At 59.5% G+C, this 57,671-nt stretch carries 49 protein-coding genes (2 of these 49 cut by a window edge); 18 read left to right on the top strand and 31 right to left on the bottom strand.

Going from position 1 to position 57,671, the window contains the following annotated elements; genetic code table 11:
• From JF535_RS16480 to JF535_RS16445, 8 genes are all read right to left on the bottom strand, one after another.
• Nucleotides 1-498, bottom strand: the 5' portion of a protein-coding gene (locus JF535_RS16480; protein ID WP_207004228.1) for a vWA domain-containing protein. The gene continues 585 nt to the left of window position 1, outside the view; the window shows 498 of its 1,083 coding nt (coding positions 1-498); its start codon is at nucleotides 496-498; the stop codon falls past the left edge of the window.
• A complete protein-coding gene (locus tag JF535_RS16475; RefSeq protein ID WP_207004227.1) occupies nucleotides 488-1,792 on the bottom strand; it encodes a hypothetical protein in 1,305 nt (434 codons plus the stop codon). The genes JF535_RS16480 and JF535_RS16475 overlap by 11 nt, the downstream gene beginning before the upstream one ends.
• 108 nt (nucleotides 1,793-1,900) lie before the next feature.
• Nucleotides 1,901-2,695 carry a MotA/TolQ/ExbB proton channel family protein gene (locus JF535_RS16470; protein ID WP_066967552.1) on the bottom strand — a complete coding sequence of 265 codons (795 nt, stop codon included), beginning with the start codon at nucleotides 2,693-2,695 and terminating at the stop codon, nucleotides 1,901-1,903.
• An 89-nt stretch (nucleotides 2,696-2,784) separates the two neighbouring features.
• Nucleotides 2,785-3,093 (bottom strand): hypothetical protein, encoded by a 309-nt coding sequence (locus JF535_RS16465; RefSeq protein ID WP_207004226.1) that lies wholly within the window; start codon nucleotides 3,091-3,093, stop codon nucleotides 2,785-2,787.
• 46 nt (nucleotides 3,094-3,139) lie between these two features.
• Entirely contained in the window at nucleotides 3,140-5,230 is a 2,091-nt protein-coding gene (locus tag JF535_RS16460; protein WP_207004225.1) for a PEGA domain-containing protein, read from the bottom strand.
• Between the two features lie 448 nt (nucleotides 5,231-5,678).
• Nucleotides 5,679-7,247 carry a tetratricopeptide repeat protein gene (locus tag JF535_RS16455; protein ID WP_207004219.1) on the bottom strand — a complete coding sequence of 523 codons (1,569 nt, stop codon included), beginning with the start codon at nucleotides 7,245-7,247 and terminating at the stop codon, nucleotides 5,679-5,681.
• A gap of 104 nt (nucleotides 7,248-7,351) precedes the next feature.
• The gene (locus JF535_RS16450) at nucleotides 7,352-8,548 is read right to left on the bottom strand and encodes a hypothetical protein (protein WP_207004218.1); all 1,197 of its coding nucleotides are present in this window, start codon (nucleotides 8,546-8,548) and stop codon (nucleotides 7,352-7,354) included.
• 30 nt (nucleotides 8,549-8,578) lie between these two features.
• Complete coding sequence (locus JF535_RS16445; protein ID WP_207004217.1) at nucleotides 8,579-9,004, bottom strand: hypothetical protein; 426 nt, start codon at nucleotides 9,002-9,004, stop codon at nucleotides 8,579-8,581.
• Between the two features lies 1 nt (nucleotide 9,005).
• On the opposite strand from JF535_RS16445, the gene JF535_RS16440 reads away from it, so the two are divergent.
• On the top strand, nucleotides 9,006-9,767 hold the full coding sequence (locus JF535_RS16440; RefSeq protein ID WP_207004216.1) for a hypothetical protein: 762 nt from the start codon (nucleotides 9,006-9,008) through the stop codon (nucleotides 9,765-9,767).
• Between the two features lie 354 nt (nucleotides 9,768-10,121).
• On the opposite strand, the gene JF535_RS16435 is transcribed toward JF535_RS16440, so the two are convergent.
• Entirely contained in the window at nucleotides 10,122-11,432 is a 1,311-nt protein-coding gene (locus JF535_RS16435) for a hypothetical protein (RefSeq protein WP_207004215.1), read from the bottom strand.
• A gap of 797 nt (nucleotides 11,433-12,229) precedes the next feature.
• Between JF535_RS16435 and JF535_RS16430 the strand changes: the two genes are divergently transcribed.
• The 4 genes from JF535_RS16430 (at nucleotide 12,230) to JF535_RS16415 (ending at nucleotide 17,267) form a co-directional block, all read left to right on the top strand.
• A complete protein-coding gene (locus JF535_RS16430) occupies nucleotides 12,230-13,294 on the top strand; it encodes a branched-chain amino acid aminotransferase (protein WP_207004214.1) in 1,065 nt (354 codons plus the stop codon).
• A 485-nt stretch (nucleotides 13,295-13,779) separates the two neighbouring features.
• Nucleotides 13,780-14,382 carry a Yip1 family protein gene (locus JF535_RS16425; RefSeq protein WP_207004213.1) on the top strand — a complete coding sequence of 201 codons (603 nt, stop codon included), beginning with the start codon at nucleotides 13,780-13,782 and terminating at the stop codon, nucleotides 14,380-14,382.
• Between the two features lie 448 nt (nucleotides 14,383-14,830).
• Nucleotides 14,831-16,141, top strand: a complete 1,311-nt coding sequence (locus JF535_RS16420) for a parallel beta-helix domain-containing protein (RefSeq protein WP_207004212.1) — start codon at nucleotides 14,831-14,833, stop codon at nucleotides 16,139-16,141.
• The gene (locus JF535_RS16415) at nucleotides 16,134-17,267 is read left to right on the top strand and encodes an SO2930 family diheme c-type cytochrome (RefSeq protein ID WP_207004211.1); all 1,134 of its coding nucleotides are present in this window, start codon (nucleotides 16,134-16,136) and stop codon (nucleotides 17,265-17,267) included. Before JF535_RS16420 ends, JF535_RS16415 begins: the two co-directional genes overlap by 8 nt.
• Here the strand turns inward: JF535_RS16415 and JF535_RS16410 are convergent.
• The 8 genes from JF535_RS16410 to rsxA all read right to left on the bottom strand — a co-directional run bounded on the left by JF535_RS16410 (nucleotide 17,244) and on the right by rsxA (nucleotide 26,995).
• Entirely contained in the window at nucleotides 17,244-19,655 is a 2,412-nt protein-coding gene (locus JF535_RS16410) for an MltF family protein (protein WP_207004210.1), read from the bottom strand. The two genes, JF535_RS16415 and JF535_RS16410, sit on opposite strands and share 24 nt — an antisense overlap.
• Nucleotides 19,656-19,822: 167 nt before the next feature.
• Nucleotides 19,823-20,569, bottom strand: coding sequence for a TetR/AcrR family transcriptional regulator (locus JF535_RS16405; RefSeq protein WP_207004208.1), 747 nt, complete (start codon nucleotides 20,567-20,569; stop codon nucleotides 19,823-19,825).
• A 589-nt stretch (nucleotides 20,570-21,158) separates the two neighbouring features.
• The gene (locus JF535_RS16400) at nucleotides 21,159-21,872 is read right to left on the bottom strand and encodes an electron transport complex subunit E (RefSeq protein WP_207004207.1); all 714 of its coding nucleotides are present in this window, start codon (nucleotides 21,870-21,872) and stop codon (nucleotides 21,159-21,161) included.
• Nucleotides 21,872-22,567, bottom strand: a complete 696-nt coding sequence (gene rsxG / locus JF535_RS16395; protein WP_207004206.1) for an electron transport complex subunit RsxG — start codon at nucleotides 22,565-22,567, stop codon at nucleotides 21,872-21,874. Before rsxG ends, JF535_RS16400 begins: the two co-directional genes overlap by 1 nt.
• Nucleotides 22,567-23,619, bottom strand: a complete 1,053-nt coding sequence (rsxD, locus tag JF535_RS16390; RefSeq protein WP_207004205.1) for an electron transport complex subunit RsxD — start codon at nucleotides 23,617-23,619, stop codon at nucleotides 22,567-22,569. Before rsxD ends, rsxG begins: the two co-directional genes overlap by 1 nt.
• A 10-nt stretch (nucleotides 23,620-23,629) precedes the next feature.
• Entirely contained in the window at nucleotides 23,630-25,804 is a 2,175-nt protein-coding gene (rsxC, locus tag JF535_RS16385; RefSeq protein WP_207004204.1) for an electron transport complex subunit RsxC, read from the bottom strand.
• Nucleotides 25,801-26,412: an electron transport complex subunit RsxB gene (gene rsxB, locus JF535_RS16380; protein WP_207004203.1), complete on the bottom strand. Its 612-nt coding sequence runs from the start codon at nucleotides 26,410-26,412 to the stop codon at nucleotides 25,801-25,803. The genes rsxC and rsxB overlap by 4 nt, the downstream gene beginning before the upstream one ends.
• A 7-nt stretch (nucleotides 26,413-26,419) precedes the next feature.
• Entirely contained in the window at nucleotides 26,420-26,995 is a 576-nt protein-coding gene (gene rsxA / locus JF535_RS16375) for an electron transport complex subunit RsxA (RefSeq protein WP_010132630.1), read from the bottom strand.
• Nucleotides 26,996-27,655: 660 nt separating this feature from the next.
• Between rsxA and JF535_RS16370 the strand changes: the two genes are divergently transcribed.
• Both JF535_RS16370 and yghU read left to right on the top strand, forming a co-directional pair.
• Nucleotides 27,656-28,249 carry a transglutaminase-like domain-containing protein gene (locus tag JF535_RS16370; RefSeq protein ID WP_242524064.1) on the top strand — a complete coding sequence of 198 codons (594 nt, stop codon included), beginning with the start codon at nucleotides 27,656-27,658 and terminating at the stop codon, nucleotides 28,247-28,249.
• Nucleotides 28,250-28,309: 60 nt separating this feature from the next.
• Nucleotides 28,310-29,188: a glutathione-dependent disulfide-bond oxidoreductase gene (gene yghU / locus JF535_RS16365; protein ID WP_207004202.1), complete on the top strand. Its 879-nt coding sequence runs from the start codon at nucleotides 28,310-28,312 to the stop codon at nucleotides 29,186-29,188.
• Between the two features lie 56 nt (nucleotides 29,189-29,244).
• On the opposite strand, the gene cynS is transcribed toward yghU, so the two are convergent.
• The 3 genes from cynS to JF535_RS16350 form a co-directional block, all read right to left on the bottom strand.
• Nucleotides 29,245-29,694 (bottom strand): cyanase, encoded by a 450-nt coding sequence (gene cynS, locus JF535_RS16360; protein WP_207004201.1) that lies wholly within the window; start codon nucleotides 29,692-29,694, stop codon nucleotides 29,245-29,247.
• Between the two features lie 43 nt (nucleotides 29,695-29,737).
• On the bottom strand, nucleotides 29,738-31,504 hold the full coding sequence (locus JF535_RS16355; RefSeq protein ID WP_207004200.1) for a bifunctional protein-serine/threonine kinase/phosphatase: 1,767 nt from the start codon (nucleotides 31,502-31,504) through the stop codon (nucleotides 29,738-29,740).
• A gap of 140 nt (nucleotides 31,505-31,644) precedes the next feature.
• The gene (locus JF535_RS16350; protein WP_207004198.1) at nucleotides 31,645-32,484 is read right to left on the bottom strand and encodes a formate/nitrite transporter family protein; all 840 of its coding nucleotides are present in this window, start codon (nucleotides 32,482-32,484) and stop codon (nucleotides 31,645-31,647) included.
• 521 nt (nucleotides 32,485-33,005) lie between these two features.
• Between JF535_RS16350 and JF535_RS16345 the strand changes: the two genes are divergently transcribed.
• The gene (locus JF535_RS16345; RefSeq protein WP_207004197.1) at nucleotides 33,006-34,364 is read left to right on the top strand and encodes a nitrate regulatory protein; all 1,359 of its coding nucleotides are present in this window, start codon (nucleotides 33,006-33,008) and stop codon (nucleotides 34,362-34,364) included.
• Nucleotides 34,365-34,396: 32 nt separating this feature from the next.
• On the opposite strand, the gene JF535_RS16340 is transcribed toward JF535_RS16345, so the two are convergent.
• From JF535_RS16340 to metG, 5 genes are all read right to left on the bottom strand, one after another.
• Nucleotides 34,397-34,585 carry a hypothetical protein gene (locus tag JF535_RS16340; protein ID WP_207004195.1) on the bottom strand — a complete coding sequence of 63 codons (189 nt, stop codon included), beginning with the start codon at nucleotides 34,583-34,585 and terminating at the stop codon, nucleotides 34,397-34,399.
• Nucleotides 34,586-34,607: 22 nt separating this feature from the next.
• Nucleotides 34,608-35,168: a hypothetical protein gene (locus JF535_RS16335; RefSeq protein WP_207004193.1), complete on the bottom strand. Its 561-nt coding sequence runs from the start codon at nucleotides 35,166-35,168 to the stop codon at nucleotides 34,608-34,610.
• A 120-nt stretch (nucleotides 35,169-35,288) separates the two neighbouring features.
• On the bottom strand, nucleotides 35,289-35,612 hold the full coding sequence (locus tag JF535_RS16330; protein WP_207004191.1) for an ElaB/YgaM/YqjD family protein: 324 nt from the start codon (nucleotides 35,610-35,612) through the stop codon (nucleotides 35,289-35,291).
• Nucleotides 35,613-35,880: 268 nt separating this feature from the next.
• Nucleotides 35,881-36,813 (bottom strand): D-2-hydroxyacid dehydrogenase, encoded by a 933-nt coding sequence (locus JF535_RS16325; protein WP_207004189.1) that lies wholly within the window; start codon nucleotides 36,811-36,813, stop codon nucleotides 35,881-35,883.
• 149 nt (nucleotides 36,814-36,962) lie between these two features.
• Nucleotides 36,963-39,002, bottom strand: a complete 2,040-nt coding sequence (metG, locus tag JF535_RS16320) for a methionine--tRNA ligase (RefSeq protein ID WP_207004187.1) — start codon at nucleotides 39,000-39,002, stop codon at nucleotides 36,963-36,965.
• 224 nt (nucleotides 39,003-39,226) lie between these two features.
• Here metG and apbC point away from each other — a divergent pair, with 224 nt between their 5' ends.
• Together apbC and JF535_RS16310 are read left to right on the top strand one after the other, a co-directional pair.
• The gene (gene apbC, locus JF535_RS16315) at nucleotides 39,227-40,387 is read left to right on the top strand and encodes an iron-sulfur cluster carrier protein ApbC (protein WP_340674208.1); all 1,161 of its coding nucleotides are present in this window, start codon (nucleotides 39,227-39,229) and stop codon (nucleotides 40,385-40,387) included.
• A 122-nt stretch (nucleotides 40,388-40,509) separates the two neighbouring features.
• Entirely contained in the window at nucleotides 40,510-40,881 is a 372-nt protein-coding gene (locus tag JF535_RS16310) for a hypothetical protein (RefSeq protein WP_207004185.1), read from the top strand.
• A 47-nt stretch (nucleotides 40,882-40,928) separates the two neighbouring features.
• Here JF535_RS16310 and trhO read toward each other — a convergent pair whose 3' ends face one another.
• Nucleotides 40,929-41,942 (bottom strand): oxygen-dependent tRNA uridine(34) hydroxylase TrhO, encoded by a 1,014-nt coding sequence (gene trhO / locus JF535_RS16305; protein WP_207004184.1) that lies wholly within the window; start codon nucleotides 41,940-41,942, stop codon nucleotides 40,929-40,931.
• Between the two features lie 191 nt (nucleotides 41,943-42,133).
• Between trhO and JF535_RS16300 the strand changes: the two genes are divergently transcribed.
• Together JF535_RS16300 and JF535_RS16295 are read left to right on the top strand one after the other, a co-directional pair.
• A complete protein-coding gene (locus JF535_RS16300) occupies nucleotides 42,134-42,400 on the top strand; it encodes a hypothetical protein (protein ID WP_207004183.1) in 267 nt (88 codons plus the stop codon).
• 228 nt (nucleotides 42,401-42,628) lie between these two features.
• The gene (locus JF535_RS16295; RefSeq protein ID WP_207004182.1) at nucleotides 42,629-43,309 is read left to right on the top strand and encodes a hypothetical protein; all 681 of its coding nucleotides are present in this window, start codon (nucleotides 42,629-42,631) and stop codon (nucleotides 43,307-43,309) included.
• Nucleotides 43,310-43,418: 109 nt separating this feature from the next.
• On the opposite strand, the gene JF535_RS16290 is transcribed toward JF535_RS16295, so the two are convergent.
• The 3 genes from JF535_RS16290 to ydiJ all read right to left on the bottom strand — a co-directional run bounded on the left by JF535_RS16290 (nucleotide 43,419) and on the right by ydiJ (nucleotide 48,316).
• On the bottom strand, nucleotides 43,419-43,844 hold the full coding sequence (locus tag JF535_RS16290; protein WP_207004180.1) for an RlpA-like double-psi beta-barrel domain-containing protein: 426 nt from the start codon (nucleotides 43,842-43,844) through the stop codon (nucleotides 43,419-43,421).
• Nucleotides 43,845-44,469: 625 nt separating this feature from the next.
• Nucleotides 44,470-45,189: a tetratricopeptide repeat protein gene (locus JF535_RS16285; protein ID WP_207004179.1), complete on the bottom strand. Its 720-nt coding sequence runs from the start codon at nucleotides 45,187-45,189 to the stop codon at nucleotides 44,470-44,472.
• A gap of 49 nt (nucleotides 45,190-45,238) precedes the next feature.
• Complete coding sequence (gene ydiJ / locus JF535_RS16280) at nucleotides 45,239-48,316, bottom strand: D-2-hydroxyglutarate dehydrogenase YdiJ (protein WP_207004178.1); 3,078 nt, start codon at nucleotides 48,314-48,316, stop codon at nucleotides 45,239-45,241.
• A 255-nt stretch (nucleotides 48,317-48,571) separates the two neighbouring features.
• Here ydiJ and JF535_RS16275 point away from each other — a divergent pair, with 255 nt between their 5' ends.
• The 6 genes from JF535_RS16275 (at nucleotide 48,572) to JF535_RS16250 (ending at nucleotide 55,954) form a co-directional block, all read left to right on the top strand.
• Entirely contained in the window at nucleotides 48,572-49,615 is a 1,044-nt protein-coding gene (locus JF535_RS16275) for a YbgA family protein (RefSeq protein ID WP_207004177.1), read from the top strand.
• Between the two features lie 8 nt (nucleotides 49,616-49,623).
• A complete protein-coding gene (locus tag JF535_RS16270; RefSeq protein WP_242524063.1) occupies nucleotides 49,624-51,111 on the top strand; it encodes a cryptochrome/photolyase family protein in 1,488 nt (495 codons plus the stop codon).
• An 84-nt stretch (nucleotides 51,112-51,195) separates the two neighbouring features.
• Nucleotides 51,196-51,711 carry a DUF2878 domain-containing protein gene (locus JF535_RS16265; RefSeq protein ID WP_207004176.1) on the top strand — a complete coding sequence of 172 codons (516 nt, stop codon included), beginning with the start codon at nucleotides 51,196-51,198 and terminating at the stop codon, nucleotides 51,709-51,711.
• Nucleotides 51,712-51,882: 171 nt separating this feature from the next.
• Entirely contained in the window at nucleotides 51,883-54,003 is a 2,121-nt protein-coding gene (locus JF535_RS16260) for an autotransporter domain-containing protein (protein ID WP_207004175.1), read from the top strand.
• A 132-nt stretch (nucleotides 54,004-54,135) separates the two neighbouring features.
• A complete protein-coding gene (locus JF535_RS16255; protein WP_242524061.1) occupies nucleotides 54,136-55,332 on the top strand; it encodes a pyridoxal phosphate-dependent aminotransferase in 1,197 nt (398 codons plus the stop codon).
• Between the two features lie 145 nt (nucleotides 55,333-55,477).
• Entirely contained in the window at nucleotides 55,478-55,954 is a 477-nt protein-coding gene (locus JF535_RS16250; protein WP_066962458.1) for an Lrp/AsnC family transcriptional regulator, read from the top strand.
• Between the two features lie 84 nt (nucleotides 55,955-56,038).
• Here JF535_RS16250 and JF535_RS16245 read toward each other — a convergent pair whose 3' ends face one another.
• Together JF535_RS16245 and JF535_RS16240 are read right to left on the bottom strand one after the other, a co-directional pair.
• Nucleotides 56,039-57,076, bottom strand: coding sequence for a HupE/UreJ family protein (locus JF535_RS16245; protein ID WP_207004173.1), 1,038 nt, complete (start codon nucleotides 57,074-57,076; stop codon nucleotides 56,039-56,041).
• Nucleotides 57,073-57,671 carry the 3' portion of a peptidyl-prolyl cis-trans isomerase gene (locus JF535_RS16240; protein ID WP_207004172.1) on the bottom strand. Its footprint extends 253 nt past the window's final position, so the window shows 599 of its 852 coding nt (coding positions 254-852); the start codon falls outside the window, past its right edge; the stop codon is at nucleotides 57,073-57,075. The genes JF535_RS16245 and JF535_RS16240 overlap by 4 nt, the downstream gene beginning before the upstream one ends.

The raw sequence follows: 57,671 nt of genomic DNA, 5'->3' as shown, positions 1-57,671 counted from the left end.
CAGAATGAGGATACGATCACCGCCCAGGCGCAGGCCGGTTAGGTACTGCCGGTCGCCATCGCCGACAAATTTCCGCACGTTGTTACCCAGCTTCTTGTTTTCCGCTTCCAGCTGCTTCTTGGCCTGCTCCAGTTTCTTGAGCTTCTGTTGCAGGCGCGCAATGTCCATTTCGTCGGTAGTGCTGTCGACCTCGGCAATGTTGCCCTTGACCTCCTCGATCTGCTCCATGATGCGTCGCGCCAGACCTTGCGCCGTGGCCAACTCATCGCTGGTGGTGTCCAGGGTGTTGCGGGCCAGGACCAGGTGTTCCTGACCGAACTGAACTTCCTCCTGCAGCAGGTTGACCTCCGCAGCCAGATCCTGATTTTCCGCTTCGATGTCGTGATCGGAGCCGTGCTTGATGATCAGGAAGATCAGTGCGACGGCACCAAATCCGCAGGACATGATGTCCAGAAACGACAGGCTGAAGGCTGAGAACCGCCGGTTTTTACGCGCCATAATGTTCCACGCTGATCGCAGTAATTACGTCTTCAAGATTGGCCGCGCCGATGCGATCGCCCGCGGTGAGATTCACCGGTGCAGAAATTTCTTGCCCGTTCAGCATCAGCTGTGCACCGGCATCCACGCGCAGTGCCAGGCGACCGGCGTGATTGGTGATGGTGGCGGCCGGGTGAGTGGGTGGCGTGGGGGTGATGTTGAGTTTGCCCTCCTGCCAGCTGACAAACAGCGGTTGCTGCGCGGCCAACGCCCGATGGCCGAAGAGCAGATGTGTTGCGCCAGCTTCCGCCGCAGCATTGACCTGTACGGCCACCTCGGTGGCTGGAGCTGCACTCAGTGCATTGACGAGCCGCAGCTGTTCACTTTCGCTGTGAATTTCCTGCCAGTGCTTTTCCGCCGCCTGTGCCACCGCGTTATGCGGCAGCAGATGTATACGCTCGGCCAGTTGCGCCCCTCCGGGGATCTCGGCCCAGCGGTGCGACACAAACACAACGCTGTTGGCTTCGCCGAGGTTCTCGATCATGGCGCGCACCCGGGAGAGAATTGGCGTGCTCGCGTCCTGCAGTTGCCGCAGGCTGACTTTGGCGGTGCGATCATCGAGTTCTGCCATGACTTCGCCCTGGCGCATCGCGCGGGCGATCCACTGAGGCAGCATGTCGTACAGCTGTTGCTCGGATTCTGCCGAGTGCAGCGGGTCAAACCGGCACTGCATGATGAACGCATCGGTAAACATGCGGGCCCAGGCTTCCTGGAAATGTTGCAGCCCTGCATCGGTTACGGTTTCCGCGATATCCAGCTCTGCCTGTTCGTGCACCACCACACGGCTCACCAGAGTCTGGTGGCGGTGCAGTTCGATATGCAGGTGTACCCCCCGCGGAGCGCAGCTGCTGATGCATGCGGCTGCGGCATCCACCAGAGAGATGGCGTTGAACGGGCTCTCTTTGATGACACCCAGCAGCAGGGCCAGCTGTTCGCGGGTGAAGTTGCCGGGCACTGCGAGGGCGACCTCGTCGGGCAGATCACATAGTTCGGCGATATGCTGGAGGTGGCAGAACGCCAGGTCCGCGTGATGGCGGCAGCCCGGGTTATCGGATTTGACCGATTCCAGGCTGAGACGACGCCAGAACTGGTGGTTGACCTGCGTGGGGTGGCTGCGCGCACGCATCAAGGCGGCGGTGCCTGTGACAATTTCCCGGTCATTGACGATGGCAACCCCCGGACTCTCCAGCACTTCATTGTTGCCGACAAAAACCCGCAGACCGCAGTCGTTGATATCCAGTACACCTTTGCTCATGGAAGCTCCTGTTTTCCCTGTAGCGGCTGGCCATGTCCCTGGTCAGCCGGCGTTATGCAGTGAATCGTGATCCGGGCGCTTGAACGCCTGAACCAAGGCCGTTCTGTGTCAGCCCACCTTCAAGAAACGCAGCAGTTTGTTGTCACAATAATTCTGGGTATCCAGTACCAGGCGCTCCTGCATAAGCTGCAGCTGGTGGGTGAAGAACATGATGACGATACTGATGACAAGCGCGATAAACGTGGAGTTGAAAGCCACACCCAGGCTTACGGTTACCCCGGCGATGTCGCCTTCCACCGCGCGGTGGGCCTGGGCTAGTGCTTCACCAATACCGCGCACGGTGCCGATAAACCCGATGGAGGGGATCGCCCAGGTGATGTAGCGCACCATCGCCAGTTCCGAGTCCAGCCGGTCGCCTTCGGTATCACAGACCTCTTTGACCGAATTGGATACAGCGGCCACATTGCGTGTGGAACCGAAGCGCTGCAATGCCGTGAGCAGCGCGCGGGGTAACAGGAAATTACGCTCTTCCTCCGGTAACGCCTGTATCGGTCGCGACAGGTCGCGGGCGTCTTCCGGCAGAATGGGTGTTCCCTCGCTTACATTTAATAGCGCCTGGTCCAGCAGCTTGCGCTCGCGAAAGCCGCGCCGCGCTTTCAGTCCCATGATGGCCATCGCCCACAGCATGAGTACGAAGCAGGCTTCCTGTTCGTAGTCGCGCATTACGATGTAGATCGATCGCTGCTGTATGTAGGTTTCGCCGGCTTCCTCTCGTGCCATTTGTTCGGCGATCAAGGCATCGGCGTTGGGACGGATAATGGCCACGTAGATGGCATGTACCAGAATGATCGCCCCGAGTAGGGCAAACAGCTGGAAGACGAAATCTGAAGACTTGAATTTCATGGGTTTTCCCGCTTTTTTGTAGGGCCATTCCATTGGCGATGGGCCCGGGTATTGCTCTGACTGTGCCTGTTGAATACGCGATCTTGGGTTTAGATATCCACTGGGTAGGAGACCGAGAGGTCCTCCGAAATTTCTTCCGAGGCTTCATAGCCATCGGCACTCTCTGCGCTCTGTGCCTTGATCGTTGGTGTTTTTTTAACGACGGGTTTGGGCGCTGGTTCTGTCGTCTTGACGCTGACCGGTTGCGCGCTCGCTTCCGCCTGATTGGTGCCGCTATCACTGGCTTCGCTAGCCGAGTCACCGGCGACCTGAGCGGCTACCGAACCGGCAAGTGCGGTCAGTAGCGCGAAAGCCAATGCCTGATAGCGGGAGCGGGTAAAACACTGTGTCGGTTGCATCGCCGTGCCTCGTTGGTAATTGCGTGATTCCACGCAGGCTGTGACTTCAGTTCACCCATCGGGCTACGCGGAACCCGATATCGTTGCGTGCCTCGGCACCATAGTCCCGGTACGACAAGCGCAATTCTGTCAGTCCGGCGTGCTTCCAGCTGGAGCCCCGTACCACGTGATAGTCACCTTCCTGTGGGCCCACCGGGTTTTCTTCCCGCTTGAGGGACAGGCCGGTGCCAATGGTGTAAAGGTCGTGAATCCACTCAGAGACATTGCCGCCCATATCGAACAGGCCGGTGTGGTTGGGGGTGAAGCTGCCCACCGGGGCGGTAGCCGGGTAGCGGTCGTTGTAGGTGCGAAGCACGGCTGGGACTATCTGCCCGGCACTGCTGTCGGCGTAATTTCCCGAATTTTTGCCCACTGGCAACGCATTGCCCCAGGGGAACTTGCGCATGGCACCGCGCTCGAAGCGCGCAGCCCAGGCCCACTCCGCTTCGGTCGGCATACGGTAGCCATTGGCGCTCGCGTCAAAGCCCACCACGCGTCCGCGTTCGCTGCGGTACACCTCTTTGAGCCCGTCCCGTGCACTCAGCCAGTTACAAAACAGGGCGGCATCATTCCAGCTGATATTCACCACCGGCAGGTTATCGTTATCCAGGCTCACCCCATTGGCATGGCTGGAATTGTGCATCCGTTGGAAGCGGCGGTACTCGCGGTTGGTGACTTCGGTTGCGCCGATATAGAACGGCCGGGTGAGCGCAATCTTGCGCATGACTTCATTGGCGCGGCGGCCCTGCTCGCGGCGGGAGGAGCCCATGGTGAACTGTGCATTGGGTCGCATCAGCAACATTTTGCCGCCGGCACCGTGGGTGATTTCAGCGGGTATGCCACTCCAGCGTGCCTGCTCTCCGGTGAGCAGCACGGCCCTTACCGACTGCTTCAGTTTGCTGGAAGGTACGATGGTGGTGGAGTAGTCCTCATACCCGGGTTTACGCACGGTAATGTTGTGGCTGCGGGTGGGCAGGGTGAAGGTCTGGCCGGCCACACCCGCCAGTTTGCCGTCGATAAACACCTGCGCGTCTGCCGGGTTACTGGTGATGGAAACTTTGCCGAATACAGCAGTGAGCTCCACGTTCATATCCCGCAGATCTCCGGCGCGGACATCGACGGTGCGTTCGACAGTGCTGTATCCATCGAGGAAAAAGCGCAACTCGTGTCGGCTGTTGGAGGCCAGTGCCAGGTCGATGGGGGCCTGTCCGCGGTACTCGCCGTTGACGGTGATGCTCGCACCGGGGGGATTGGTTACCACGCGGAGAGTGCCGTCGGCAGCGTTGAGGTCCACCGTGGCAAGGGTCTGGTCGACGCCGGCGGTGACGGGCACCTGGATTTGCGCGGTCTTGTGATCCGGCAGGGAGATATCCACCAGTCGATCTCCCTGTACCAGCTCGGCGGTCAGCGGAGTGGTGCCGAGAACCCGGCCTTCCACACTGACGGTTGCGCCCGCCGGGTTGCTGGTAATGTAAACGTTGGCCCACGCCGGGCGCAGTGTTGCGGTGAGCGTTTGCGTGTTGTCCAGTCCTTCGATCTCAACTTCTTTGCTGAAGGGCAGGTAACGCTCCGTGAGAATGGTGATGCGCTTGCGGCCGGCGGGAATGGACGAGGCCAGGCCTTCCGTGCTGCTCACTTCCGCACCGTTCACCAAAACGCGCACGGGCACCGGAGGGTCGGTTACCACCTGCAGGTGGCCGGGCAAGCGTTCCAGCTTCACCGCGTGGCGACTGTTACTGTCGCTGCTCACTTCGACCTCGCCAGTGCGCGGGAGGTAGCCGGTGGCGCTGATGGTGTAGTTGTAGTGACCGGGTAAAACCAGATGGCCATCGCCCAGGGGGAGGGCGAGACCACTGACCGATACGTCGGCATCGGCCGGCTGTGTTTCAAAAATGAGTGAGCGGGCGACCAGCAGGTAGGCCAGCATCAGGGCGCCCAGTAGCAGGCAGCTGGCGACCACAATCGCCTTCGGGGTAAGTAGCAGTTTTCTGCCACCGGTGGCAACCGGGGCGGGGGTGAATCCGATGGGTTGAATGACGGATGCATCTTCGCTTGCCGGCTCGCTGTCGCGAACGGGTACCGCTTCCTTGGCTGTCATTTTTGATGTCCTGTTACTGCGTACTTATTGATTTTTACGTAGCTGGAATCTCTGCTGCCGGGCGGTGTTGTTACATGCTTGTCACATTCTTGTCGCATGCGTTACCTGTCCGACCCGGGGCTTGCTGCCAGAGACAGAGCCGCGCATTTCAGCTTAGCCCGCTCTCGCGCTTGCAGCCGGAGCGGGGGTGTTTTTGGCGTAGCTTTTTCCGTTTTACCGATACCAGGACGACAATTTCGTCCATTGCCCGTCACCGGCTCGGAGCCAGTGTGTGGGGGCGAATTTCGGTTGCGGAAGGTGGGCGGGCAGTCAGAATGTGCTGGCGTGACCCGCGGGCAGCCTGGCCATATAGGCGGTCAAAGCTGTGTCAAAAACGGCTACGTAAAATTCGGATGACGTTTGACGTCGCGCAGTTTTTGATCTGCCCGCGGGCAAAGGGTTTCACCGATCAGGATTTATTGGCGCTGTTAATTTTTTCTTCGCACTCGATGGTCACTACGGGAGATTCCGAGGATGGATCCACGATCAGTTCGCGGCGCACATCCCGATAGCCTTGGCGTGTGCCCACCACGGTATAGCGCCCGGGTTTCAGTGCAATTTCCCGTTCTGAGAAATTCCCCAGCCTGCCTACGTGGTAAATGGTCACGTTGGTGCTGGCATCCGACTGCAGCAGCACGGTAATCGGGATCAGGGACTTTGTGAGTGCCGATTCCAGCTGCTCAATCTGCCCTGTGAGCCGTGGAGTACTGGCCCTGAGTGCGCGGGCATCGGCCAGTACCTTGCGCGCGTACTGATTGCGTTTGCTCTGCCCGAGTGTGAGGGGATCTTTCAGTAGTTCCTGCAGCTGGTCATCCAGCTTCGCACGGGCTTCTGAGCGGGCCTTGCCGGTGAGTGCTTCCACCAGGCTGCTGTCTTCGGCAATCAACGCTCCATATTTTTCCGCGGCCTTGTGCCACTGTTCGCTCTGCTCGTGCCCGGCGGCGGTGGCAAACAGTCGGTCGATGCGCGCCTGGGCGAGCCCGTTTTCCGCCTGGGTAATACCGATGTTCGGATCGTTGGCGTCTGGCTTCAATGTGCGTGCCTTGACGAAGTGGGTCCTGGCCTTGGTGAACTCTCCGGTGGCGATAGCGGCATAGCCGGCGGACATGGCCTCGCTGTAATCCCGCTCGAGAATGGCTGCGTTGACCTCTGGCAGAAGTGCTTTGGCGGGCGCCGTGTCCGGGTCCAGGTTCAGGGCGGTTTCCAGTGCCTGCTTCGCGATGTCGAGGGCATTTTCTTCAAAGGCCTCTTTACCGGCGACCACATGCGGCCACACTTCCGACAATTGTTCCGCGCGGGCTTTGCCCGCGACACCGCGCGGGTGGTCCTCGGAGATCGTCAGGGCGAGATCGAAGGCTTTTTGGGCGGCTTCGGCATCGCCGGCATCCAGTGCGCCGTTACCGTCTGCCAGATGTTTTTCGATTCGTTCTGGAATGCTGTCTCGCACTGCCTGCATACCTGCCAGCGCCTGGCGGTATTGTTCGAGCGCCTGCATGAACTTGCGCTGGCGGTAGATGCCATCGGCACTTTCGGCGAGCGTACGCGCGGCGAAATATTCCTCGGCGGCCCAGGTTTCCACCTTTCGCTCCAGCAATTCTTCCTGCAGCTGCAGAATCTCCTGCAGTATCTTCTGCACCTCACGGCGTTGGGCTGCAATTTCTGCCTCAGTAAAGGGGGATTCCTGGACTTTTTTCACACTGTTTTTAACTGGCGCACTGGTATTGGCGGCCGGGGTAGTGGCGGGAATGACCGGCTTTTCAATCATCTGGGGAAGTACCCAGAATACGCCAACCAGTGCGGCCAGCATGCTGCTGCCAATAAGGATCGGGGCCAGCTTGCGGTTCCTTTCTGGCTTTTTGTTTGCCGCATGAGCCGACGCCGGGCCTGCCGGCTGGTCGCCCGTGGCGGTGCCCCCGAAGGAAAAATCGGCAGGCTGGATGATGGACTGGTCTTCCGGTGATGGATCGCGGTGTTGCATGGTATTTCCGCTATGTCTGCTGTTATTTTCGGTTGCCGGCCGCCGCTACGTGAGCCGCACGGCCGGTCAGCTAGGGTCGAGTCTGGAACCGGATGGTGCGCGCGTTAAATATCGCTCATGCCCCCGGTTTCCACTTCGTAAATTTCCTTGAGCAGTTCGCGCCACTGGCGGTACTGGTTTTCCACGGAGCCAGACAGCGTTACGGTGCGATCTTCCAGCTCAACGATACGCGGCTCTACCTCGGCTTCCATCGAGTCACCGAGTTCCTGCAGTGCCTCGATGTGCATTTTGGCTTCGGAGCGGCGATCGAACCCGCTTTTTACCAGGTAGCCACCACCGGCCACGGCCACGTTGCCAGCCTGGCGCGCCGCGCCGCCACCGGCACCGGCTGCCGCAATACCACCCACAATGGCGGCGACGCCCATGATGGTGTTATTGCGCGCCTTGCGTTTCAGTTCACGCATCTGCTTGACCTCTTCATAACTCATGGCGCGCCACTCCTGATAGGGCGTCTCCATGCTTTTTACAAAGGTGTCGTAGTAACCTTGCAGCGTATCGACAAACAGATAGTCGCGCTCGCGGACCCGCCGAACACGCATCAACATCGGGTCGTTGTCTGCCGGTAATGCGGTGAGCTGGTAGAGACCCTCGTCGTCCTGCACCAGGTAGCGATCGAACGCACCGGGCGAAAAGCTTTGTGCAAATTTGATTTCAGAAATCGTGCGCAGCTCGGCGATGTATTCACTCGACAGGCGCTGGCGGTAGGTCAGCATGTCGTTGGATATACGGTTGTAGATACCCTGAAATGCGTCACCCTCGGTCGGGTGCTTGCGGTCGTAGGCATAGTGGGAGGCGTGCTCGGTGTATTGTTTGGTGAACCACACCTGACCGCGGGAATCCGTCACGGTGACGTCTACCGTCAGGGTTTCACCGTCGGATTTCACGATGGTACCGGCGACGGTCACATCGATATTGGTGCGCTCGCTGGGAATAACACGCACCGCGCCCCAGCCCTGACTCGACTGCAGCGCATCGGCAAGCGTGACGGCAATATAGCGGGATTCGGCGCGGCGCAATTCCGGGAACACCAGCTCGTCTTCTTCTGGCTCCTCTTCCTGATCAAGCCCGGCATTGAATTGCACAATGCCGACATCCAGCAGGCGATTTTCGGCGATGGCCGCATCTTCAACCGTGAGCGGCGTGTAGGCGGTGGTGCGGACCTCGGTGGTGGTGCAGCCCACCAATGTCAGCAGGCTCATGACCAGCGTGCACAGGGTCGTGCGTGTGTGCGAGAAAAACATGTCACTACTCTCCCTGATGAATGTTCATCTTCATTTCTGTGATTTTTTATATTTCCGATACTCTTCCCAGAGTCGTTCCTTCAATTCCGGATCGGCTTCGCGCATGGCGGCCTCGCGAATCTGGCGGGCGACCACATCGTCATCGTCACCGCTGGGGATGTCTGCGGGTACCACCGCCGCGGTGTTGGTGTGGTTGTATTCACCTGTGCGGCCCTTGGTGGGCAGTCCCGGTCCTGTGGCCTGTCCGCTGGAATTGTTCTGCTCCGGTCCGCTGCCACCTTCGCCACCGCCGGAAGGCGGTGGGGCGGGCAGTTCGGCCTCGGCAGACTGAATCAGGTCTTCCAGGGACTCACCGGGCGGCACCTCGTCCTCTGCCGCCTCCTGTTCTTCCGCCGAGGCGGGGCGGTTGCGCACGTAATCCCGCTCGCGCAGGATCATGCCGTCGTAGCTGGCCATCGTGGATTCAAACTGCCCTTCGAGCTCTGCTACCCGTTCCGCGGAGCTGGCCGGGGCCTCATTCGGTGCCGGGTTGCCACCGCTGGCCGGACTACCGGTACTGGAAGCGCTGGCGGGTGCGCCGCCATCGCCGGCTTGTCCGCTGGCAGATGCGCTGGCTTGCCCGCCACCCTGGGCGCCGGAAGGGGAACTGCTGGATGCGCTACTTGGGGCACCACTGCTGGATGCACTGGCGGGGGCGCTGCTGCTGGACGAGGCACTGCTGGATGACGCGCTGTTACTGGAGGCACTGGAAGAGCTGGACGAGGCGCTACTCGCCGTCTGCTGTTCTTCGGAGAAATCGATTTCGTCCGGTGGCTCGCCCTCGCTGTTGGAGGAGGGGTCTGGCGGCATGCGGGTTTCCTGCGGGCGCTCATCGGACTCGCTGTACACTGGCGTCGATGGGTTCCTGCTGGCCATGGGGTCTTCCGCGCTGCTGCTGGGCTCGCGCGAGCGGCGATCGGATTCCTCGCCGGTATCCGAGGCGGTGCTGGATTGTTCGCTCGAGCGGTCCGCGGACTCAATGCTGGGGAAGGAGGTATTCGGCTGCGCGGGGCTGCTGGCGGTCGACATGCTCGGGCTGCGGCTGCTGCTCGGTGAGCTGGGCGATGGCATGCTGCTGGCCGTGGACGGGCTCGATTGCGACTTGCTCGAAGACGAGCTGGACGACTGCGACTGCGATTGCGATTGCGACTGTGAAGCACTGGACTGTGACTTCTGCTGAGGCTGCGCCGGCGGTTGCTGTTGTGTCTGCTGGTTTTTGCAGCCGCTTATTACCGCGGACAATACCACCACCGACGCCAGCGATTGCCAGCGCCATCCAGTGGCGTCATTGTTTGTCTTGCCAGTTTTTTGTGTAAACCGCTGAGCGATCGTCCGTAATGCCATGAGCTATCTCCTGATGCGTTCACGGGCCGCCGCGAAATCGCGGCGGCCCGTCTTGCTCCTTGTCTGTTCGACAGTTTTCCTTCAGCGGGGTTTTCCTGGCAGAAAAGATTTGCTGCCAGTTTTTCCCAATGCTGAAATCAAACCTACTTCGCTACATCAGTCGAACACAGTGTGTTGTTTCCTTAATTTTTCAATCGAATACGAATCGTTGCACGATACCGGTAGTGGCTACTGGCTCACCATTTTCAAACCGGGGCCGGAACTTGGCCCGTTTGAGCACATTGCGTACCCGCGAACGGATGCTCACTTTATCTTCCGGCCTGGCACTTAAAATCTGGATATTGCGCGCCTTGCCGAACGCCGTCACATCGTAAGAAACCGTGACATAGGAATTGGCCAGTGCCTCACGATCTTCGTCCAGCAACGGCAGAGTGGGTAGCGCCGCCGGACGACCGAAGATTTCGTCGATTTCTTCATTGGTAGCGCCGTTATCCCACAGCGCCTGATAGGCCTGGCCATAGGTTTCGCGCGCGGAATGCCATTTGTTGAAGATCATGTACCAGTCACCCAGCTCCACTTTGGCCTTTGCCGATGCCGCCGGTGGCGAAGACGGGTTCTTCTGATACACATCCATGATTTTGGTGATCGCGGTTTTGCCGGAGCTGAAGCTGTTCATTCGATAGTGGTCGAGCTGCGCCCGACGCTCTGGCGTCCCGTTGCCACTACCGGCAAAACCCGCATTGATGACAATGGCCTCCTGGGGTTCACCGGTGTAAGTGGCTAGGTAATAATTTGTCGCCTTGAGGCCACGCAATGCCTCGACCATACGCAAGTCATTGGCGCCATAGTTTTGCGAAATAATATCGACCGCCAGGGCGTAGAGGTTGGTAGCGTTGATCAAGTGCTCAAACAGCGTCGCCCCTTTTTCATCGATATAGGCCTGCAGGTGCCAGTTACTCAACTGGTTGATGATCGGCAGCATGCGCGGATCTTTCTCACCATAATTTTTGGCATGCAACCAGAAAAGATATTCGTGGTTGTCGTTGGCCTCTTCCCATTGATTGAGGGCGATATGGCTCTCGATCATTCGTTCGATCATCGGTACCTGGTTGAGGGAGTAGAGCCCTTCATTCACCCGATTGATCAGCATGGCGCGGCGAAATTCGGCAACTGCCTCTTCGTGGTTCCCGCTGCGCTGCAGCGCGCTGGCGAGGCCCATCAATTGTTCGTCGATACCGGCACCGTATGCGCCGTGCTCGGCTTCCATGTCTTCAATGCGCCGGCGGTAATCCTCGGCCGCTTTCGAGGGGCGAAGCTTACGCTTCGGTTTTTCCAGCGGTTTGGATGCCGCTTCTATATAAGCTGCGGGAGGAGCCTTGGCGTTGTCGAGGGCCGAGTCTACGGCGGAGATTTCTTCCGCCGTAACAGAGCCACACAGCAGAGCTGAGGCTGTAAACATCAAGCCGATAGCAATTGCGTTGCTGGTATCTGTCTGTGTCACGGTTGAACCACTTCCATTGCATGTTGTTCCTGACCCGTCGACAGCCGTTTGCGGGCTGGGCTGACGAGCTCGAAATCCGTGCGACGCGATGATCGTCCGGTGCGCACTTACGTGTGTGCGCTGACCCCGGTTGCACGGAACCTCTCTCCCTGACGTGTGGTTCGTTCACTTTCCTGCCGGTTACCCGGTGTGCTGTCGTTTGTCGACACTGGACTCTGGTGGCGCGGGGATTTTTTGGCCGTAAATTGGCACTGCTTTCCCTTGCAATTGGCGTTCACCGTCCATGTAGTTTCAGTATAGCCAACGAATTTTCGCCCCCTGCTTCCACAGGTGTGCTGCGGCGCCACTGTTCTGGACGACTCTTCCGGTGGTCGGTCACGCGGCCTTCAGTGTGCACCTGCCTGGTGCCAGTCCATGGGTCTTAGCGTGACCTGTGCGGGGGTTCAATGAGTCTGGCAGCCGGGGAAAAGATGGGTGGGAATTCTCAGAAAACCCGGTGCCAATAATTTGCCGCGCAATGGAAATTGTGACGGCGCTACACTCGCGCGGCACGGCAAGCACGCTAGCTTGTGGGGTGGGGCGCCCCGCTATCCGGCGAGAGCGCACTGTGCGACTGTGAGTCCCGTACCAGTCGCTGATTTTCACGTGAGAGAAAGGATTGTCCTATTGAGGGTTGGTTTTTTCCTCTTGTGTTGCGCGATACCCATACCCTTTGGTCGCAATATTTGGAATAAGCGCGGTGTGGGGCCATAATCCGCAGGTTTGACGAATTGTGTACTTTCTAGTGGGAGCGCTTTGTGAACATAACAATACAACCTGAAGCCATCGTCAGCCTGCGGGGATTTGAAATGCCGGAGCGTCTTGGCTTCGGCACGGTCATGGCCCCGGTGATGTTCCGGGCCCGCTACCAGGACGGGCGCTGGAGCGATGGCGAGCTGATCCCCTATGGTCCTCTGTCGCTGGATCCTGCGGCAAAGGTGCTGCATTACGCCCAGTCCTGCTTTGAGGGGCTCAAGGCCTATCGCTATGGCGATGGTGTGGGGCTTTTCCGTCCCGAGCGCAATGCGGCACGTATGGCGCACTCGGCCCGTCGCTTATGTATGCCGCCGGTGCCGGAATCCCTGTTCATGGATGCGGCGCGCACGGTGGCGTCCCACTGCGCCACGCTGATCCCGGGCAATAGCGGTGAATCGCTGTATCTCCGCCCTTTCCTGATGGGCACCCAGCCGGATCTTTCGGTCACCGCCAGCAAAGCCTACGAGTTTTACGTCATTGCGAGCCCCTCCGAGGCTTACCATGCCGGGAACATGCGCCTGTGGGTGGAACGTGAAGACAGCCGCGCGGCGGTGGGCGGCACCGGCGATGCGAAGGTTGGCGGAAACTACGCGGCTTCCTTGCTGAGCATCGCCGGGCTCAAGGAGCGTGGGTACGACCAGTCCCTGTGGCTCAACCCGGGGAACCGCCACACCGTTGACGAGCTTTCAGGCATGAATTTCTTTGCAGTGATGGATGGCGCTCTGCACACGCCGGCCCTGAATGGCTCCATCCTGGAGGGGGTCACCCGGGATTCCATGCTTGCTCTGGCGCGGGAGCAGGGGCTTGAAGTGCATGAGCGGGAGATTGATATCGATGATCTGTTGGCACTGGTGGCCTCAGGTACTTGCAGTGAAGCCTTTGCCTGTGGCACCGCGGCCATTGTCAGCCCGATCAGCGAACTGGGTGATGGTGACCAGCGCTATCGCCTGCAGCAGGCGCCCGGCCCCGTTGCCGAGCTATTGCGCCGCTCGCTGCTGGATATTCAGGAAGGCCGGGCCGAAGACCGCTTTGGCTGGATGCAAAAGGTGCCGGTAGCCAGCTACTGACATCTCAGGGTTCCATCGGATATTTTTGATGTCGCTTTTTTTCACGGCAAAGTGGCGATAAATGCCGGCTTTGGCGGTTCGAGTGTATTGGTAGCACTCCTGTACAGGCGGTTGTTTCCAGTGGAAACAGCCGCTTTTTTATTTCTACTTTTCCGCAGGCTTGCGTTGACTTGAATGACCGAGGTGTTACAAATCTACTGTGCGCTGTAAGTTATCCCCGTCTCTGCACTATCAGGCAGTCACATGGGCTTGCAGCGCTGGCGCCCGCGCTGTGTGCGGGTAAAGCGCGGCCGAACCAAAGGCGTGCGTTAACAATAAAAAAACTGGAACTTTTGGGAAAAGCCTTTGGCGGTATCCCTCACTTTGACAAGTAGTATCCAGATCAATTTGAGACACAGGGGTCGAATTTCGGCTGTGACTCCTTAAAAAAGGCTCTCCCCCGCAGCCACAAGCTGCGAGGTTCCTCGCAAGTGAGGAGAACGGGAATGCTGAATCATCTCTATGGCCTGATGGTACAACCGCGCAGGCAGTGGCAGGAAATTGCTGGACTGTCTGAGAAAGGGCTCAACCGTCAGATTCCTTATGTCATTATTTTGGCGTTAGTGCCCGCGTTGTGCTGGTATTTTGGCACCACGGAAATCGGCTGGAATATTGGCAGCAACGGTCAGGTGCGGACGCTGACCAGTAATAGTGCCCTGTCCCTGGTGGCGGTGTTCTATGTCACCATGATCCTTGCGGTGGTCGCCGTGGGTTACTTTATTCACTGGATGGCGAAAACCTACGGTGCCAAGTCCAACCCCATGAAGGGCATGGTGATTGCCGGGTTCACGGCGACCCCCATCTTCATTGCCGGTGCTGCCGGTCTCTACCCTATCCTCTGGCTGGATATCCTGCTGGCAACCCTGGCGGTGGCTTATGCGGTGTACCTGCTGTATGTGGGTATTCCCATTGTGCTCAACGTCAATGAGGAGCGTGGTTTCCTGTTTGCCAGCGCGGTGGTTACAGCGTGCCTGGTTATGGCAGTGGTAGTGATGGTCGGCACTGTGCTGTTCTGGAGCTTTGTTGCCGCACCGGTGTTCCAGCACTGATGTGATTTCGGTGTAACCCAGAGCGCTAGAAAACGGGCGCACCCGGAAGCAATTCCGGGTGCGCCCTTTTTTTTGGAGAGGCATGAGCATGCGCTGCCCACCGGCACGGAGTGGGAGAGGGCTCAGGGGTGGTGACGGACGGGTATTGCACCAGTCGGTCATCTATCGACTGGTTAAAACGAGACAAAGGTCCTGTTTTACCGTTGCCGCGTTTCGGGGCATTGGATAGTATCCGGGCAACGGCAGTCGACAGGCGCTGCGCTTCCTAGTTGGTACAGTCGTACCAGTTAGAACCTGATTGGCAAACATGGTCATGGTTTTCCAGCCATATCGCTGTTTGTCATTGACTGCATGTACGACGGGTGCAACACCGCCCGGTGGAGGGGGAGAGCCTCCCTGAAGAATAAATACGGCATTGTTGCCATAAAAAAGGAAAGCGGGAGATTCCATGAAAACACCAGTCAAGTTTGGTGCTGTATTACTGGCAGCGTTGGTCGCAGCCTGTTCACAGGACAGTACACCGGGTGATACCCGTCATACGCCTGCCGAGTCGACCGCGGCGGCCGATTTCCAGAAGCAGCTGCTCAAACAGCTGATTACCGCGCAACCGGGCGACGTGATCGAGATTCCGGAAGGGCGCTACGAGTTGAACCGCAGTCTTTCTTTGAATGTCGACGGGGTCACGATCCGCGGCGCGGGCATGGACAAAACCATCCTGTCCTTCAAAAACCAGATTCAGGGGGCGGAAGGGCTGCTGGTAAACGCCAGCGATTTCACCATTGAGGATCTCGCGCTGGAAGACACAATCGGTGATGCCCTCAAGGTCAATGAAGGCAAGAACATCATTATTCGGGATATCCGCGTGGAGTGGACCAATGGCCCGTCCACCGAGAACGGCGCTTATGGAATTTACCCGGTACAGACAGAAAACACGCTGGTAGAAGGCACTGTTGCCATCGGTGCGTCTGATGCGGGTATCTACGTCGGCCAGTCGCGCAATGTGATTGTGCGCAACAACCGTGCGGAATTTAATGTGGCGGGAATCGAGATTGAAAATACGATCGGTGCCGATGTTTACGACAATGTAGCCACCAATAATACCGGCGGTATCCTGGTATTTAATATGCCCAACCTGCCGCAACCGGGCCACAGTACCCGTGTGTATAACAACAAGGTATACAAGAATAATACCGAAAATTTTGGCCACGAAGGCACCCCTGTCGCGGCCGTGCCGGCGGGCTCTGGTGTGGTGATCAATTCCAATGATTTTGTTGAGATCTTTAACAACGAGATATCAGATAACGACACCGCCAACATTATTGTCAGCAGTTATTTTTCGGCCGGCTACTACAGCGATAAATCCACCCAGGAAAATTTTGACCCGTACCCGGAAGGTATTTACATCTACGACAACACCTTTACCGGTGGTGGCACGTCCCCGGATCACCTGGAGCTGAAAGCGCTGAAAGTGGCCAAGTTCGGCCTCACCGGCCGCCTGCCCGACGTTTTGTGGGATGGGGCCGTCGACAGCCAGAAAATGGTTGATGGTGCACTGCCGCCGACGCTCAAGCTATGCATCGAGAATGAAGGTGTCGGCATCATCAATATCGATGTGCAGAACGACTTCAAGAATATCTCTACGGACATTGCGGCCCACAACTGTAGCCTGAAGAAATTGCCGCAAGTCGTTCTTGAGTTTGATTCCGAACAGGAAGAAGACAAGGCGCAGCACGCGGAGAATGAGGTGGCCGATGCGTAAATTATGCTCGCTCCGCTGGTTAGGGAGCGCGGCGCTGGCGTTGTCGCTGTTGGGGTGCGGCGCCCCTCGCGAGCCGGTTGCACTGCACGAACGCAATGCGGTACCCGACAACCTGAGCCAATGGCATCTGGTCAATGTGACAAACGGTACCCTTGCACTCAACGAGCGCGTGATACCGTATGATCTGAATACCGCTTTGTTTACGGATTACGCCCACAAGCTGCGCACCGTATGGATGCCGGAAGGGACCAGTGCCGGTTATGGCGATGCGCATTTCGATTATCCGGTCGGGACCATCATCAGCAAGACATTTTATTATCCGTTGGCTGAAGATGGCTCGGTGTTACGGACCGATGACTATTCCCGTGACTTCGCCGAGAACGGCCTTGACCTGAGTAACGTCAAACTGATCGAAACCCGCATCCTGGTAAAGCGCACGGATGGCTGGCAGGCGCTGCCCTATGTTTGGAATGAAGCCCAGACTGATGCCGTGCTTGAAATCGCGGGCGAAGCCATGTCACTGCAGTTGGTGAACAAGGCTGGCAACCGGGAGGCATTTACCTATGTTGTGCCGGATGCTAATCAATGCGCCGGTTGTCACGCGGACAACCACACGCAGAAAGCGGTTCGCCCTATCGGCCCGCGGGCCCGCCACCTGAACAAGCACTATGAATATGCTGCGGGCAGCGAAAACCAGCTGGTGTACTGGCAACAGATGGGATACCTGAGCAACCTGCCCGATCTTGCGCAGGTGCCGCGCAATGTGAATTACCGGGACACCAGCGCGACGCTGGACGAGCGGGCGCGCTCCTACCTGGATATTAACTGCGGCCACTGCCATAACCCCAGTGGTCCAGCGGATACATCCGGGCTGATGCTGTACAGCGCAGAACATGACATGCGCAAGCTTGGCGTGTGCAAGCCGCCGGTGGCCGCGGGCACCGGTTCCGGTGATCGGCTGTTTGCGATTGTTCCGGGAAGCCCGGAGGACTCCATCCTTAATTTTCGAGTGGAATCCACCGACCCGGGCGCGATGATGCCCGAGCTGGGGCGCAGCCTGGTGCACGAAGAAGGGGCGGCGTTGCTCGACGCATGGATTGCCTCAATGCCCGGCAACTGCAGCTGACACTGGCGTGGCGGCAACCGCTGGTTGTCGCCGGCCCGCCAGGTTACTTAATTGCAGGAACTCGGGGTAGAGCGGATCCAGCAGCATACCGGTTTCCACTTCCTGCCTGCGCTCGTAGTCCTCAAGGAGTGCCACGTAGGTGCGGAAGCGTGCGTTGATTTTGCGCACATAGTCGTAGGGTTCCTGGCCTCGCGCATAGCCGTAGCGGGCTTTCTCGTAATATTTCTTCTCGGACAGCAACAACATGGCATTCTCCACGTTGTTAAACCACACCCGGCGATCCCAACCTTTTTGCTCTGCCAGATCCTGCGCGTCGTAAACGTGCCCAAGTCCGGCATTGTAGGAGGCCAGGGTAAACCACATCATATTTTCCGGGCTGATGCCCTTGTCTTCAAATTTCCGATGTAGCCATTCCAGGTACTTGATGCCGGCGCGCACGCTGGTTTCAGGGTCGAACAGGTTTTTCTCACCGATCTGCTTACCGGTATCGGGCATGACCTGCATGAGCCCTCGGGCACCCACCCAGGACTTTGCCTTGGGATTGAAGGTGCTCTCCTGAAACATCTGTGCAACGACCAGGCGCCAGTCGAAATCGTATTTGTCCGCGTATTTTTTGACATATTTGTCGAACGGGGAGATGGTGCCGTTCTCGTTGACTTCGTTAATTTCGGGGCGGGTCCTTTTGGGCGCATCAAAGTATTTTGTATAGAGCACCGCCATTTTCTTCTGGGTGCTTTTCTTATCGAAGAACGCGTTTACGGCTTCCTGTAGTTTCGGATTGCCTTCCCGTATCAGCCACACGTACACATTATCGTCTTCGTGCAGGTCGATCAGCTCCTTGATATTCTTGCGCCAGCTGTGCTCAAGCTTTACGGAAACATCGTCGGCAATGGTCAGGTCATAATCGTTATCGGCAACCTTGTCGATAATCTGCTGAATGTTCAATTCCTCCGGTGCCAGTTCAATTTTTACATCCGGCACTTGCTGCTTGACCTTGAGCGCGACGTCGTAGTGATTGCTCGATTTACGCACATGCAGGGTTCTGCCGGCGAGGTCATCAAGGCTGTCGATCTTGTCGTTTTCCTCTCCCACCACGACCACTTTTTCTTTCATGTAGGGACGGCCAAAATCGACGCCCTGATCGTCTCGGCGCTGGGTGGCTGATAGCAGGCTGGCGGCGATGTCGGCTTTGCCTTCGACGACGTAGGTGAGTAAATCCGCATGGGTAGGGGCAACAACGATCTCGAGGCGGACGTCGAGGTCTTTGGCGAAGCTCTCCGCCAGTTCAAATTCATACCCGAGAATCCGCCCCTTCCACATGTAGTAAGTACCGGGATGGTTACGGGTAACCACGCGCACGTACCCGCGTTTTTTGATCTCATCTAGGTCGCCCACCGAGCGGTCGGATGTGCGCGTGAGCTTGTGGTCCCTGACGAACTTGTTAATGGCTTCGACCAGTTCGGGAGAGTTCTTGCGTACCCCCCAGGCCATCTGGCGCTCACCGGGGAACACGTAGTTTTCCTGCAGGTTGTCCTTGAACTGGTCGACCAGGTCAAACACCTGCCGCTCCACCACGGTGTAGTCCAGATCACTCTCTGCAACGTCGATCACCAGCTCGACGTAATTTTTTTCCGTCACTTTGAGCTTTAAGCCAGGATGCTTTTTGGCAAATTCCCGCGCTGCTGTTTCGTAGGCGGTGCCCTTGGTGACAGCCAGGGTCTTACCACTCAGGTCGGAATCATCGGTCACCGGTTCTGCATCTTTTTCCGACACCAGAATAAGTTCGGTGTTGGCGGTGGGGATAGAAAAGTCGACTTGCTGCTTGCGCTCTTCGGTCATTACCAGGTTATTGGCGATGATGTCGCCTTTGCCCGCCTCGAGCAGGGGCAGCAGCTGGTCGAAGTTTTCGGCGTAAAGTACTACTGGTTCCAGACCCATCTGGCGAGCCATACGCTTGGCCGCATCGATCTCAATATCTTGTTGGGTGGCAGCGCGGTGGAGGGAGTCGGTGTTGGAGATGTCAACGAGGATGCGCAGCTTGCCGTGTTCGCGCAAGGCGCTCAGGTCGCCGGTGTCGACATAGTTGTCGTAGGCGTTAATTGGAAATTCACCGGTAGTTTCTGGCGCCCATGCCGCTTCCGGTCTCACGTCATCTTTGCCGGCCATGCGCATGGCCTTTTCTTGATCCGCCGCGTTGTTTTCGTCGGCGTCGGGTGTGGTCGGTGGCGCATCGCTGCCGGCCGGGCTCTGCTCCTCGATGGTTTCGGCGGCACCTTGCGCCGGCGTCTCTTTTCCGGATTGTGCATCAACATCCCGCTGGCAGGCGGAAAGGCAGAGCAGCAGCGGTAGCAGGCAACAGAGAATGCCGCGAACAGAAGGCAGGTTCATGGTGTGTCTTTACATCATCCAATACATTCCCTGAAAGTCTAGCTGAATGGTGGCGGTTGGTTGTGAGCCGGGTGTGAGCCGCGCGCCACCATACTGGCGTGCTCGCCGTTAGGAAGGGGGAAACACCGGTTACCGCACCGGAGCCGGCGGGCAGCGGTGCGGCATGTTTAGCTGACGGTAAAGCGCATGAACTGGCCGTTTGCGGTATCACAGGGCTGGTCGCTTTCGGGCGTGTCTGCAGTGGGGGGGATCAATCCTTTGATCATCATGGCCACAGTACGCTCCAGCAGCGGTGAGTCGATGGCGGTCGCACCACTCAGTATCTGGAATTCCAGGTTGAGGATGGTGCCGTGGGCAATCTGTGCGGCGGCGACAGGATCGGCGAGGCGCAGCAGCTCGAAGAACTCGATGATCATGTTCTCCGTGGCCTGATTAGCCATGCGCACGGCGCGTGTGAGCTGGTGATTGCGTAGGGCTTCGTTTTTGAAGGCCAGCTCTATGACGCGGTGGTCGCGATTACTGGCCTGCGAGCGGATGTGAGACAGTACAAAACGGCTCAGTTGCTGAATCAGCTGGCGACGGCCGGCGGGCGCGGCAAGTTGTTCCGGGGTGAGTTCCCGTGCGACAGAAAAACTTTCTTCCTGCAATGCTCGGGTATGATCGATGTTCTGTTCCACGAAGTAAGTAAAGGCATCGCTAATCAGATCGTCGAGGTGTTTGAAATAATAGGTGGTTGCGGCGAGGGGAACGTCCGCCTCTTTGGCCACCGCGCGATGACGGATCCCGCGGATCCCTTCTTTGACAATGATGCGCAGGGTCGCTTCGAGAATGGCTTTGCGGCGCTGACGGCTGTCTGCACGTTGGGCTTTGCGCCCGTTATAAACCAGTTCAGACTTTCCTTTGTCTAAAGCCATGGCAACATGAATTCCTTTGCGTTAGTAGGCGAAAAGCTATCGGGATCAGGTAACGCATAATCCAGAAATAAATAGCGTGGTAAAAACATGTGGTGCTTTTGTTGGCCCACAATCGGCCTGCCTCAGAAAATCTATTGTGTTATTGGTTGGCAAACAGTTTAACGAATGTCGCAGCCTCGCTTCCATGAATAGCGATGACCGCAAAGCCAATCTGAGACGGCCGCGCTATTTTAGCGATGTGAGACCCTTTGGCTACTTATTAATTTGAGATTGTGAAAAAAATCCCATTACATTCTCTTACAGGGAATTTAATTCGAAGGATGCTTCGGTAAATTGCGGAATTGGTATGAATATACGAGAAAAATTGGTCTGAATTGTCAGTGTGTTTGGTCAGGTTTTTTTGCTTGGGGGCTTGTGGGCAGCGTCAACGGTGAGCGCGCGAAAAGTGGCTGAGCCCGGACGGGATCATGTGCGAATGGGGGAGCGTGGCAAGAGGGGCGCGCGAAAGAGCATTGAATCGTTTCACGCGCCCCGCCGGGTGATCACCCACGAATATAAAAGTGATCACCAAAAACGAATGGCGTCGGCGCTACTGAATTTTTCCGGTAGTGCGCACGCGCTTGCTGCCGCGTACGATGTCCGCCCCGAGTTTTTGGCGGCGCTCGATGCTTGCATCGATGGCGTTTTTCCCGGCGATCAACAAACCGGCAACCAGAAACGCACCCGGCGGCAATACGGCGACGAGGAATCCAGAGTAATCCGCCCCGAGCACCGGCAGTGTCCAATTGGCGGCTGCCGGGCCCAGCAGCAGATCCATGTCACTGAACAGTGTGCCGCGCCCGATAATTTCCCGCACGGCACCGATTACGATCAGCACCGCGCTGAATCCCAAACCCATCATCAGTCCATCCACCACAGAAGGCAGTACCGGATTTTTACTGGCAAAGGCATCGGCGCGGCCGAGAATGGCGCAGTTGGTGACAATCAGTGGAATAAAAATCCCCAGTACCAGGTAGAGCTCGTAGGTAAACGCCTTCATAAGCAGCTCTGCGCAGGTCACGAAGGTGGCAATAATCATCACCGATGCCGGCAGTCGCACGGTTTCGGGCATCTGCCGCCGCACCAGGGACACGGCGAGATTGGAGCAGACCAGCACCGCGGTAGTGGCAAGGCCCAGGCCGATGGCATTGACCACCGAACCGGTCACCGCCAGCAGCGGACACAGGCCCAGCAGTTGTACCAGCGCGGGGTTGTTGTTCCACAAACCATTGCGGGTAATTTCTGAGTATTCCGGGGTGGCCATCAGTTTTTGTCCCCTTGCTGCTTGGTATCGTCCGTCGCAGACGGCTCGACCTCAACTGCACGTTGTGACACCGGTGCACTGAATATTTCCTGTCGATGTTCGGCGACGAAGTCCAGTACCGTGCGCACCTGCTTTACCACCGCGCGCGGCGTGATGGTTGCCCCCGTGAACTGGTCGAAGGCACCGCCGTCTTTCTGCACTTTCCACATGTCCCGGCCGGGATCGTCCAAGGAAGTGCCGTCAAATGAGCGTATCCAGTCGCTTTTCTTTACTTCTACTTTATCGCCGAGGCCGGGTGTCTCCGCGTGGTTGGTCACCCGCACACCGGCAATGGTGCCATCCCGGTTGACGCCCACCAGCATCTCAATGGGGCCCGAGTAGCCGTCTGGCGCCACGGTAGGAATGATGACCGCATCGATGTTGCCGTCGCCCTGCCGGGCCAGGTTGATGTTGCCGCCCTGCTTCAGTCCGAGCATGGCCCAGTACTGTTTGGGGATGGGATAGGTGTCCACCAGCAGGTCATTGCTGTGGCGCTCGATCGGTACGATTTCCAGCAGCGCCTTGGCAGCCGCTGCGCGTATAGCCCGCTCGATGGGCTCGCGCGTGGTGATCTGGGTGATCGCCAGCGTGCCGGCGGTCACCAGGGCGAACAGGGCAAGGATGACGGCATTGCTGCCGATAGAGCGCCTCAGCATCACTGTTCCTCCAGGTCGGTTGCCTTGCGCGGGGCCTTGTGGCCGTAGGTGCGGGGCAGGGTGTAGTTATCGATAAATGGCGCCGCGAAGTTCATCAGCAGGACCGCAAAGGCGACGGCATCCGGGTAGGCGCCCCAGGCGCGGATAACGAACACCAGCAGCCCGACACCGGCACCAAAAATCAGGCGGCCCTTGTTGCTGGTACAGCCGCTCACCGGATCGGTGATGATAAAGAAGGCCCCGAGCATGGTCGCGCCGGAGAACAGGTGCAGCAGCGGGGAGCCTTCGCTAAGGGAACTGCCACCGTCATAAAACACCACAGACAGGGCGGCCAGGGTGGCGAGCATGGCCACCGGCGCGTGCCAGGTGATCAGGCGTCGAAACAGCAGGAACAGGCCACCGAGCAGGAAGCCGATGTTGGCCATTTCCCAGCCGACGCCGGCGATGGTGCCCTGGCTGAATACGGGCTCCATCTCGTACAGGTGGGCGAGCACGGTGGACTGGTTGTGGCGCACGATTTCCAGCGGGGTGGCACGGGTAAAGCCATCCACGTTCATATTGCCGAAGATCAGGGCAAAGGTTTCATCCAGCCCCGGAGCGCCTTGGATCAACTCGGCAGCCCCAGCCCAGCGGGTCATTTCCACCGGGAAACTGATCAGCAGAACCACATAGCCCACCATGGCCGGATTGAACGGGTTGTAGCCGATGCCGCCGTACAGCTGCTTGGCCAGCAGAATGGCGCTCACGCTGCCAATCACCGGAATCCACCACGGGCAGTAGGGGGGCAGGGCGATACCCAGCAGCAACGCGGTAACCAGCGCGCTGTAATCCTTCAGATAAAAGGCCACCGGGCGGCCGCGCAGTTTCAGCACCGCCGCCTCGGTGCCGAGCGCCGCGGCAATACACAGGGCGATATTGATCAGTACGCCGGGGCCGAAGTACACCACCAGCGCCAGCACTCCGGGGATGGTGGCGGCGGCGACCTGCAGCATCACCCTGGAGGTACTCTGGCCAGAGTGGGCATGGGGGGAAGTGACTCGCATCAGGGACATGGCTTACTCCTCAATTCCCGCTGCCGTTGTGACCCTGCTGGGCCTGCTTTTCCTGCAGCTTGCCCTGCATTTTTTCCAGCGCCGTTGCAAAGGCGCTGGTGTTCGGGTCGTCCTCGCTGCGGGCCTTGGCCAGCCGCGCCTCCGCTTTTTGCACCCGTTTTTGCAGGGCCTCGATCTCTTGGGCCAGCTTTTCCTGCGGGCTCATGGTGGCGCGGGCGGCGGCCGCGGCTTTGGCTTTTTCGATGGCCGCATTCGCGGCGGAGGAGGACGCGCTGGCGACGGTGAGCTTGTCTTCGGTGATGGACGGCTCGGGCTGGTCGGCCTGCGGGCTTGCCTGTGCCGGTGCCGCCGCTGCCAGCTTTTGCACTTCCGCCAGCTTGTCGCGGGCTTCTTTCAGCTTCAGTTCGGCGGTTTTCAGCTGGGCCTCCAGCTGCGGCTTGTGGGATTCCTCGGCCGCATCAAGCTTGCCCTGCATACGCTCTACACGGTGTTCGGCACTGGTCAGGGTGCGTTGGGCACGGGCAAGCTGCTGGTCCGGGCTGGCCTGTTTGGCCTTGACCCGCGCCAGTGCCGCCGCCACCACATCGGATTCCTGCTTGGCCGCCTGCGCGTCCGGGCTGGAGGCCTGTTGCTCGCGCTGCCTGCGCGCCTCTTCGGCGGCTTTCTTCCGGGCGAGCCGCTTGGCTTCTTTCTCCTGCTCGGCTTTTTCCAGCCGCAGTTTGCGGTACTCGAAGCGCTCGCGCGCACGGTCGGCTTTTTCTTTTTCCAGGCGCGCTTCGCGAATATCGCCCTTGGCGGCGCGGTAATACTGCACCAGCGGAATACTGGACGGGCACACATAGGAGCAGGCGCCGCACTCGATGCAGTCAAACAGGTTGTACGCCTGTAGCTTGTCGCGGTCTTCCGCGCGCGCATACCAGTAGAGCTGCTGGGGCAGCAGGCTGGCCGGACAAGCCTCCGCGCAGAGTCCACAGCGGATACAGGCCTGGGCGGGCGGCGGTGGCGGGAGTTCTTTGTCGGTGGGCGCGAGGATACAGTTGGTGGTTTTGACCACCGGCGCGGACTCGTCCTCGATGGTGTAGCCCATCATTGGTCCACCGATCACGATGCGCTGCAGTCGCTTGCGGTCTACCCCGTGGTTTTCCAGGATATGGCGGATGGGCGTGCCCAGCGGCACTTCAATATTGCGCTGGCGGTCGAGGGACTCGCCCACCACGGTGGTTACGCGGCTGATGAGCGGCTCGCCGAGGGTGACGGCCCGGAACACCGCCCGCGCCGTGCCCACGTTCTGGCAGACCACGCCGACGTTGGCCGGCAGTCCCTCGTTTGGCACCTCGCGCCCGGTGAGAATCTCGATCAGTTGCTTCTCGCCGCCGGAGGGGTACTTGGTGGGAAAGGTGACCACGTGGAAGCGGGTGCCTTCTGCGGCCTGCTGCATGGCCTTGATCGCTTCGGGCTTGTTGTCTTCGATGCCGATCAGTACCCGTTCCGGCTGCTCCAGCAGGTGTGCGAGCACTTCCACACCGCCGATGATCTCGTCGGCGTACTCACGCATCAGCATGTCGTCGGCGGTGATGTAGGGCTCGCACTCGGTGCCGTTGATGATCAGGGTGTCGATGGTCGCACCGCCGCGGGGGTTGAGTTTGACCGCCGTGGGAAAGCCCGCGCCGCCCATACCGGCGATACCGCAGTCGCGGATTTTCTCCAGCACCGTATCGATGCTCTGACCGGTGTAGTCGTTCAGGGGGGAGAGCGCGCACCATGCGTCGCGGCCGTCGGTACGGATCTGGATGCAGTCCGCCGCCATCCCGGAGGGGTGGGGCACCGGCATTGGCTCGATGGCTACCACGGTGCCGGAGGAAGGTGCGTGTACCGGGCAGCTGATCGGTCCGTCCGCTTCGGCAATTTTCTGGCCCTTGAGTACCTGATCCCCCAGTTTGACCAGCGGGATGGCAGTTTCGCCAATATGCTGGTTGAGCGGGACGATCAGGTCCTCCGCCAGCGGGACGGTGCCGATGGGTTCACCGGTGGACTGGTGCTTGTTCTCCGGCGGATGGACACCGCCGTGGAAATCGTTGACCTTGAGCTCCCGGGACAGATCCCGTGCCTTTTCGCTGGCGATCAGGTGGGCTTCACGGGCGGCGCGGCGCTCGCTGGCGCTCTGTCTGTGGTCTACCTGGCTCATGCTGCACTCCGGTCGTCATCGTGCAGGTCCGGTCTGTCACTGGCAATCAATTGGATTCCGTCTTTGGGTTTGTTCGGGTGCCATTGCTGCAGGCTAGTTTCCAGTGGAATCATATCGATGCAGTCCACGGGGCAGGGCTCCACACACAGGTCGCAGCCGGTGCACTCGTCCACAATCACCGTGTGCATCTGCTTGGCGGCGCCGACAATGGCGTCTACCGGGCAGGCCTGAATGCATTTGGTACAGCCGATACATTCCGGCTCGCGGATAAACGCCACTTTTTTGACGTCTTCCACCCCGTGCTCCGCGTCCAGCGGCGTCGGCTCCACATCCAGCAGATTGGCCAGCTCGTTGATGGTGGCCTGGCCTCCCGGCGGACACTTGTTGATTGCCTCGCCGTTGGCAATGGCCTCGGCGTAAGGCCGGCAGCCGGGATGGCCGCACTGGCCGCACTGGGTTTGCGGCAACAGCGAATCGATCTGGTCCACAATCGGGTCGCCCTCCACCCGGAAGCGCACCGCGGCAAAACCCAGCAGGGCGCCGAATACCAGGGCCATGCCACCGAGAATCAGCAGGGGCGTGGATATTTCAGACAGCCATTCCATCATCGCCTCCTTATACCAACCCGCTGAAGCCCATAAAGGCCAGTGACATTAACCCGGCGGTCATCATGCCAATGGCTGCGCCCTTGAAGGGTTTGGGTACATCGGCCACCGCGAGGCGCTCGCGCATCGCGGAAAACAGGATCAGCACCAGCGAGAAGCCCACCGCGGCGCCGAAGCCATACAGGGTGGACTGCACAAAATTGTTGGCTTTCAGGGTGTTCTGCAGTGCCACACCAAGTACCGCACAGTTGGTGGTAATCAGTGGTAGAAAGACACCCAGCACCCGGTGCAGCAGCGGGCTGGTTTTTTCGATGAACATGCGTGCGAATTGCACCACTACCGCGATCACCAGAATGAAGGAAATAGTGCGCAGGTACTCCATCCCGAAGGGTTCGAGTAAGTAGGTATTCACCAGGTAGGAGCAAATGGCCGCCAGGGTCAGCACAAAGGTGGTGGCGCCCGCCATGCCAATGGCGGTCTCGAGCTTGTTGGAAACCCCCATGAACGGGCACAGGCCAAGGAACTGCACCAGCACATAATTGTTCACCAGGATGGTAGAAAGCAGGATGACGGTAAATTCGGTCATAGAGATTCCGTTCTGCCCACTGCGCCGGGCCGCGTTTAGCGCAAGTGTTTCGCGCAGATGGAGTCGCGGGGCGCGACTGTGGTAGTACAAAAAGTAGACTATCCGTCGGCAGGCGATTTTTGCGGGTGACACACGACCTGGCCGACACTGGAGGTCGCATGCACAGCGCTGGCGCAAAGTTTGCAGCGGACAGATTGCAATGGATAGCCATGCAGGTTGCGACTTCAGGTCCCCGGGCCTGCGTCACAGGCCAGCAAGTGCCGCCTGATCCGGGGGCGGTATTATGGGCGAGAGGGTATAGGCGTTCAACTTGCCTTAACTGCCCGGCGGGGGCAACGGCGGGTTTTGATCGCCGGCCATAAGCGGGCGCGCACCGTGATGGGCGGTTTTTGATGGAGCGGCAGCGCTGCGACGGCTGTTATAAGCGCGGAGATAAGCGCGGAGAATGCCTTTATAATGGATGATTGCCGCGCCAAGTGGCGCCGGGCTGCGGCAAGCGCGCTGACCAACAAACGGGCTGCCCAACATGACCAACAAAGAGGTGCGTCGCGGCCTGCGCCGAACCGGGTGATAGCGGGTGTCATACGTTCGTAGCATAGACATGGCAACCGGCAGCGTTTATATCAGGCGGGCCCATTGCAGACCTTCCCACACCAATTCATGCGAATTCAGGCAAACCACGTGAACATGCAGGCGTATCTACAAGACTCCCCGATTATTGACTGGCAGCATCCGGAGATCCTGGCCGCGGCTGCCGAGCTCAAATGTCGCTCCGGCGCAAAATTCGGTACCGTGCGCAATAGTTTCGAGTTTGTTCGCGACGAGATTCGCCACAGTGGTGACTTTGATTTGCACCCGGTCACCTGCCGCGCCTCGGAAGTGCTCGCCGCGGGCACCGGTGTGTGTTTTGCCAAAAGCCACCTGCTGGCGGCGCTGCTGCGTGCCAACGACATCCCCGCGGGCTTCTGTTATCAGCGGCTGCGGCTGGACGAAGCGCACAACCGCTACGGCCTGCATGGTCTCAACGCCGTTCACCTGGATGCCTACGGCTGGATTCGCATCGATGCCCGCGGCAACAAGCCGGGCATTACCACCGAATTTATTCCGCCCCAGGAGCGTCTCGCCTACACTCCGTCGGCTGAGGGTGAACGGCACCTTCCAGACCTTTATGCGGCGCCGTTGCCGCAGGTCATTGCGCTGTTGCAGGGCAGCGACAGCTGCCGCACGGTACTGGAAAACCTGCCGGACGTTTAAAATTCATCGTCACAGGATTACCCTAGGTCGCTCATTCAGGAGCCTAACCAGGGAGTCATTATGTCGGACGAGCGTTATACCCCACCCAGAGTCTGGAAGTGGGACTCCGAAAGCGGCGGCCAGTTCGCCAATATCAATCGCCCCATTGCCGGCCCTACCCACGACAAAGACCTGCCGGTGGGCAAGCACCCCATGCAGCTGTATTCCCTCGCTACCCCCAACGGGGTCAAAGTCACCCTCATGCTCGAGGAGCTGCTGGCGCTGGGCTTTGAGGGGGCCGAATACGATGCGCATCTGATCCGCATTACCGAGGGGGATCAGTTCGGTAGTGGTTTTGTCGATATCAATCCCAACTCCAAAATTCCCGCGCTGGTGGACCACAGCACCAATCCGCCGATTCGCGTATTTGAGTCGGGTTCCATCCTGCTGTACCTGGCAGAAAAATTCGGGGCGTTTCTACCGCACACCCCGCAACAGCGCACCGAAACCCTCAACTGGTTGTTCTGGCAGATGGGCGCCGCGCCCTATCTCGGCGGCGGGTTCGGCCACTTCTACGCCTACGCGCCGGAAAAATACCAGTACCCCATCAACCGCTTCACCATGGAAGTAAAGCGCCAGCTGGATGTGCTCGATCGCCAGCTCGCGGAGCATCCGTTTGTTGCGGGCAAGGAATACACCATTGCCGACATGGCGATCTGGCCCTGGTACGGTGCGGTGGTAAAAAACAAGGCCTACGATGCGGCGGAGTTTCTGGAAGCCCACACCTATAAACACGTAAACCGCTGGGTCGACGAGATCGGCGAGCGCCCTGCGGCCAAGCGGGGAGCTATGGTGAATCGGACCTGGGGTGATCCCGCCGGGCAGCTGCATGAACGGCACGACGCCAGCGATTTTGAGCTGCGTACACAGGAAAAAATCGGCGATGAAAATGGCGAGTAGCCTTTGAGGTTCCTGGTGTCGAGGGCGGGCAACGGCCCGCCTTCGATACCGGTTACTCAGTAGGTTTTGTAGGGCAGGAACTTGCCAGACATCACCATGTGTACTCGATCCCCTTTTGGATCTTCCTCGCGCTGGATATCCATGGAAAAGTCGATGGCGCTCATGATGCCATCGCCAAACTCTTCGTGAATCAATTCTTTGATCGTGCTGCCGTACACATTCACCAGTTCATACAGGCGGTAGATGAGCGGGTCGGTGGGTACGGCAGTGGGCAGTGAGCCTTTGTAGGGCGCTATCTGCAACCAGGCTGTGGCTTCGTCGTTCAGGTCAAACAGCTCCCCGACCACGTCGGCCTGGGCTTTGGTCAGAGTCATCTGCCCGAGACAGGCGGCGGTGGTCCACTCCTTGGATTGGCCGATGGCATCGGCGACCTGACTCCATTTAAGCGCTTTACGCACTTTGGCGGTGAGAATCATTGCGGTGACTTGTTCGCGGTTACTGATCATGGGTTGCTCCTGTCTGGGGTCGAACGGTTGGGGGAATGTGTGTTTAGGTGGTTGTGCCGATCAGGTTCAGCAGGTACACGATGATCAGCAGCAGAATGCCGCTGACCGACTGCCAGAAACGCACCGGGTAGCGTTCCATCAACGGCGGGCGCGTGGCATGGATGTATTCCGGGTTCGGGTACCGCAGCTCGCGCACAAACTCGGAAAGAGCCTCGTGGCGTCGCAGCGGGTTTATGTGCAGTGCCTTTTTCAGGGCGGCATCGATCCACGCGGGAATTGCCCGGGTTTCGTTCAGTACACTGCGGTAGCCCAATTTATGTTGTGCGGCCTGAGTGGTGCAGCGGGCCACCCGGGTGCCGTAGGGAAATTCGCCGGATAGCAGGTGATAGGTCAGCACCGCCAGAGAAAAAAGGTCCGAGCGGGGGCTGCCCAGGTCACCAAGAAAATACTCCGGTGCGCTGTACAGGGCCGTACCGAGAATCTGCGCGCCGGTTTCCCCTGCGGTTGCCGCATCACTCTCTGGATGATTCACCCGGTAACTTGCCGCAATACCGCTGACCCGGGCCGAGCCCAGATCGATCAGGGTGACGGTGCCTGCGGGACTGATCATGAGGTTTTCCGGTCGCACATCCTGGTGCAGGATTTCCGCCCGGTGCAGTGCCTGCAGGCCCTTGGCCACCTGTTCCACGATGCCGCGCACGGTTTCCAGATCCGGGTTGGGGTGATCGGTCATCCACTGGCGCAGGTTCTGACCGTCCACCAGTTCCATCGCGGTATACAGATAGTGGCGGGGGCGATGGGTGGCGGCTGCGCGTACCACGTGCACGCTGTTCACGCGGCGGGCGACCCACTCTTCCATCAGCAGCCGTTCGAGGTAAGCGGGATCGTCCGACAGGTCGATGGACGGGGTTTTCAGTACCACACGGGTATCGCTCGCCTGGTCGTACGCCAGGTAGACGTGGCTTCGGCTACTGGCATGTATCTCGCGCTCAATGCGGTAGCCGTCGAACAGGTCGCCGCTTTTCAGTAGCGGCGGGAGCGGCAGTTTTTCGATCGGTTCGATCAATTGTGGCGTGGCATCGGGCAGTCCGGTGATGCGCACGAGTTGCACCGTCAGGTTATCCGTACTGCCGTTGGCCAGGGCTGTGTCGACCAGGGTCCTCGCGATATCGCTCAGGTCGCTATCGCGCCGCTTGAGATGTCCGGCCAGCTCAGCCTGCGCAAGGGATTCGTGCACGCCATCGGTGGTAAGAATAAACACGTCACCCACGGCCAGTGTCAGCCGTTGGTAATCGGCCTCTATGTGCGGTGTAACCCCGAGGGCACGGCTGAGATAGCTGCGGCCTTCTCCCACCCATTGGCGGTGGTCATGGGTGAGTTGTTCCAGCGACCCGCGGCGCAGCCGGTAAATGCGCGAGTCACCAACATGAAACAGGTGGGCTTCCATACCCCTGAAGATTGCCCCGCTGAAGGTACACACATAGCCTTTGTCTTTATCGTATCGGTAGGGGCTTTGCCGGGTCTGGCCATAGAGCCAGGCATTGGTGGCTTTCAATACCTGTGTCACAGAGCTTTGTACGCTCCAGCCGTCGGACGTGCAGTAGTAGTCGTCGAGAAAACTTTTTACCGCAGTCTCGCTGGCAATGGCGCTGACCGCGCTTGAGCTGATGCCATCGGCGATCGCAAAGGCGGCGCCTTTCAGTTCCAGTGGCGGCCCAGACGGAACCCGGCTGCCGCAGCTATCCTGGTTTTCCGCTTTGAGGCCGGCGCTGCTGTACTGGCCGATGTCGAGCTGCAGAGTGTTGTTCATAGAATAAAAGAGCCCCGCCGGTGCGTAATGGTGTTCACTTAAGCCTTTTGGTGGCGGTGCCGCACCCGGCATCGCCACCTTCGCCCGTGGCTGTGTTACGTGAACACCACTACCGCAGGAGCGGGTCTTGTAGGCTGTGTTCAGGCGAGCGCCGGGTTTGTGTCCGCCGCGGTCAGCTGGCGTTTCGGTGCGGTTTTGTAGTGTGTGCTGTACAGGGTCAGGCCGGTAAACGCGAGACCGCCAACGAGGTTGCCCAGTGCAGTGGGGATTTCGTTCCAGATCAGATAATCCATCACCGAAAAGTCGCCGCCCATCATGATTGCGGTGGGGAACAGGAACATGTTCACCACGGAGTGCTCGAAGGCCATAAAGAAGAACAGCATGATCGGCATCCACATGGCGATCACCTTGCCGCTGACGTTGGTCGATACCATCGCCCCAACCACGCCCATAGATACCATCCAGTTACACAGCATGCCGCGCACGAAGATGGTGAACCAGCCAGCGGCTCCGTACTCGGCGTAGCCGAGAGTACGCGCTTCACCGATGGAGGAAAGCTTGGCACCCACCGCACCCGGCTCGGTGTTAAAGCCCATGGTAAACACAAAGGCCATCATCACCGCGACCGTGAGTGCGCCGGCAAAGTTGCCCACGAAAACCAGCCCCCAGTTGCGCAGGATTCCGGCCCAGGTAACGCCCGGTCGCTTGTCGAGCCAGGCCAGCGGCGCAAGCACGAACACACCGGTGAGCAGATCGAAGCCCATCAGGTAGAGCATACAGAAGCCCACCGGGAACAGGATTGACCCGACAAGGTGCGAGCCTGTGGTCACCGCCACGGTTACCGCGAACACCGCAGCCAGTGCCAGGATGGCACCCGCCATATAAGCGCGTACCAGGGTGTCGCGGGTGGACATGTAAATTTTGGATTCCCCCGCGTCGACCATTTTGGTCACGAATTCGTTGGGAACGAGATAAGCCATAGTTGTCACCTTTGAAAGTTTGAGAGCCGGTTGGCCATCTGTGTTGGAAATGGGTGTCTGCGCTAACGGCGTGTTGTCCACAACAACTTTTCCCGGGCACAAAAAAAGCGCCCACACAGACCAGCCGTAGCCGGAACGTGATGGACGCCTTTATCCAGAATATTTTTATTGCATGGGCCAAAGCCCAGCAGGTTTCGCACAACCTGTTGCGCGAGAAGCCTACGCTTAGGCTTGAAGCAAGTTCGGTGCCAACGTCGGCGGATGATTAAAAAATCGGGTGAAATCCATTGTTTTGGAAGGCAGGTGCCGCAGCGCCGCTCACATAATGCGCGATTGTGGTGCGAGCGGTCACGGCATGGTGTGTTTCGGGGCGTGCAATTAGCCGCTGGGGTGCGCAAAGTTTGACTGATGTCTCACCAGAAAACCGTTCAACAATGGAATATTTATTGCTCGTTAATACTTCATAACACCATCGCCGGCGCCCAGCCCGCGGATTATTACTCTTTGTTAAAAGTGCCTCTATGCCCAATCACAGTGAAGACGCAGAAAAATTCCTGCTCGCCGCCAAGCGTTCCGAGATCCAGGCGTTGGAGCGACTGGCGAGTAGTTGTGAACTGGTGACCACCGTATCGGACCTGGTTCACCAGCTGCAGCGGGAGCGCGGTATCAGCAATATCTACCTGGTGTCCTCCGGGCATCGGTTCGCCGCACTGCGCATGGAGCAGATCCGGGAAGGTACATGCAGTGCGGACACCTTCCGCCAGTTACTGCATGATCAGTATCTACAGGGCGACCGCTGCAGCAGTCCGCGAGATATGCGCCTGTTGAACAGCATCGCCTATTCACTGCATGGCCTGGATGAGCTTGAAGAGCTGCGACGTCACATCGACGCATTTGAGGTGAACGCCCTGGCATCCACGGATGCTTACTGCCGATTGATTGCCGGGTTGCTCTCGGTGGTGTTTGAGGCCGCCGACGTGGCAGATGACCCGGAGGTAACCCGGTTGCTGGTGGCGCTGTTCAATTTTATGCAGGCCAAGGAGTTCGCGGGGCAGGAGCGGGCCTGGGGTGCCATCGGTTTTGCCGGTAGCCGGTTCGACGAAAAGCTGCATTTGCGTCTTGAACAATTACAGGACTGCCAGCGGCGCAGCCTAGAAGTCTTTCTGGAGTTCGCCGGAGAGAGCGAAGAATCCAGCTGGCAGGAAATTATGCACAGTGAGGCATCGCGGGATTTGAATCGTCTGCGCCGGGTGATTGCAGGGCTGAAAAACGGCGAGCCCATTTCCCCCGAGGTAAGCGAAGTCTGGTATCAGCTGGCCACCACGCGTATTGATGCCATGCACGGTGTCGAAGATGCGATGGCCGCCCGCCTGTTGCAGGTGAGCCGTCAGCGGGTGGCCGATGCACAATCGGAGCTGGGTCATCATCGCGCGCAACTGCAGAAAATGAAATCCTCTGACTGGGGGCGCGTACCGGCGCTGGCGGTTTTGTTCGATCCGGAAGTGCCCGGGCTCTACGGCCGCGCGGAGGCGGCAGCAGTGCCAACACTGCACGGCCAGAATCTGACGCACTCCCTGTACGATCTGATCCGTTCGCAGGTGGCGCATATTCAAAAGGTGAACGAGGAGTTGGAAGAAACCCGTCGGGCGCTGACGGAGCGCAAGTTGATTGAGCGGGCCAAGGGCGTACTGATGCGCAACCTGCGCCTGAGTGAAGACGATGCCTATCGAACCATGCAGCAGCGAGCGATGGAAATGAATCTCAGGCTGGCGGACGTGGCGCAAAAAATTATTGAAATCGGAAACCAGCGCAGTGCCGCGAAGCCCGGTGGCGGCAGTGCGCGGCCCAGATCCACAACGGGAGATGGCAAACCGGTTTGAACCGAATCCCGCTGGCGAGACAGTGCTGGCGGTCAGAATGCCCGCAGTGTCAGGTACCAGTTGATCAGTGTATGTGGCGCGGGGGTATTAAAGAAACGCTGCAGAACATAGCCGCCCGCAAATGCAAGGCCCATGGCGACGGGCAAAGGAACTCTTCGGGTTTGCGTCAGTGCCTGGACACGCTGCTGCTCCAGAAGGGACACCGCACTTTCGCGCTGCAAGTCCATTTCCTCCCGGCAGTGTTTAATCTGTCTGTTTAAAGAGCGCAGTGACATCGTTCAGTGCCTCATTGACCTGTTTTTTACTTTCTTCAAAGCCGAGTAACCCGCGCAGGCGGTTGATCGACAACAGCAAGCCGGAAAAAACCAGCAACTGTGATAGGAAGAAAATCCCGAAACCCAGATAGATGGACTGGAAGAAATAATAACCGAGCAATCCCAAGCCTGCGCACAGGCTCACGATCAACGCAACGGCGAGAAAAAATAGGAACAGCAGTAATACGACGATGCGCTTTCCGGCGCTTAGGGTGCGCTGGAACTCCAGTTGCACAAGGCGGGTGAAATTCTCTGACCAGGCGGTAGCCAGTGTCATGGTCGCCTCGGCCCGTTGAACGAGGGCATCGATTTCGGTCTTTATGCCAGAGATCGACTCACCGGCACCCGCGTCTTTCTCAGCATAGTGTGCCCGGCCGCTGGTGTCGGCAGCCGGGTCAGGGGATTGCTGAACGCCTTCCTTGCTCGTGGTCGATGCAGCGTCGCTGTTAGCGGTATCCTGTCTCTGTTCCGGTTTTTCTGATCCGGCCATGCAGTAATCCCCAGAATCGCCAGCAAGTTATACAGTTTGCCTGTTCAGGCATGCGGCCTGAACAGATAGAGCCTCGTTGTTTCTTCGTTACTTCAAGGTTGTTGCAAAGTTGCTTCAAGGTTATTTCAAGATTTTCGCAATGAGCCAGCCGGCGGCAAAGGCGCAGCCCACACTGACCAGCGGATGGGCCTTGATGGAGCTTTCTGCGCGCTCTGCCACATCGTGGGCGCGTTGCTTACTGTGTTCTACACCGGCCTGGGTGCGCGCTTTCACCTGATCGGCGGTTTCACGAGCACGTGACTTGACCTGATCTGCCGTTTCACGAGCGCGGGTTTTTACCTGCTCCGCGGTATCGTGCGCGGCCTCGCCGGCCAGGTTATAGGCTTGACTCAATTTATCGCGAGTTGAATGTGTGCCACTGTTGGGCATTTTTGCAGATGCCATGACGTTCTCCTCTGATAGTCAGGTTGAGCGCGAAGGATAGGCTTGTGGCGGGGGCGTTGGGAGAGAAAAATCACCGATAAAAATAATCGGTCTTAGCGAGTCACGCGATAGATCGAACAGGCGTGAACAGGGCGGGTTTTCGGTTTATCAAGCCCCGGACTACCCGGTCCCGCATGCACAGTTCTGCTCCGCGGAAGAGAGTTCTGCACCGCGCACGACAGTTTCACACCTCCTACCAGGGGCAGTCCCAGGGGCAGTCCGGGGCTTTTTATATGGAAAACTGTTGGGTGATATTGTCGACCACACCGTCGAGCAGTCTCTGGCGGCTCTCACGGCTGATCCACGCGTTATGGGGCGTGATAATTAGGTTGGGGATGTCGTCGGCCAGCAGCGGGTGATCGGCGGGCGGCGGCTCTACGCTCAACACATCGAGGGCCGCGCCGGCAATGTCACCGCTGCGCAACGCGGCAAGCAGGGCTTTCTCATCCACCAGCCCGCCGCGGGCGGTGTTGATCAGAAACGCGGTAGGTTTCATGGCTGCGAGAAAGGCCGCGTCTACCATCTGGTCGGTGGCTGGCGTTAGCGGACAGTGCAGGCTTACCACATCCGACTCTGCCAGCAGTTGGCCGAGGGGTACCCGCCCTGCTTTTTGCGCCCCGCTGAAGGACTCGGCAACCAGCACGTCCATGCCCAGCGCCTGCCCCAGCTGTGCGACCTTCTGCCCGAGATCGCCGTAGCCGATGATACCTAGTTTTTTTCCCGCCAGTTCGATTACCGGATAATCAAGGCGGCAGAATACGGGCGATGCGGCCCAGCTGCCATTGCGTACGTCCGCGTGATACTGGTGCCAGCGGGTAGCGAGGGCGAGGATCAGGGCGAGGGTATGTTGCGCGAGGGATGCGCCGGTATAGCCGGTGACATTTTTGACCGGGATATTTTTTTCCGCGGCGGCGTCCAGGTCGATGTTGTTGGTGCCGGTGGCGCAGACGCAGATCAGTTTCAGGTTTGGGGCACTTTCAATCAACTGCCGGTCGAGCACCACCTTGTTGGTGATCACCACGTCCACGTTGGCAATACGCTCTGCGGTCTGCTCGGGCGAGGTGGTTTCAAAAAAATCCCATTGATCGAGCGCGTTTTCCAGAGCGGCCGTATCCAGCTCCTCCAGTTTCATCGTCAGCGTATCCAGAAAAACCCCACGCATTTCCAATATCCTTTTTAATTTAATGAAGTTGAAGCCAGGGCCCCCAGGGGGCACGTTCTGCGGAACGATTGCCGATGAGGCTGTGGAGCTGAAGGCGACCGCTGAGGGCCGCCCGGAACTTCAAACAAAGCCCCGGGCGCGAGCTGGATTTACATCACCCGCATACCCGGCTGCGCACCGGCGTGTGGCTCCAGAATCCAGAGGTCTTTGCCCCCCGGGCCCGCCGCCAGCACCATGCCTTCACTGACACCAAAGCGCATCTTGCGCGGCGCCAGGTTGGCCACCATCACCGTGTGCTTGCCGATCAGGTCTTCCGGGCTGTAGGCGCTCTTGATGCCGGCAAATACATTGCGGGTTTCGCCACCCAGGTCCAGGGTCAGGCGCAGCAGCTTGCCGGCACCTTCCACATGCTCCGCATTGGCAATGAGCGCAATGCGCAGGTCGACCTTGGCAAAATCGTCGAACTGAATCTGCTCTGCCAGTGGATCGTCCGCTAGCGGGCCGCTCGCCGCCTTCGCTTCTGCCTGCAGCTGTGCGAGGGATTCCTTCGCCGCTTCCTGCATCGCTTCCACCTGGGGCTTTTCCACACGCTGCATCAGCGGCTTGAACTTGTTGATGGTGTGGCCGGCCAGCGGTGTCACGGCGGCGTTCCAGTCCAGCGCCACGCCGAGGAATTCCTCGGCTTTTTTTGCGGTTTCCGGCAGTACCGGTGCCAGCCAGGTCATCAGCGCGCGGAACATGTTCACGCCCTGGGAGCAGATCGCCAGCACTTCCGCTTCCTTGCCTTCTTCCTTCGCCAGCGACCAGGGTGCTTTGTCGGCGATCCAGGCATTGGCGGCATCGGCCAGTGCCATGATTTCGCGGGTTGCGCGGCTGTATTCGCGCGCTTCAAAGAATTCGGTGATACGCGGCGCGGCTTCCACAAACTGGTTCCACAGTGCGGCGTCGGCCAGCTCGCTGGCCAGATTACCGCCGGATTTACTCACAAACTTAGCGGTGCGCGAGGCGATGTTGACCACTTTGCCCACCAGGTCCGAATTCACCTTGGCGATGAAGTCGTCCAGGTTCAGGTCCAGGTCGTCGACACCGGCGGTGAGTTTGGCGGCAAAGTAGTAGCGCAGGTATTCCGGGCTCAGGTGGTCGAGGTAGTTGCGCGCATTGATGAAGGTGCCGCGGGACTTGGACATCTTCTTGCCATTCACGGTCAGGAAGCCGTGCACACACACCTTGCTGGGGGTGCGGAAGTCGGCGGAGTCGAGCATCGCCGGCCAGAACAGGGCGTGGAAGTTGACGATGTCCTTGCCGATAAAATGATACACCTCGGCGCTGCTGTCTTTCTTCCAGTATTCCTGCCAGTCGAGGCCTTTCTCATCGCAGTAATTTTTCAGGCTCGCCATATAGCCGATGGGTGCGTCCAGCCACACGTAAAAATACTTGCCCGGGGCATCGGGGATTTCGAAGCCGAAGTAGGGGGCATCGCGGGAGATGTCCCACTCCTGCAGCCCCTCGTCCAGCCACTCGGCGAGCTTGTTCGCCACTTCATTCTGCAGGTGGCCAGCGCGGGTCCACTGCTTCAGGAAATCGGTGAAGGCCGGCAGGGTAAAGAAGAAATGCTCGGACTCTTTCTCCACCGGTGTGGCGCCGGAGATGACGGAGACCGGGTTGATCAGTTCGGTGGGGCTGTAGGTCGCGCCACAGGCTTCACAGTTGTCGCCGTACTGGTCTTCTGTTTTACATTTCGGGCAGGTGCCCTTGATGTAGCGGTCGGCGAGGAACAGTTCCTTCTCGGGGTCGAACGCCTGGGTAATGGTGCGCGAGGCGATGTGCCCGTTGTCGCGCAGGCGCTTGTAGATCATCGCCGACAGTTCGCGGTTCTCTTCCGAGTGGGTGGAGTGATAGTTATCCACACCGATCAGGAAGTCGTTGAAGTCCCGCTGGTGCTCGGCCTGCATATTGGCAATGTGCTGTTCCGCGGTCAGGCCCAGTTGTTCGGCTTTCAGCATGATGGCGGTGCCGTGCGCATCGTCGGCGCACATGTACAGGCACTGGTTACCCTGCGCGCGCTGGAAGCGGGCCCAGATATCCGTCTGGATATACTCGAGGATATGGCCCAGATGCAGGGAGCCATTGGCATAGGGCAGGGCGCTGGTGACGAGGATGTTTCTGGGCTGGGTGCGAGTCTGAGACATCGTTGATTCCAAAAGCTGCGAGACTGGATTGTCCAAGTAGTTCGGGGGCGCTTGCCGGTGCCGGGGGCGACCGGAAAAGAGCGCGGAATATAGCAGAAATGGGCCCTGCAAGGCACCCGCGATGGGCCGTATCACCCTTGTGTTGGCTGCGTACCTTGCCCACAATGCCGCCGCAAACCCACGCGGGAAATCCCTTCCCGCCAGCCAGCAGCGAGGATCGCAGTGTGACCGACCATCAGCATGAACATGACCACGAGGATATTCCCGCAGACGTCCAGGCTCAGCTGGAGCGCGTAGCGGAGGTAATCGGGGCGCTTGAGGATCCTGCCACCGGGCTGCCGCTGGATCAGCTGGAGGCCGATATTGAGGTGGGCTTTGACGACGGCACCCTGTTCACCGGTGTGACCCTGGGTTACCCCTGCGCGAGTCAGCAGGATGCCTGGGCCCAGCGCATCCATAGCGCCTGTGCGCCGCTGCTCGCCGACGGCCCGCTCAAGGGGGCGTCGATCCAGAGTGATCTGTATTTCGATATCGGCCGTACAGAGTTCGGTGAGGGTGTCGAGGCCCTGCGCGCGGTAAAGAACATCATCGCGGTCGCTTCCGGTAAAGGAGGCGTAGGCAAGTCCACCACGGCGGTGAATCTGGCACTGGCGCTGGCGGCAGAGGGCGCTTCCGTGGGCCTGCTGGACGCAGACATTTATGGTCCCAGCCTGCCCACCATGCTGGGCACCGAAGGGCTGCGGCCCGAGGTGCAGGGCGGCAAGTTCTTTGTACCGATACCGGCGCAGGGATTGCAGACCATGTCGCTTGGCTATCTGCTCACCGAGAGCACCCCGGCGGTGTGGCGCGGGCCCATGGCCAGTGGTGCGCTGAACCAGATGCTGACCCAGACACTGTGGGGGCAGGGCAGTGAAGACGGCGAGCTGGATTATCTCGTTGTAGACATGCCCCCGGGCACCGGTGACATCCAGCTGACGCTGGCGCAGAAGGTGACTCTGGCCGGTGCGGTGATCGTGACCACACCCCAGGACCTGGCGCTGGTGGATGCGATCAAGGGCGTGGAGATGTTCCGCAAGGTCTCGGTGCCGGTGCTGGGCATCGTGGAAAACATGGCGCTGCACACCTGCTCGCAGTGCGGTCATCGGGAACCCATTTTTGGCGCCGGCGGTGGGGAAAAGATTGCGCGGGATTATCAGACCCAGTTGCTGGGGCAGCTGCCCCTGGCGATGTCCATTCGCGAACAGGTAGACAGCGGTCAGCCGACGGTGTCGCAAGACCCAGAGGGCGAGGTGGCCGGCCTTTACATGGCGATTGCACGAAAAGCCGCGGCACAGGCGTGGCTGTGCGGGGAAGAAGACGCGGTGCCGGACATCGAGAATGTGTGACGCTGGCGCCTTAAATCACTTGTTATGCCCTAATGGGGGCATAGTTTTCGTTGTTAGTAGGGTTTTTAATTGACCGGTAGGCATGCTAGGGCGAAATCGTTGGCGGTTCGGGAGATAGACAGTTGAGCTTTCAAATTCGATACGATGCGCCAAACCGCGTAGTGCGGGCGGTATTCTTTGATGAGGTATCCATCGAGCAGAAAATGGCGGCGGCGCGGCAGGTGGCGGAGAAGTATGGCCACCTGCACCCCCTGTTGTTGGTGGTGGATGTGCGTGAGGCGAAGGTGTTGCTGGATATGCAGCAGCGGCAGGAATTTGGCGTCTACGCCGCCACCCTGCCGGGCCTCAGTCATGCGCACATCGCGGTATTACACGCCCCGCACCACAATGCCAACGTCGGGATCGACCAAGCGGCTACTGCCAAAGGCCTGCGGGTGGTGGAGTTCGTTACCGAGCACTCTGCGCTGGAGTGGCTTGCCAGCAGGGAGCCCTGAGTGCCGGGCTCCCTTTATATCGCCTATATCGCCTATATCGCCAGTATTCAACCGGTTACCTGAGACTTCCTTTTCGCCTGCTCCGCCTGCTGGCGGCGCAGCGCTCGCTTTTGCTCCCGGCGGGCCAGGGTAGAGGCCTTGGCGTCGTGCCCGAGATGGTCTTCGCCCCGCGCCTTCGCCAGTTGAATCTGCTTTTCGCGCTCGCGGAAGCGGGCCTTGTCTGCCTCTGATACGGAATCAAAGCAGTGTGGGCAGCTGACGCCCTGTTCAAACTGCGCAGACTGCATCTCTTCGTCAGTGACCGGCATCCGGCAGGCATTGCACTGCTGGTAGCTGCCGCGCTCCAGGTCGTGATTCACGGTGACCCGGTCGTCGAACACAAAGCATTCCCCTTTCCACAGTGTGTCTTCCTTGGGCACATCCTCCAGATATTTGAGGATACCGCCCTGCAGGTGGTACACCTCGTCAAATCCCTGCTCTTTCAGGTAGGCGGTGGATTTCTCACAGCGGATGCCGCCGGTGCAGAACATCGCCACCTTCTTGTGCTTTTGCGGATCCAGGTGCTCTTTTACGTACTGGGGGAATTCGCGGAAGCTGGTGGTGTTGGGGTTGACCGCGCGCTCAAAGGTGCCCACCTGGAATTCGTAATCGTTGCGGGTATCGATCAGCAGGACTTCCGGGTCTGAAATCAGCGCGTTCCAGTTTTCCGGCTTCACGTAGGTGCCCACGGTGCGTCGCGGGTCGATGCCCTCGACACCCATGGTGACGATTTCCCGCTTGAGTTTGACCTTGCTGCGCAGGAAGGGCATTTCTGCGGTATAGGATTCCTTGTAGTCCAACTCCGCCAGGCGCGGGTCAGACTTGAGGTAGGCGAGCAGGTTATCAATCCCGCTGCGGCTACCGGCGACGGTGCCGTTGAGCCCCTCGCGGGCCAGCAGCAGGGTGCCGCGCACCTCGTTGTCGAGCAGGGTCTGGAGCAGCGGTTGGCGCAGGGATTCGTAGTCTTCGAGGCTGACAAATTTGTACAGCGCGCAGACCACAACGTCGGTTGCGTGGGTCATGGTGTTGTCCTTTTGCGGGCCGGAGCGTAAATCCGGGGCAGTGGGTAAAAATCGCCGCGCATTCTAACGAAAAATCCCTGTGCTGTCGTACACTTTTTCGACAGCGGAGGGCGCCCCGTGACCCATGATTCAGTGGGCGCGGAAAACTCCGCATTTTCCTTGTCGCCCCGGTTGCCAGCGAGGTTATCCCCATGGCCGAAGAAATCACTCCGCAAGAATCCCCTCTCAGCCGCGCCTACAGCGATGGCAATCACACGCTCAATATCGACATTTATGCCGATGGCGAGGGTGGCTGGTTACTGGAGATTGTTGACGAGAACAACAACACCACGGTGTGGGAGGACGCCTTCGAGACCGAAGAAGAGGCCTTGCAGGAAGCGCTGGATGCACTGAAAGAAGAGGGGTTGGGGGCATTTATTGGCCCTGTGGAGGCCAGCGGCGGCTGGGAAGCGCCCTAGCGTCGGTGACCCGGTGCGGCAAGTACGTTTACAAATAAACAGCGCTGCCCGCTGCAGGTTTCGAATGGCCTGCTAAGGTTATACATAGAAGGGAATCGCGACAGTGTAACAGCACTACCCAATCGCGGCGCCGCCAACGGGCAGCAAGGAATGTTGCCTTGGCGGTGCCAACTGATCGCGGTCACCGGGCCGCCACAGTTGCAGATGTATAAAGTGTGGTTGCTCTGCATGAAAAATTTCCTTCCCATTCTCGCTATTCCCCTGTTGTGCTTTTCCTCCGCCATGCCGGCGCAGTCGGGCATTTCGCTGACGCTGTCGGATGATCGGGTGATCGATGTGGATCTCGCCGAGGCCAAGTTGATCTCGGAGTTGAACGGCTACGCGATCATTGCCGGGCGAACCTGCATCGACTGCGATGAAAACACCGCAATTTTTCTTGAGCGTATCGTCGACCGGGGCGCTGAACCCGAGCGCGCGCGGCCGGAGGGTGAAGAACCGCCGGAGCCTGAGGAGTTCGCGCGGCTTGAACAGGACGATGTTGCGGGAAGCACCGCCGCGCAACGGGATCAATCCCAGGCAGAGCTGGAGGGCAGCGAAGACGGTGTGACAGACGTCGACCTTTCCGGCGAGCGCTTTACCTATCCGGGCACCTATCGGGATTACCTCACCAAAGAGCTGGTGGAAAAGACCCGCATGTTTTATGGCAATTGCCATGAAAGTTCACCGGCGCTGTTGTGGCTGAGTGAATACCGCACGGACAAAGGTTGGGAAAAGGAAGAGTATCTGTTGGTGTTTCGCGATGAGGGCATTGAACACCGCTACAATCAGGCGCGCCAGCCGAGCATGTTAAATATCGACAACGAGGATTGTCGCGAGCTGAAGGGCGTGGAGACCACCACGGAACCGTGAGTGGTGTGCTTTTCCTGCAAGCAACAAAAAACCCCGCACAGGCGGGGTTTTTGTATTCATGCAGCCTGGGTCTGCCCGCGTGCGCAGGGCGTCCCCGGGCAGCGGCGACCTATTTCTTGTCGTGGTGCCAGATGATTTTCAACTTCTTCTTGCCCCACTTGCGGGCCTTCTTGATATCTTCTTCCATCCACACATCAATGCGCTTGGTGTAGCGTTTGTTCATCCGGTCGCGCACGGTGTAGGTGCCGGGCAAGCCTTCGATCTTCACTTTGGCGCCGTTGGTCAGGCCGTGCTTTTCCAGGTCGCGGGAGACTGCGATGATCTTGTCACCGGGGCGCAGGCGGTTGTTCCAGGCCGCGGTCCAGGGGTCGTCATCGGTCTGGCCTTCAACAGAGTTGTAGGCGGTCGCGGTGACGGTCATGGACTTCTTTTTCTTCGCAGGCTCCTTTTTGATCGCGGCAAAGGCGTCGCCACCGGCCAGTGCCGAGAGTGACGCTGCGAGTACAATCACGTACTTTTTAAGACTCTGTCGCATAGTGTTCAGTACCTCCGAAAGCGCTTCAGTCGCAGATGGGTTACATCTGCCGGGCCTCCAAGTTGATTTCTTCATAAGTGATCAATAATTGATCAGGGCTGGCCATATTAAAGATCCACAGCGGGTAATCAATCTTTGCGGCGGAGAGTGGTGAATCCTGCACAGCGTTTTCGTTTAGTTTTCCTTTGAGGTCTATTAGGGCGCGTATTGACTGAAATTAAGGAAAAATACCCATTTTGTTCGTCGGGGCGGTCCCAAAGAGTTACTTAACGGGTCGTCTGCGGGTACGGGGTTGCCAATCCCGGGGCGTCACTGACAGCGATGCCATCTGGGATTGGTGGATTTTTGTACGCTTCGGGCACGGTGACCCGCTATCCTGTGGAACAAAATTTTTTTCGACTTATTTGCGACTGTCGGTCCAAAGTCACACTGATTTTTGATGACAGCGTTATAGCCGGAACACTCATCACAAGAAACGGCGTAAATCGAAAGAATCAGCCTGTATTTGGCCGATGGGGAAGCGGTAAGGCGGGGGGTTTTTCCAATCGGGCGGATCGGGCAAGCGGAAGACTGTTCCGGCGTGCTGGCGGGGGCGGCCGGAATCCCGGCCCATCGCCAGCGTTGCTCAGATGGCGGTATTGCCCACCGGGCGCGAAGGGTTGACCATTTCCCGCAGGGCCGTCAGGTACGCCTGGTCTTCTTCCAGATCCGCAAAGCCATGGCGCCGGTCCAGCGCTACCGCCTGTTCGAGCCACTCAATGGCCTCTTCCAGATTGCCCTGCCACTCGCACACCTGACCGATGTTGAAGGCGGTAATGGCGAGGTTTTGCCAGTCTTCTTCGCGGCGCAGTGCGTCGATGGCACTGCGGTAGAGCAGATAGGCATTGCGCAGCATGGCGGCGCGTTTGGTGGGGTTGTCTTGCAGGGCCGAGTGCTGGTGGTAGGTGTGGGCGATGGCCGAGCGCACCCGCGCAGCGGAGTGTTCGAAGGGCAGCCCGGGGGACGATTCAATGTAGCCGAGCACCGCCTCAAACTGGCTGCGGGCCAGGGGGTAGAGATCTGGCTGCTGTCCGCCGAGGGCGTTCAGGATGATGCCGTAGCGGTAGCGCAGCTGGTTCTGGCGGTGGGGCTCGGCGGCGAGGCCGGCGATGGCGCGCTCGTACAGTGGCAGCGCCTCGTCGTAGTTACCCTCAAGGGCCAGCTCTTCCGCTTGCAGGATAAGCGGCGAGGCGTCGATGTCGGCGCCTGCCACCTGGGCGTGCGTGATAGCGGGGGATGCAAGGCAGATTGCCAGCCCCAGCGGGGCGAGCAGGCGGCCTCGGCGGAATGGTCGCAGGCGCAACATGGTCAGTCCATCTCAGGGTTCGCCGCGGCCTGAAACCGCGGCGAACAAGTTAGTGATTACTGACAGTAAACCCCGAATCTTCGATCTGCGCCAGTAGTGCCTGCAACGGATGGCGCAAATTGACCTCTGCGAAGCGCTTGCTCTGGCAGCGACAGGAGTAGCCGGTGGCCAGTGTGGCGCTGGTATCGCCCTGCAGCTTGGGGGCCCAGGACTGCTGGAAGATCACCCGCGAGGTTTCCTTGTTGGCGGTTTCATGGCCGTAGGTGCCCGCCATGCCGCAGCAGCCCGCCGCCTGGGTCTCCAGCTCCATCCCCAGTGCGCGGAAGACCTCCTGCCATTGGCGCGCGGCGCCGGCGGCGTTGGATTGCTCGGTGCAGTGGGGCAGCAGGGTAAAGCGCCGGCTCTGGAGACGATTGCGGTTGCTGGCCAGGTGCTCGGTGTGCTGTGCCAGCCACTCCTGCAACAGCTGTACCTGCGGGGCTTTGTCTCCCAGCAGCTTCTGGTATTCCCCGCGGTAGGTCATGGTCATGGAGGGGTCGATGCCCACCAGCGGCACCCCGCACTCTGCCAGGCTGTTGAGCATGGCACTGTTGCCGGCGGCGGCCTGGGAAAACTGGCGCAGGAAGCCGTGCACATGCAGTGGCTTGCCGTTGGCGCGATAGGGCGCTACCAGCGGATTGAAATCGAGCAGCTTGAGCAGGCGCAGGGTGTCCGCCACCACGTCGGCATCGAAGTAGCTGGTGAAGGCATCCTGTACGATCACCACCGCCTTGGCGCGCTGTGCCGGCCCCATGGCGCGCAGGGATTCCCGGCTGGCGTAGGGAGCCCCCAGCTCCTGCATGGCCTGGTCGAGGCGCGTGGCAGACAGCTTGGGCGAGTCCGTCAGCCCCAGGCCGCGTTCCATCAGCCAGCGCACGGGCTTGAGCCCCAGCGGCCAGTTGTACAGCTGCGGTACCCGCGCCAGGTGCGGCATCATGAATTCCAGGCCGCCCACAAAGTAGTCCTTGAGCGGGCGCAGATAACGGCTGTAATAGAGTTCGAGGAACTTGGCGCGGAACGTGGGTACATCCACCTTGATCGGGCACTGGCCTGCGCAGGATTTGCACGCCAGGCACGCCTGCATGGACGCATTCACCTCGTGGCTGAAGTCGTATTCACCGCGGGCGCGCGCCAGGGAGTTCTTGATGCGCCCCGGCAGCCCGATCAGGAACGACTGTTCGCGACTTTTGCGCGCCACCACCTCCGGGTCCACCGAGCGCTCCGCCAGCAGCCGCAACCACTCGCGAATCAGCGAGGCGCGGCCTTTGGGTGAGTGGATGCGGTCGCGGGTGCCCTTGTAGGAGGGGCACATGGCGTCGTCCGGATTCCAGTTGAAACAGGCACCATTGCCGTTGCAGTAGACCCCTTCCGAGTACCCCTCCCACACCTGTACCGGAATCTGCCGGTCGTGCTCGCCGCGGGTGGGGACCTCGTCAATCTTGAGCAGGCCGGAGGCGGCGCTGGGGGTGGCGATCTTGCCGGGGTTCAGCTGGTTGCGGGGGTCGAAAGCCGCTTTGATTTTCTGCAGCTCCGGATATAGCTCGCCGAAGAAGGCCGGTGCGAACTCCGAGCGCACCCCCTTGCCGTGTTCACCCCACAACAGGCCGTTGTACTTCTGCGCCAGCGCCACCACTTGCTCGGTGATGACCCGCACCTGTCTGGCCTGCTCGGGGTCTTTCATGTCGATGGCCGGGCGCACATGCAGTACGCCGGCGTCCACATGGCCAAACATGCCGTAGTCGAACCCGGCCGCATCCAGCGCCGCGCGAAACTCGCGGATGAACTCGGCGAGGTTTTCCGGGGGAACCGCGCAGTCTTCCACAAACGGAATGGGGCGCTGCTCGCCCTCGACATTGCCCAGCAGTCCGACGGCGCGCTTGCGCATACCCCAGATTTTGTTGACCTCACTGTGACCGCGGGCAATGGTGTAGCCGAAGCTCTTGCCGGGCTGGCCGATCCGGCCGTCCACATGATCGGTGAATCGCTTCAGCGCTTCGTCCAAAGCCTCTTCGGAGTCCGCGGTGTACTCCACCAAGTTGATGCCCTTGACCGGGCGCTCGTCCTGGGGGAAGAACGCGCTGACGCTGTCCCACACGATGTCGCCCATGGCCAGCTGCAGCACCTTGCTGTCCACGGTTTCGATGGACGTCGGCCCCGCCCTCATCAGGTCGGTGGCGTCCTTGAGCGCGTCCTGGAAATGATCGTAATTCAGGTTCACCAGTGCGGCGCAGCGGGGGATTTTCAGCACGTTGAGCTTGGCTTCGGCGATAAACCCCAGGGTGCCCTCCGAGCCACACAGAATATTGTTGAGGTTGAAGCGGCCATCCTTGCCCGGGTCCCGGTCGCGGATGTGCGCCAGGTCGTAGCCGGTGAGACAGCGATTCAGTTTGGGGAACTTGGCTTCGATCAGAGCGCGTTTATCGCGCTCGACGCTGTCGGTCACCCGGTGGACGCGGCCGGCGCGACTGTCCCGATGGGTAATGTTTTCCAGCTCGCCGTCGTCGATCGCGTGGGAGTGCCACAGTTCCCCCCCCATCAGCACGGTCTTCAGCTCCAGCACATGGTCGCGGGTTTTGCCATACAGGCAGGAGCCCTGGCCGGAGGCGTCGGTGTTGATCATGCCGCCAATGGTGGCGCGGTTACTGGTGGACAGCTCTGGGGCGAAAAACAGTCCGTGTGGCTTGAGCGCAGCGTTCAACTGATCCTTTACTACCCCGGTTTGCACGCGCACCCATCCCTCTTCGGCGTTGATTTCGAGGATGCGGTTCATGTGGCGGGAGAGGTCCACCACGATGCCATCGGTCAGCGACTGGCCGTTGGTGCCAGTGCCGCCGCCGCGGGGCGACAGTACCACCTTGTGGAACTCCTCGCGGTCCGCCAAAGACAGCAGCAGCTGGAGGTCGTGAATATCCCGCGGGTACACCACCGCCTGCGGCAGTACCTGGTAAATGGAGTTGTCGGTGGAGAGCACCGTACGGCTGGCATAGCTCGGGCTCGCATCCCCGTGGAAGCCTGCCTGCTTGAGCGCATGCAGGAACTGCAGGTAAAGCGCCTGTACATCGTTGATTTCGCGCAGTGCTGGAATCATTCCGGGCCCCGGGATCTGGTAAGACTTGGTGCGTACCCAAGGGGTACTTGGGCAACGCGGACTCGCATTTTAGCGGCGGTGGCGTGCTGCGCAACAATTACCGGGAAAGTGGTTTCCCTGTGGAGGATTGTTGCGGGGTTGTTAGGGGGTTGTTGCGAGATGGTCGCCCGGTCTTTTCGGGTCATCCGCGGTGTCGCCTGTGTCGTAGAGTACACTGTGGAAAGTAAACGCATACCTGCCCGAGATAGAGTATTGATGAAGACAGAACGATTGCCGCGAAAAATACCGGTAGGCATCAGCCAGTGTGCCATGGGCGATCCAGTCCGCTTTAACGGTGGACACAAACACAGCAAGGTCTGTACCGGACTGCTGGCGCAGTGTTTCGAGTATGTGCCCCTGTGTCCGGAGGTGGCCATTGGCATGGGGGTGCCGCGCAAACCCATCCACCTGCTGGTAGAGAAAGCCAGTGCCCCGGTGGACGCGGTGCGTGTCATCGGCGTGGATGACCCCGAGGTGGATGTGACTGGCCCACTGCGTGACTACGCGGACTCGGTGGTGCCCGAGCTGGAGCGGGTGCGCGGCTATATCTTTATGCAGAACTCCCCCAGCTGCGGTCTGTACGGGGTGCGCCGCTATCTGGCCAATGGACACGGCATCGACAGTGAAGGTGTGGGTGTTTTTGCCCGGCGCTTGCAGCAGCAGTTCCCGCACCTGCCGATGGAGGAAGTGGGGCGCCTGAACAACAGTGAACTGCGCGAGAACTTCCTGACCCGGGTGTTCACCTATGATGCCTGGTTCCGCTGTGTCGAAGGGCAGGATGACCAGCCGCCGGAGCGCATGCTGGACGACGGCAATGAGGCCGATGCCGACAAGCCGCGCTCGCTGATTGCCCGCGTGATCGAGTTTTACACCGCCTATAAATACCTGCTGTTGGCCCACAGCCAGGACAAAACCCGTGCCCTGGGTCGCTATCTGGCGGACGCCAAAACCATCCCGGAGGACGAGCTGCGGTTCGAAGTGCGTGGGCGGATCATGGACATTCTTTCCCGTCCGGCCTCGCGCAAAGATAAAACCAACGCCCTGATGCACAGCGCGGGTCACCTGAGTGAGTTTCTCGACAAGCGCGAGAAGGCCGAGCTCAAGGAGCTGATCGAGGAGTACCGGCTCGGGCGCAAGCCCATGTCGGCGGTGTTGACCCTGCTGCGCCACTTTTTACCGCGCAGCCCCCACAGCTTTATCCACAGTCAGGTACTGCTGGCGGCAGAGCCCGCGGAGCTTGGTCTGTGTGAATTCCACTGAGCTGATGTATGTCTGAAAAAGTCTACGAACGCGGGCTGGTGTGGCTGCGCAACGACCTGCGCATGGCGGATAACACGGCCCTGTATCGCGCGGCCAGGGGTTGCAAAGCCCTGGCCGCTTTCTTTATTGCCTGTCCGGAAACCTGGCGCAGCCATGGCGATGGAGACAACGTGGTCGCCATGCGCCTGCGCAGCCTTCGCCAGTTGCAGTCGGCGCTGGCGAAAAAGCAGATACCCCTGTATTTCATCGAGCTTGCGCAGTTTGCCGATGTACCCGCGGCACTGGCGCAGATTGTGGAAAAACTGCAGGTGGACGCGCTGTACGCCAATGCCGAGTACCCGGTGAATGAGCTGGCGCGGGACCAGGCAGTGCGGCAACACCTGAAAGCTCAGGGAGTGCCGGTAGAGTATTCCACTGACCGTACCCTGGTGCCGCCCGGCAGCCTCACCACCGGCAGTGGCGATGGTTTCAAGGTGTTCACCCCGTTCAAACGCGCGTTCATTGCCCAGCATGACAATAGCGGGGAAGCGTTCTCGCCCCTGCCGGCACCCCGTGCGCTGGGTGCCGATCACGAGGCGCAGTGGCCCGAATGGATTGCGGTGGACGGCCCGAACAACCTGGTGCGCACGATACCTGACACCGTCGGCGACTACGGCGTGGCCCCCGGCGGTGAAAAGCAGGTGCTGGATTGGACCGCGGGGGAGGCGGCGGGCGCGCGCCTGCTGGCGGCCTTTGCCGACAAGGTGGATGACTACGATCGCCTGCGGGACTTTCCCGCGCAGGAGAATACCTCGCGGCTGTCGCCGTATCTGAACTGCGGTGCGGTGTCCGTGCGGCAGTGTGTGAAGATGGCGCTGGAGGCAAACGGCGGCCGCTGGGTGGGTGCCAGTGACGGCGCGAACACCTGGCTGAGTGAACTGCTGTGGCGGGAGTTCTACCAGCATCTGGTGGTCAACTTTCCCCGGGTGTGTCGCAACAAACCGTTCAAGCCGGAAACGGAGAAGGTGCCCTGGTCGAACCGGGAAGAGGACTTCAAGCGCTGGTGCGAGGGGCGGACCGGGGTGCCCATCGTCGATGCCGCCATGCGCCAGCTCAATCAGACCGGCTGGATGCACAATCGCCTGCGCATGGTGGTGGCCTCCTTTCTGACCAAGAATCTGCTCACCGACTGGCGCAAAGGCGAGCGTTACTTCATGCAGCAGCTGGTGGATGCGGACTTTGCCGCCAACAACGGCGGCTGGCAGTGGGCCGCCTCTACCGGCACCGATGCGGCGCCGTACTTTCGCGTATTCAATCCTTACAGCCAGTCCAAGCGTTATGATGCGGAAGGGGCGTTTATTCGCCAATACGTGCCGGAGCTGGCTTCGCTGTCAGACCGGGACATTCACTGCCCGCCGCAGGACCTGTTCTCCGAGGAAAACTACCCGCCGCCCATCTGCGATGTGACCGACTCCCGCAAACGGGCAATCGAGGTGTTTGCTAACTTGAAGTCTTAGCAGTCCTCTGATTTATTCAGTATTCGGGCTTGCCCCGAAGTGACGCGCTCGTGGTACAGAGTCTTTCTGATAATTGAGTCGCCAATGAATTATAAAAAACTGGCCAATTTCACCCTGTTTGTCGCCGGATGGTGGATGGCCCTGTTGTATGGCAATGCGCTGGCATTAATTGCACTGTTTGTTGTGGTAATGCTGCACTTTGTGATCTGGCGGGATGTCCGGGATATTTTTGTCATTCTCGGATTCATTTTCTGCGGTTTTGCGGTGGAATGGGCGTTTATGGCGAATGGGGTGCAGGAATACCGCTCCAGCCTGCCCCCGGCCTGGGTAATCTGCATCTGGGCCATGCTCGCCACCACCATGCGCTACTCCCTGGCCTGGCTGGTCAATAAACCCCTGTGGGCGGCACTGGTTGGCTTTCTCGTGGCCCCCGCGTTCTACTTCAACAGCGTGCAGTTTGGTCCCGCTGCCTGGGGGCGCCCGGTGTGGGAGTGTCTGCTGGCCATTGCGCTGGTGTGGGGCCTGCTGGCGGCGTTTCTGAGCGGCGTGCTCATTCCCCTGATCGAACAGATGGACGCCACCGAGAGCCGCGCGTCCTGACCTACAGGCAATCCGTCTTATCCAGAAATCCCGCAGTGCCATTGACCTATACTTGCCACGAAATTCTGCCGTGGCAAGGAGGCCGCCGTGCGCTCGAAGCAAACTTCTCAATCTGTAACGGACACCCGCAGGTACTGTCTGCCAAGGGTTTTGGCGCTGGCGATCAGCGCCGTGACGAGCGCGCCCCTTGCTCTGGCGGAAGAACCCATATTCCGCTCGCTGGTAGTCTTTGGTGACAGCCTTGCCGACAACGGTAACGCGGGCGTGTTTACCAACGCCGATCCCCAGGGCGTTTACCCGCGTCAGCCCGCGGTTTCTTTTCTCGCCGACCGTCTGGGTGTGCCCGCACAGAATTCCTGCTTTGGTCTGGGCGCCGATTTCGGCGGGCTGATTCCCTGCGCCCCAGCGCCGGGTAGCCCGGACGCACAGCTTGCGCAGATCCTTGATTCGCTGCGGGTCAACGGCCCCAACTGGGCGGTGGGAGGCAACCGCACCGCCGATGTGCTGCTGGACCTGGTGGGACCGCAGCGTTTTCGTGCGCTGTTCCCCAACACCACCGTGGCCGATCACAATGTGCTCTCGACCATCTTGCCGGACGCAAGCCGCTGCGGTGCCGATGGGGTGTGCGACCCGGCTGCGGGCGAGAGCCCTTATCTGAGCACCGCGGAAGTACTCGCCGCCACGGCGGCGTTCAATAATCCGGCTGCGCTGCAGGCGCTGGTGGATGACCCGAACAACAACATCACCCTTACCGGTGTGCCGTTTGCCACCGGCCAGGGGTACCTGTCGCAGAATATGCCGTCGCGCAGTGATCTCTTTTTCCTGAACGGGGGCGGCAACAATATTCTCGACGGTGTGCGCGCGGGTAACCTGAGTCTCATGTCGATGGAGCGTGCGGCCACCTTCCTCTCCACCGCCGCCAGCGAACTCAAGGGCGCTGGAGCCAAGTACATCGTGATGACGAATGCGCCGAGAATCGGGCGCACCCCCGCGATCGTTGCCCAGGGGCAGGCCGCCGTCGAGTATGCCAACTGGGGCACCGAGTTATTCAATAACGCCCTGCGGCGCCAGCTGAATTATGACGTGGGGAATATCTTGCTACTGGATATGGAAGGGATACTGGAGCTGGTACTGCAGGACCCGGTGGCGTTCGGCCTCGCCGACATCAACCAGAGCGCTACCTGTTATATCAATTGCGCCAACCCGGACCCGGTCTACGGTGCCAACGGCACTAATCCCAACCCGGACCTGCTGGTGTTTTATGACGGGATTCACCCCACCCTGGTGGGGCAGCGTGTGCTCGCCGACTACTACTACGAGACACTGACCGCCGCGGTGGGTTTTGGCGTGTTGCCGGACCTCGGGTATCAGAACCTGCGCCAGCATCGCATCAATATCGATCATCACCTGATGTCCCAGCGCTACCGTGATCCGTTTACCACGGTATTTTTCGGTGCCAGTGTGGGCTACGCAGAACCGGGCGCCGGCCCGGCGATCAGTGACGAGCAGCCCGTGTGGGATGGCTTTCTAGGCATGAGCTTCGCGGGCTTTGAAGACTTCGAATGGGGCCTCGGCCTGTCCTACGGTGGCAGTGAGTACGAGCCCGACAAGCTGTTTTTCCGCTCCCGCAATTTGAACTTCAGTGCCTTTGCCCGTTGGGACGACGGCTTCTGGTTTGTGGATGGTGGCCTCGGCTTCTCCGACATCCAGTACGATGACATTGAGCGCAGCATCCAGCTGGGGCACAGCTTCCGTCACCGGCTGGACGCAGACACCGACGGTGAAGGCTACAACGCCTTTGTGCGCGCCGGTTATGACGCAAGCCGCAATCTCGCTAGCCAGATGGGGCCCTTTGTCGCGGTCGACTGGACCGAAATTGATGTGAACGGGTTTGTCGAGCGCACCCGTCCCATGCGCACCTACACCGACCGCGCGGGCCTGCCCCGGGACCCCCTGGGGCTCTGGGTGCACGGGCAGGACCGGGAGTACCTGCGCTACCGCGCCGGCTTCTTTTACAACAGCCCGGATGCCGCGGAACACCAGTGGTTTGGCGAGCTGTGGCTGGAAAACACCACCGGCGATGACTTTGCCGATCTTGGTATCGGGGTCAAATCCATCTATAACAACTGGGCGCGCCTGCCCTCCTATCGCAGCGACAAAACCGGCTTCTTCCAGAGTGGTGTTGGTGCCATGGTGGGGGTGAGTATCAATGAAAAGCTGCGGGTGGCGGCAGACCTACTGGTGCGCCCGGACGACAGCGTGGGGGGGCTGAGCCTGAACTATCGGTTCTGACGCCGAATTTTCTGCGGTAAACCGGGAAAATAAATCGGCATGCTGCGAAAACCTCGGGGGTTAATCGGCATCGATTAGCCCGACGGTTGCTATCGTGAGCAGATCGATAACAACCCGAATAGATGGACGCCAATGATGTACAGCCCCCGATTCAGCAAACAGAGCCAGGCCTTGCACTCCGCCGACGCCGACGTCTGGGCGGTCAGCGATCGTGCCCACGACCTTGCCGACAAGGGGGAGGATGTCATTTTCCTGTGTGTGGGTGACCCCAACTTCGATACCCCGGAGCCCATTCTCGATTTCGCCCGCGCTCGCCTGGGGGTAGGCCGTACCCACTACTCGCCGGCGGCTGGCGAGGCAGTGCTGCGCCGTGCCATTGCGGATATCGAAAGCAAGGTATCACCCCACCCCTGTAGCCCCGATGACGTGGTGGTGTTCCCCGGCGGCACCAATGCCATTTTTGCCGTGCTCTCCTGCCTGTTGAACCCGGGCGAGCAGATCGTCATCCCTGAGCCCATGTACATCGGCTATGTGCCCATTACCGATGCCCTGCAACTGGACGTCCGGAAGGTCGCCTGCCCGGCGCAGCAGGGCTTTGCCTTTGATATCGAAACCATCAAACAGGCGATTACCGATGACACCCGCGCGGTTATGATCAACACCCCGGTCAACCCCACCGGAGCCATGGCAACCCCGGAGCAGTTGCGCGAGCTTGCCGCCTATTGCCGGGCGCGCAATGTGTGGCTGATTTCTGATGAAATGTATTCCATGATCACCTTCGCGCGCCGACATACTTCCCTGCGCGCGGCGGCCGAGCAGCTGGATAATGTGATCGTGATTGACGGCCTGTCCAAGTCCCACGCGATGAGCGGTTGGCGTCTGGGCTGGGCGGTGGCGCAGGGCGAGATGGTTGAGCGCCTGATCGAATTTGCCGGTGCGACCATTTTTGGGGTGCCTCAGTTTATCCAGGAGGCCGCCGCGTTCGCGCTGGAGTTCGATACCTATTTTGTAAGCCAGATGCGTGAGGCCTATGAGAAACGCCGCGACCTGATTGTGGAGCGGGTAGGGCGCATCCCGGGCCTCAGCTGCTACTCCCCGGATGCGGGCATGTTTGTGATGGTGGATGTGTCGGAAGTGGCGGAAAGCGGGGAAGCCTTTGCCGATGCACTGCTCGATGCGGAACTGGTTTCGGTACTACCGGGAAAACCGTTTGGTCCCAGTGCTGTGAACCACGTGCGACTGACACTGGCCGCGGAGGAGAGCGAGCTCTCCCGGGCGCTGGATCGCATTGAGCGGTTCGTGACGGGTGGTTGCCTGAAAGCCGGCTAAAAAACTCGCTGCTTATAGCCTTGGGAACACGTGAGGACCGCGAGTGGCTCACGTGTTCGCAACGGCGAATTGCGTTATCCTTCGGGCACCTTGCCCCGCCTCCCGGGCTCAGCCGAGCCACCGGCAGAATGAAAAGTAGATTACCGTGAAAGTAGACCGCCACAACCTGAAAATTCTCGAAGTGCTGCAGACCAATGCCCGGATCAGCAATCTCAACCTGGCCGACCAGATTGGCCTTTCCGAGAGTGCCTGCCTGGCGCGGGTGAAGAAGCTCACCAGTGAAAAGTTTATCCGCGAGTTCCAGGCCGAGATCAACCTGGAGAAGGTGCGCCACGCAGAGTTTTACGTCAATGTGGCGCTGAAGCGTCAGGACTCGAAAACCAGCGAGAGCTTTCGCCGAGCCATCAACAAGATCGAGCAGATCGTTTCCTGTGTGAAAATGTCCGGCGAGTTTGACTACATGCTGCGATTTGTGTGCCCGGATGCGGCGGACTTCAATCGCGTGTCGGAACAATTGCTGGCGGATGAGGATGCGGCGATTACCCGCATGACGTCGCACCTGGTGATTGAGAAAACCAAGCCGTTTACCGGCTATCCCCTGGAGCTTCTGTTCCAGGATTGAACGCAGGGCGCTTGCCGTCCTTGGACCTCTCTAGGCCTCGGGCCTTTTGAGTGGCAGCGGGGGTTGATCCCAGCGCCCGCGGCCTTAAACCACCACCAGTGCGATGGTGCGGTCGATCAGCCACCAGGCGGAAAGCCCGCCCACCAGATAGGCCACCGGCAGCGCAGAGGCCGCCGTGATCGAAGTGCCGGTACGCACCTCCCACAGTTGTACCGGCTTTACCCGCCGCAGCAGATGCATCAGTCCGGCGACACCGGCAATAAACGCCAACTGACCCGCTTCCACGCCGATATTGAACAGCCCCAGAGACAGGGGAATCGCATGCTCCGGAACCCCGATTTCGGACAACGCGCCGGCAAAGCCGAGTCCATGCAACAGCCCGAATCCAAACGCCACCACCCACGGCTTGCGTATGGCGAGGGTTTTCCGCCCTTCCAGCTTGTGCAGAATCTCCGTGGCAATAAACACGATACTCAATGCAATGACGGCCTCGACCGGTGCCTGGGGCACGGTGACCACGCCCAGTACGGCAAGCGCCAGAGTGATACTGTGCGCCAGTGTAAAGGCGGTAATGGTGGCGACCAGTTGCCCGCCGCCACTTACCAGCACCACCAGCGCCAGCACAAACAGCAGGTGGTCGATGCCCAGCAGGATATGCTCGATACCCAGCACAAAATAGGTTCCCGCAACCTGCAGCATGCCCGCCCGGTTTTCAACCTGCAGCTGGGTCTGGTCCGGCATCAGGCGGCTGACCTGTTCCCGTCCTCCCAGCCAGCTGATACGCACCAGCGCGTCGGTCATGGTATTGGCGAGCCCGTCGATGGAAATTGTACTGCCGACCAGTGCCTGGGGATGGGAAATTTCCCAGCGCTCGACGTAATAGCCCCCGACCATCTGGGCGCTGGGCAGGCTGCGCTCGAGGGTCTGGTCATCAAACTGCACGTACAGTGACAGTCGCATCTCGCCACGGGCGGGGACTCGCCAGGTTACATCAAACTGTTCCGCTGCGGTCTGCACAATACTCAGTGCGGCCGGGCGCAGTTCATGGGCGAAGCTGATACTGGGGAGGCTGGCCGAGAGGGCGGTGCAGAGCAGGGCGATCCACAGTAGCAGGCGTCTCATTGTGCGCCCTCCGCGTCCCCTGCGGTCGGTGCCGCAACACGAATTCGGTAGTTTGCGCGCAGGGTTTCATACTGGGCCTGCAGAATGTTTTTCTGCTCTGCCTGCTGCCAGTCGCGCAGTACATCCGCTTTAATCTCGTTGAAGTCGGCCTGATGCCGGGGCTCGCAGGATGAAATTCGAACCAGGTGCTCGCCATAGGCGGAGGTGAGGGGCCCCGCCCACTGGCCAGTCTCCAGTTCGAGAAACTGTTGGGAAAAATCACTGCCAAACAAGCGGTCAATACGCTCGCTGCTCACATTGTCATACCGGTATTCCAGCAGATTGCTGTCGCTGAGCGTCTGGGGGTCGGTGCCGGCGGTGAGCTTGGTGAGGACGAGTCGCGCATCTTCGGCGACTTCTGTGCGTTTGCCGCTGTCGAGAAACACCTGTTCAAAGGTGTAGTGAGAGGGCACGGTGTACTTGTCGAGGTTGCTGGAGTAAAACGTCTCCAGTACCTGATCGGTGGGCTCAATGGCGTCCACCAGATCTTTCGCGAGAAACTCCATCTTCATCCGCAGCCGGCGGCGGATCACGGTATCGTTTTCGTCCAGACCCA

Source organism: Microbulbifer salipaludis (assembly GCF_017303155.1).
Taxonomy (GTDB): domain Bacteria; phylum Pseudomonadota; class Gammaproteobacteria; order Pseudomonadales; family Cellvibrionaceae; genus Microbulbifer; species Microbulbifer salipaludis.
Note: the sequence above shows the minus strand (reverse complement) of the source record. Positions and strands in the feature narration are given on the sequence as shown.

What these genes read in the sequence shown, in the direction of transcription:
- JF535_RS16425 (WP_207004213.1), top strand. Translation starts at nt 13,780, where the DNA reads ATGCTGAATCATCTCTATGGCCTGATGGTACAACCGCGCAGGCAGTGG.
- JF535_RS16410 (WP_207004210.1), bottom strand. Translation starts at nt 19,655, where the DNA reads ATGAACCTGCCTTCTGTTCGCGGCATTCTCTGTTGCCTGCTACCGCTG.
- JF535_RS16350 (WP_207004198.1), bottom strand. Translation starts at nt 32,484, where the DNA reads ATGGCTTATCTCGTTCCCAACGAATTCGTGACCAAAATGGTCGACGCG.
- JF535_RS16245 (WP_207004173.1), bottom strand. Translation starts at nt 57,076, where the DNA reads ATGAGACGCCTGCTACTGTGGATCGCCCTGCTCTGCACCGCCCTCTCG.
- trhO (WP_207004184.1), bottom strand. Translation starts at nt 41,942, where the DNA reads ATGACCCACGCAACCGACGTTGTGGTCTGCGCGCTGTACAAATTTGTC.
- yghU (WP_207004202.1), top strand. Translation starts at nt 28,310, where the DNA reads ATGTCGGACGAGCGTTATACCCCACCCAGAGTCTGGAAGTGGGACTCC.
- JF535_RS16450 (WP_207004218.1), bottom strand. Translation starts at nt 8,548, where the DNA reads ATGTTTTTCTCGCACACACGCACGACCCTGTGCACGCTGGTCATGAGC.
- JF535_RS16415 (WP_207004211.1), top strand. Translation starts at nt 16,134, where the DNA reads ATGCGTAAATTATGCTCGCTCCGCTGGTTAGGGAGCGCGGCGCTGGCG.
- JF535_RS16355 (WP_207004200.1), bottom strand. Translation starts at nt 31,504, where the DNA reads ATGAACAACACTCTGCAGCTCGACATCGGCCAGTACAGCAGCGCCGGC.
- JF535_RS16465 (WP_207004226.1), bottom strand. Translation starts at nt 3,093, where the DNA reads ATGCAACCGACACAGTGTTTTACCCGCTCCCGCTATCAGGCATTGGCT.
- rsxB (WP_207004203.1), bottom strand. Translation starts at nt 26,412, where the DNA reads ATGATGGAATGGCTGTCTGAAATATCCACGCCCCTGCTGATTCTCGGT.
- JF535_RS16345 (WP_207004197.1), top strand. Translation starts at nt 33,006, where the DNA reads ATGCCCAATCACAGTGAAGACGCAGAAAAATTCCTGCTCGCCGCCAAG.
- JF535_RS16325 (WP_207004189.1), bottom strand. Translation starts at nt 36,813, where the DNA reads ATGCGTGGGGTTTTTCTGGATACGCTGACGATGAAACTGGAGGAGCTG.
- JF535_RS16405 (WP_207004208.1), bottom strand. Translation starts at nt 20,569, where the DNA reads ATGGCTTTAGACAAAGGAAAGTCTGAACTGGTTTATAACGGGCGCAAA.
- JF535_RS16445 (WP_207004217.1), bottom strand. Translation starts at nt 9,004, where the DNA reads ATGGCCAGCTACGACGGCATGATCCTGCGCGAGCGGGATTACGTGCGC.
- JF535_RS16270 (WP_242524063.1), top strand. Translation starts at nt 49,624, where the DNA reads ATGTCTGAAAAAGTCTACGAACGCGGGCTGGTGTGGCTGCGCAACGAC.
- JF535_RS16455 (WP_207004219.1), bottom strand. Translation starts at nt 7,247, where the DNA reads ATGCAACACCGCGATCCATCACCGGAAGACCAGTCCATCATCCAGCCT.
- JF535_RS16300 (WP_207004183.1), top strand. Translation starts at nt 42,134, where the DNA reads ATGGCCGAAGAAATCACTCCGCAAGAATCCCCTCTCAGCCGCGCCTAC.
- JF535_RS16255 (WP_242524061.1), top strand. Translation starts at nt 54,136, where the DNA reads ATGATGTACAGCCCCCGATTCAGCAAACAGAGCCAGGCCTTGCACTCC.
- JF535_RS16335 (WP_207004193.1), bottom strand. Translation starts at nt 35,168, where the DNA reads ATGGCCGGATCAGAAAAACCGGAACAGAGACAGGATACCGCTAACAGC.
- metG (WP_207004187.1), bottom strand. Translation starts at nt 39,002, where the DNA reads ATGTCTCAGACTCGCACCCAGCCCAGAAACATCCTCGTCACCAGCGCC.
- JF535_RS16295 (WP_207004182.1), top strand. Translation starts at nt 42,629, where the DNA reads ATGAAAAATTTCCTTCCCATTCTCGCTATTCCCCTGTTGTGCTTTTCC.
- JF535_RS16370 (WP_242524064.1), top strand. Translation starts at nt 27,656, where the DNA reads ATGCGAATTCAGGCAAACCACGTGAACATGCAGGCGTATCTACAAGAC.
- JF535_RS16265 (WP_207004176.1), top strand. Translation starts at nt 51,196, where the DNA reads ATGAATTATAAAAAACTGGCCAATTTCACCCTGTTTGTCGCCGGATGG.
- JF535_RS16460 (WP_207004225.1), bottom strand. Translation starts at nt 5,230, where the DNA reads ATGACAGCCAAGGAAGCGGTACCCGTTCGCGACAGCGAGCCGGCAAGC.
- JF535_RS16470 (WP_066967552.1), bottom strand. Translation starts at nt 2,695, where the DNA reads ATGAAATTCAAGTCTTCAGATTTCGTCTTCCAGCTGTTTGCCCTACTC.
- rsxG (WP_207004206.1), bottom strand. Translation starts at nt 22,567, where the DNA reads ATGCTGAGGCGCTCTATCGGCAGCAATGCCGTCATCCTTGCCCTGTTC.
- cynS (WP_207004201.1), bottom strand. Translation starts at nt 29,694, where the DNA reads ATGATCAGTAACCGCGAACAAGTCACCGCAATGATTCTCACCGCCAAA.
- JF535_RS16330 (WP_207004191.1), bottom strand. Translation starts at nt 35,612, where the DNA reads ATGGCATCTGCAAAAATGCCCAACAGTGGCACACATTCAACTCGCGAT.
- rsxA (WP_010132630.1), bottom strand. Translation starts at nt 26,995, where the DNA reads ATGACCGAATTTACCGTCATCCTGCTTTCTACCATCCTGGTGAACAAT.
- JF535_RS16275 (WP_207004177.1), top strand. Translation starts at nt 48,572, where the DNA reads ATGAAGACAGAACGATTGCCGCGAAAAATACCGGTAGGCATCAGCCAG.
- rsxC (WP_207004204.1), bottom strand. Translation starts at nt 25,804, where the DNA reads ATGAGCCAGGTAGACCACAGACAGAGCGCCAGCGAGCGCCGCGCCGCC.
- JF535_RS16420 (WP_207004212.1), top strand. Translation starts at nt 14,831, where the DNA reads ATGAAAACACCAGTCAAGTTTGGTGCTGTATTACTGGCAGCGTTGGTC.
- JF535_RS16290 (WP_207004180.1), bottom strand. Translation starts at nt 43,844, where the DNA reads ATGCGACAGAGTCTTAAAAAGTACGTGATTGTACTCGCAGCGTCACTC.
- JF535_RS16285 (WP_207004179.1), bottom strand. Translation starts at nt 45,189, where the DNA reads ATGTTGCGCCTGCGACCATTCCGCCGAGGCCGCCTGCTCGCCCCGCTG.
- rsxD (WP_207004205.1), bottom strand. Translation starts at nt 23,619, where the DNA reads ATGTCCCTGATGCGAGTCACTTCCCCCCATGCCCACTCTGGCCAGAGT.
- ydiJ (WP_207004178.1), bottom strand. Translation starts at nt 48,316, where the DNA reads ATGATTCCAGCACTGCGCGAAATCAACGATGTACAGGCGCTTTACCTG.
- JF535_RS16475 (WP_207004227.1), bottom strand. Translation starts at nt 1,792, where the DNA reads ATGAGCAAAGGTGTACTGGATATCAACGACTGCGGTCTGCGGGTTTTT.
- JF535_RS16400 (WP_207004207.1), bottom strand. Translation starts at nt 21,872, where the DNA reads ATGGCCACCCCGGAATACTCAGAAATTACCCGCAATGGTTTGTGGAAC.